Source organism: Pseudomonas sp. MF08831 (genome assembly GCF_059862645.1).
This window is the reverse complement of record NZ_JCBCUX010000002.1, coordinates 171,398-228,859: the sequence shown is the minus strand read 5'-3', so window position 1 is coordinate 228,859 and position 57,462 is coordinate 171,398. Positions and strand designations below refer to the sequence as shown.

The following is a 57,462-nucleotide window of genomic DNA, read 5'->3' as shown; positions in this document are numbered from 1 at the left end:
CTCTCCGTCTCCCGTACCATCTTCTGTCACGCCCTCCACAAGCCTCCTGTAACCCTGTGCTAATATCGCGCCCCTGTTCATTTTGTATGTGGGTTGCTCCATGAAGTTGTCCATGCCGCGATTCGATCAAGCCCCTGTCTTGGTGGTCGGCGATGTCATGCTCGACCGTTACTGGCATGGCGGTACCTCACGGATTTCCCCTGAGGCACCGGTACCGGTAGTCAAGGTCGAGCAAATCGAAGACCGTCCAGGTGGCGCTGCCAACGTTGCCCTCAATATTGCCGCGCTCGGCGCCCCGGCCTCCCTGGTGGGTGTGACCGGCGACGACGAAGCCGCCGACAGCCTGGCCAACAGCCTGCGCGGTGCCGGCGTGCGCGCACTGTTCCAGCGCATCGCCCATCAGCCGACCACCGTCAAGCTGCGGGTCATGAGCCGTCACCAGCAATTGCTGCGTATTGATTTTGAAGAACCCTTCGCCACCGACGCCTTGGCGCTGAGCGAGCAAGTCGACACGTTGCTCGAAGGCATCAAGGTGCTGGTCTTGTCCGACTACGGCAAAGGCGCCCTGAAGAACCACCAGATGCTGATCCAGGCCGCCAAGGCCCGCAACATTCCGGTACTGGCCGACCCCAAGGGCAAGGACTTCTCGATTTATCGGGGCGCCAGCCTGATCACGCCAAACCTCAGCGAGTTCGAAGCCATCGTCGGCGGTTGCGCCGACGAGCACGAGCTGGTGACCAAGGGCGCCACGTTGATGGCCGACCTCGACCTGGGCGCCTTGCTGGTGACCCGTGGCGAGCATGGCATGACGCTGCTGCGTCCGGGCCACCCGGCGATGCACTTGCCGGCGCGTGCACGTGAAGTGTTCGACGTTACCGGCGCTGGCGACACCGTGATCTCCACCCTGGCTGCCTCGATTGCAGCCGGTGAGGAATTGCCCCACGCCGTGGCCCTGGCCAATCTGGCGGCAGGCATTGTGGTCGGCAAGCTGGGCACCGCGGCCATCAGCGCGCCGGAATTGCGCCGGGCTATCCAGCGCTCCGAAGGCTCCGAGCGTGGTGTGCTGACCATTGAGCAATTGCTGCTGGCGATTGACGATGCGCGGGCCCACAACGAAAGCATTGTGTTTACCAACGGCTGTTTCGACATCCTGCACGCCGGTCACGTGACCTATCTTGAGCAGGCGCGAGCCCAAGGCGATCGCCTGATCGTTGCGGTCAACGACGACGCTTCGGTCAGCCGCCTGAAAGGCCCTGGCCGTCCGATCAACAGTGTTGATCGGCGCATGGCGGTATTGGCCGGTCTGGGCGCGGTGGACTGGGTGATCAGCTTCTCTGAAGGGACTCCGGAAAACCTGTTGGCCCAGGTCAAGCCCGATGTATTGGTCAAGGGCGGCGACTACTCCGTCGATCAGGTCGTGGGTGCCGATATCGTCGGCGCTTACGGCGGCACGGTGAAGGTGCTGGGCCTGGTCGAGAACAGCTCGACCACCGCCATTGTCGAGAAGATCCGCAACAATGAGTAACGCTGATAAGTGGGTCCTGATCACCGGCGGTGCCGGTTTTATCGGTTCGCATCTGGTTGATGCGTTGCTTGCCAAAGGCTATGCCGTGCGGGTGCTGGATGACCTGTCCACCGGCAAGCGCAGCAACCTGGCGTTGGGCAACCCGCGTGTGCAACTGATTGAGGGTGATGTGGCCAATGCCGAGCTGGTGGCGCAAGCCGCCGTTGGCGTGAGCGCCGTGGTGCACCTGGCCGCAGTGGCCTCGGTGCAGGCGTCGGTGGATGACCCGGTGAGCACTCACCAGAGCAACTTCGTCGGTACCCTGAATGTCTGCGAAGCGATGCGCAAGGCCGGGGTCAAGCGCGTGGTGTTTGCGTCCAGCGCGGCGGTGTATGGCAACAATGGTGAGGGCGCGTCGATTGACGAAGAGACCACCAAGGCGCCGCTGACACCTTATGCCTCGGACAAATTGGCCGGTGAGCATTACTTCGATTTCTACCGCCGCCAGCATGGCCTTGAGCCGGTGATCTTCCGCTTCTTCAACATCTTCGGGCCACGCCAGGATCCGTCCTCGCCGTATTCCGGGGTGATCAGTATTTTCAGCGAGCGTGTGCAGCAGGGTGTGCCGATCAGCGTGTTTGGTGATGGCGAGCAAACCCGCGATTTCATGTACGTGGAAGATTTGGTCGATGTGCTGGTACAGGCCATCGAAGCGCCTGACGCGCCGCTGGGTGCGATCAACGTAGGCTGGAACCGCACCACCACGCTCAAGCAGGTGTTGCAGGCGCTGGAAGAAGTGGTGGGTCAGTTGCCGACGATCACTTACGGCCCGGCACGCTCGGGGGATATTCGGCATTCGCGGGCCAATAACCAGCGGCTGTTGGCGAGTTTCACGCTGCCTGAGCCCACGCCGTTGAAGGTGGGCCTGGAGCGGTTGCTCACGGGCTGAACACCGTCAACTGTAGGAGCCGCTTTATCTGGGAGCCGGGCAAGCCAGCGCCCAGATCAGAGCGGTTTCACCCCTTGGCTTTTTTCTTCGGCACAATCTTGCGCAGCATCTGCCGCGCCTTGCCGGTCAATCGCTCCAGTTTTGACTCTTTTTCAGGCTGGGCCAGGCCTTGCTGCCTGAGCCAATCCTTCCAGCGAATCCGCTCATCACGTACCAACCAGCCGTCTTGCTGAGCAAAGCTTTCGGCCAGGTATAAACCGCGTGTGCTGGCGGGATACAGCTGGTCTTTCTTGACGGTGTACAGCTCTGCTACAGGCTGGCCATCTTTGAGCGGCATCAGGTACAAGTCCGGGCGCTTGCGGTCCAGCCGGGCTACCAACTGGTCGCCTTCAAGTCGCTCATCCACATGAAACAGGCTGAGGGATTTGGCTTCCTTCGGCACCTCAAGGCGCAAGTCATAAATCAATTGCAGCGACGCCGTCGGCAGGTGCACGTAGGCCCGTGGGCGCTCGATCAATTGCGTGGTCGCGCAGCGAACCGGGCGGGCGGCGCCCGACAAAGGGCTCAACCGAAACGGCAGTGCTTCACGGTAATGCAGGGCGGTGGAGTAGGGCGCCGGCAGCCAGGTGTCGTTGAAGCGTCCGCCGAGCCAGCCTTCAGGCGTCTCCAGCAGGCATTCTTCGGCAATTTCCTGGATGGCGGTGTGCAGCGGCAGGTTCAGTTCGTGGGCCGGCACATAGCCCGAGATCAGCTTGAGCACCACGTCGCCACGGTCCTGGCGGCGTTGGCGGACCAATACCCAGTAATCCTTGTTTTGCCAGTGCAGGGTCAGTCGCACCGACACACCGAGATTCGCCAGTTCCAGGGCGAAACGCTCCGGGTCCGCCACCTCCACCGGCTTGCGCCGTTGCAGGGTCTGGGCGAAGTTGAGCGGCATGCCCACGCTCTGGTAACTCAGGCCTTCGGGGGTGGCTTCGACGTGCAGCGGCAGTGTTTTAAAGTTGCTGGGGTTTTTTCTAATAAGCGTGCGCGGCATGTCGGCTCCTTCTTGCGACGGGGTCGGCCGCGTCGGCGGCATCAGAGTTGACGAATGACCTTGGCAGCGGTCGCCACGTTATGGGCCAGGTGCAGCGGATTAATGGTCCCGACAATAGCACTGGCGACGCCCGTTTGCGCAAACAACAACATGAAACTGGCGTGAATTGGATCCATTCCAGGCTCCAGGCACACGTGGCCGCTGGCCAGGGCTTTTTTCACCAGGATGCCTTTGCCATGGGCAGCGGCGTAATCAATGACGGGTTTCTCGCTCTGTTCGTTCAGATTGTAGGTGACCATTGCGCAATCACCTTGTTCCAGAGCCTTCACGCCGCCTTCGACGGTTTTGCCGGAGAAGCCGAAACCGCGAATCTTGCCCTCTTTTTTCAGCGCTGCCAGGGCCTGGTACACCTCGCAATCATTGAGGATATGCAGGTCATTGCCATCGGAGTGCACCAGCACCAGGTCGATAAAATCCGTTTCAAGTCGTTTCAAGCTGCGCTCGATCGACATCCGCGTATGGGCCGCACTGAAATCATGCTGCGACACGCCATCGGCAAACTCTTCACCCACCTTGCTGACAATCACCCAGTCATTGCGTTGGCCGCGTAACAGCGGCCCCAGGCGTTCTTCGCTGCGGCCGTAAGCCGGCGCGGTGTCGATCAGGTTGATGCCCAGCTGGCGTGCCTGGCGCAGCAGCATGCGCGCCTCGTCATCATCAGGAATCTGGAAGCCGTTGGGGTATTTCACCCCTTGGTCGCGGCCCAGTTTTACTGTGCCCAGGCCCAGTGGCGACACCAGCAGGCCGGTGCTGCCCAAGGGGCGATGCAGATCGTGCAGGGTGGGCAGGCTCATGGCAACAGGTGCTCCCAGGCAGGCTGGCCGAGGGCTGGTTTTGGCAGCTCGGGCAGGGCGTCTTTGTTGGCGCTGGGCTGGATGCCGTCGCGTTGCAGGGCGTTGAGTACGCGGTCAGCGAAGTCTGGCGCCAGCGCCAGTTTGGTCGGCCAACCCACCAGCAGGCGGCCCTCTTCGGCAAGGAACGCATTGTCGGGGCGGGTCAGGCCCGATTGCAGCGGCTCGGCGCGGTCCACGCGCAAGGTCGCCCATTGCGTCTGGCTCATGTCGATCCACGGCAGCAATTGCGCCAGCTCTTTTTGCGCAGTGGCGATCTGTTCTTCAGGTGTGCGCGCCACGCCATCGGCCTCGGCGATATCGCCGCCCATGTACCACACCCAGTTGCCATCGGCGGCCGGGTGGGTGGTGATGGTCAGGCGTGGCTTGGTGCCGCCGCCCAGGCAGTGCGCATACAGCGGCTTCAAGCCCGGGCCCTTGGCGATGATCATATGCAGCGGGCGCTTTTGCATGGCGGGCTGGCTCAGGCCCAGGGCGCTGAGCAAATCAGCCGTGCCGCCACCGGCACTGAGCACGATGCGCTGGGCGCGAATCTCACGGCCGTCAACCTTCAAACCCACCAGGCTATTGCCATCGCGCAGCGGTTCGATGTGCTGGCCGGCGAGCAAACCGTCACCCGCCAGTTGGGCCAGACGCTCGATCAGGCTCGGCACGTCGACCACCAGCTCGGCCAGGCGGTAGACCTTGCCCTTGAAGCGACGGTCCTGCAGGGCCGGCGGCAATTCGTCGCCCTTGACCTGGTCGACACGGCCACGCACGGCCTTGCTGGCGAAGAAGCTGGTGAGGTTGCCGGCGAGTGTGCCGGGCGACCACAGGTAATGGGCTTCGGACAGCAGGCGCACGCCGGACAGGTCGAGTTCGCCATCACCCGCCAACGCCTCGCGCCAGCGGCGCGGCATGTCGGCAATCGCTTCGGACGCGCCGGTGAGCGCGCCGTGCAGGGCGTATTTCGCGCCGCCGTGGATGATCCCCTGGGACTTCACGCTTTGCCCGCCGCCCAGCGTGGCGCTTTCCACCAACACCGTGGAAAACCCCTGGCGGCGCAGGCGCGCGTTAAGCCAGAGGCCAGCAACCCCGGCGCCGACAATCAGAACGTCGGTGGAAATAACGGATGGCATCGGCGACCTCAGTGTTCAAGACAAGAGGCGCAGTATACAGGCTGTTGAGTGGCGGTCAGTGCCCGGCGGTTTTCGAGAACAGCTGAATCACCACCACGCCCAGCACAATCAGGCCCATGCCCAGCATCGCCGGCAGGTCGAGCTTTTGCCCATAGATGAACAGCGCGGCGACACTGACCATCACGATGCCCATGCCGGCCCACACCGCATACGCCACGCCCACCGGCACGGTGCGCACCACCAGGGTCAACATCCAGAACGCAATGCCGTAGCCGACGATGACCAGCGCCAGTGGAAGCGGTGTGCTCCAGCCCTTGACGGCTTTCATGGACACGGTTGCGATCACTTCCGAGCAAATGGCGATGGCCAGGTAGAGGTAGGCGGCATTCATGGGGTAATCCTCGGTGTGTGACGTACTTGAATAAGGTCAGCATTCTAACGCTTCGGCAGATGGGATAAAGTCATTACCTATCCGAATTCAAGATGGGTTAAACCATGAGCGTGCAGTGGAACCTGGACCAGATGCGCCTGTTTGTCAGCGTTGCCGAACAGCGTTCGTTTTCGGCGGTGGCCCGCGACCAGCGCAAGGCGCAATCGGCGGTGAGCAACGGTATCGCCCTGCTGGAAGCGGACCTGGGGCTGAGCCTGTTTGAGCGTAGCAGTGGCCGCCAGCCGCGCCTGACCGAAGCCGGCAGTGTGTTGCTGGAGGAAGCCCGTGAGGTATTGCGCCAGTGTGAACGGCTCAATGGCCGCGCGCTGTCACTGACGCGTGGCGAGGAAGCCTGCCTGCGCCTGGCCCAGGACGAGGCCATGTTGTTTCAGCCGGTACTCGACAGCCTTGAGGCGCTGGCCGGGCAATACCCGCAGCTGGAGGTGCAGCTTTCCAGCGCCGCTCAAGGCGATGTGGCGCGCAAGTTGGTGGAGCGCAAGGCCGACCTGGGCCTGTTGTTTTACCACGACCAAATCCCTGAGGCGCTTGAGCGGCGGGTGGTGGGCAGTGTGGAAATGGTCACCGTGTGCGGTGTGAATCATCCGCTGGCCAAGCAACCGTACGTGACCTGCCAGCATCTGGCGCAGTTTCGCCAACTGTTGATGTCGACCCAGACCAGCGTCTACCCCGGCAGCGAAGCCGCCAGCCCTCTGGTGTGGCGCGCCGACAGTTTCTACGTGTTGGCCGAATGGCTGATGAGTGGCCTGGGCTGGGCCTGGCTGCCGCGGCACATCGTGCAGTACCCGACTTATCAACAACAAATGGTTGAGCTGGACAGCGAATGGACACCGCCCGCGCTGGTGGTGGAACTGGTTTGGCGCCGTGACGAGCACCTCGGTCCCGCAGCGCGCTTCCTGGCCGCACGATTTGCCGAGTGCTTGCAGGCGATCGACTGAAAAAGCCGATAAACTCCGCCGCCATGAATAGAACTCTCTACAGCTGTCTGTTTTACCTGGCGCTGCCGTTGGTGGCTTTACGTCTGTGGCTGCGTGCGCGCAAGGCGCCGGCCTACGCCAAGCGCGTCGGCGAGCGGTTCTCCTATGGCCTGCCGGTGATGCAGCCGGGCGGGATCTGGGTGCATGCGGTATCGGTAGGTGAAAGCATCGCCGCCGCGCCGATGATTCGCGGGTTGATGGCGCGGCATCCGACGCTGCCGATCACCGTCACCTGCATGACGCCCACCGGTTCCGAGCGCATCCAGGCGCTGTTCGCCAATGAACCGCGCGTACAGCATTGCTACTTGCCGTATGACTTGCCGTGCGCGGCCAAGCGTTTTCTAGATCGCGTGCAGCCTAAGCTCGCCGTGATCATGGAAACCGAGTTGTGGCCCAACCATATTCACGCCTGTGCCCAGCGCGGTATTCCGGTGGCGTTGGCCAATGCGCGGTTGTCGGCGCGTTCGGCCAAGGGCTACGCACGATTCGCCAAGCTCACCGCACCGATGCTGGCGCAAATGAGCCTGTTCGCCGTGCAGACACACACCGAAGCCCAGCGCTTCCTGAGCCTGGGCGCGCGCCCGGAAACCGTCGAGGTGACCGGCTCGATCAAGTTCGACCTGACCATCAACCCCGAGCTGCCGGCGCGCGCTGCCGCTTTGCGCGAGCAATGGGGCGCCAGCGAACGCCCGGTGTGGATCGCCGCCAGCACACACGAAGGCGAAGACGACGTGGTCCTGGCTGCGCATCGCCAGCTGCTCGAAAGTTATCCCAATGCATTGTTGATTCTGGTGCCGCGTCATCAGGAGCGCTTCGGCCCGATGTTCGAGCTGTGCGGGCAGCAAGGATTCACCACGGTGCGCCGCTCCAGTGGCGAGCCTGTGACGGCGCAAACGTCGGTACTGCTCGGCGACACCATGGGCGAGTTGCTGTTTCTCTACGCCCTGGCCGACAGCGCGTTTGTCGGCGGCAGCCTGGTGCCGACGGGCGGGCATAACCCGCTGGAGCCGGCAGCGCTGGCCAAGCCTGTGATCATGGGGCCGCACCTGTTCAACTTCCTTGAAATCAGCGCAATGATGCGCGAGGCCGGGGCGTTGCGGGAGGTGGATGACGCCCAGGGCTTGGCCGAGGCGGTACGGCAGCTGTTCGAGCTGCCGCAGGATGCGCGCAAGATGGCGCAGGCGGGGCTGGCAGTGATGCAGGCCAACCAGGGCGCACTGAAGCGCCTGCTGGATGGGTTGGACAGGCTGATTCAACGCTGACCCAAAGGTGGGAGCTGGCTTGCCTGCGATGCAAACGCCTCGGTCCATCAGGTAGACCGAGGTGATGCTATCGCAGGCAAGCCAGCGCCCACATTGGTTTTGTGGTGTGCTCAGTAACCGGGGCGAGCCTTGAGCTGTTCGGCAGCGGCCTTGGCCAGGTCCGGTGGCAGGAAGTCTTTGTCCGGGTTGTAGTCAGCCTTGAGGTAGCGCGTCAGGTCCTGCAAATCGCCGGGGCTCAGCGTGCCCGCCGCCTGCTTCAAGCGCAGGTTGTCGAGGATGTAGTCGTAGCGGCTGTTGTTGTAGTTGCGCACCGACGAGTAGAGCTGGCGCTGTGCATCCAGCACGTCGACGATGTTGCGCGTGCCCACCTGATACCCGATTTCCGTGGCTTCCACCGCGCTCTGGTTGGAGATGATCGACTGGCGGCGTGCCTGCACCTGTTCCACGTCGGTGTTCACCGCGCGGTGCAGGTTGCGGGTGTTTTCCACCACTTGGCGGCGCAGGCCTTCGCGTTGTTGCTCGCTTTGGTCGAGGCGTGAATAGGATTCGCGCACTTGCGAGCTGGTGAGGCCGCCGCTGTAGATCGGGATGTTCAGGCGCAGGCCGATGGTGCGTTGCGACACATCACCGCCGTAAGGGATGGGCAGTTGATTCGGGTTGCTGAAACCCAGCGCGTCGTTGTCACCCTTTTCGTATTGCGCCACGGCGTCGAGGGTCGGCAAGTGGCCGGCCTTGCGCTGGCGCAGGGTTTCTTCGGCGGCGGTGACCGCGTAGTTGCTGGCCAGCAGGTTGAGGTTCTGGCGGCCGGCCGTTTCGACCCAGGCCTTGGCGTCATTCGGCGCCGGTGGCAGCACCGGCAGCGTGTGCACGATGCCCTGGATCGCGTTGTACTCGCGGTTGGTCAGGGTGATCAGCGCTTCGAAGGCGTCATCCACCTGGCGCTGGGCGACGATGCGGTTGGCGCGGGCGGTGTCGTAGCTGGCCTGGGATTGCAGCACGTCGGTCTTGTCCGACAGGCCCACGTCAAAGCGTTCGTTGGACTGATCGAGCTGGCGCTTGAAGGCATTTTCTTCAGCCTTGGTCGACGCCAGGTTGTCCTGGGCGCGCAGCACGGCGAAGTAGTTCTCGGCGCTTTGCAGGATCAGGTTCTGTTCGGTGGCCGAGAGCTGCAGCGAGGCCTGCTCGTTGACGGCTTCGGCGGCTTGCAGCTGGAACCAGCGGTCGGCACGGAACAGCGGCTGACTCAAGGTTGCGCGCCAGGAGTGCGCATCACGGTTGGCGGTGGCCGCCGGCTGGTCGATCTGGGTGCGCACGTTATTGCTGTCGGCACCGGCCGACAGGTTCGGCAGCAAGCCGGCACGGGCCTGGGGCACCACTTCTTTCTGCGCGCCGTATTGGGCGCGGGCGGCGGCCAGGTCGGCGTTGTTGTTCACCGCTTCCTGGTAGACGCTGACCAAATCGGTTTTGGCGGACAAGGGCGCTTCAGCTGCCCAGACCATTCCATTGGTCGCACAAGACACGGCAAGAGCCAGTGAGAGTTTGCGCAGCATGAGGCGATCCCTAGTGTGAATATTACGGCGATAATTTAGCGCCCAAGGCTAAGGCTGGCCATTTCTGGCGTCAAGCCATTGTGGCGGCAACCGAGTGTAGTGTTGCTGACCCGGCGCAACAATCCCGCAATCACGCCATTCATCACGCTGAATGCACCGCCATTGGCAATTTGCCCACGCCATGGTCTAGACTGGCCGCGTTCTTGTCGGGGTGCCTTGTTGGAAGGCTGAGATCGGTAAATACCGGATCCCGTTGAACCTGATCAGGTTAGCGCCTGCGTAGGGAACAAGATTTCTCGTCACCCGGCGAGTCCTCTTGTGCTTCGTCCGGGATGTTGTTCGACAATCGAACAGCCCTCGTGCCTTGCACAGCACTGGTTTCAGTGCGTCCATCCGTCACAGGTTCGCTCCGACAAAAATCCACCGCCTGGATAGTTGGAGAGCCCGTGATGAGCACAGATATAAAAAGTACAAAACTGAAAAACACCGTGCACTTGAGTGAATCGGCCAAGGTCGACTCCGGCTCCGTGCAGCCGTTTACCCGCTCACAAAAAATCTACGTGCAAGGCACTCGTCCGGACATTCGTGTGCCGATGCGCGAGGTCAGCCTGGACGTGACCCCCACCGACTTCGGCGGCGAAATCAACGCGCCCGTGGTGGTCTACGACACCTCCGGCCCGTACACCGACCCGAATGTGATCATCGACGTGCGCAAAGGCCTGGGCGATGTGCGCTCGCCGTGGATCGAGTCGCGTGGCGACACCGAGCGCCTGTCGGGCTTGAGCTCGCACTTCGGCCAACAGCGCCTGAGCGACGCCGAACTCACCGCGTTGCGTTTTGCCCACGTGAAAAACCCGCGCCGCGCCAAGGCCGGCGCCAACGTCACGCAGATGCACTACGCGCGCAAAGGCATCATCACCGCCGAGATGGAATACGTCGCCATCCGCGAAAACATGAAGCTTGAAGAAGCCCGCGCCAGCGGCCTGCTCGATCAGCAACACGCCGGCCACAGCTTCGGCGCCAGCGTGCCGAAAATCATCACCCCCGAATTTGTGCGCGAAGAAATCGCCCGTGGCCGCGCGATCATCCCGGCCAACATCAACCACACCGAACTGGAACCGATGATCATCGGCCGTAACTTCCTGGTGAAGATCAACGGCAATATCGGCAACAGCGCATTGGGTTCGTCCATCGAAGAAGAAGTGGCGAAACTGACCTGGGGCATTCGCTGGGGTTCGGACACCGTCATGGACTTGTCCACCGGCAAACACATTCACGAAACCCGCGAATGGATCATCCGCAACTCGCCGGTGCCGATCGGTACCGTGCCAATCTACCAGGCCCTGGAAAAAGTCGGCGGCGCCGCTGAAGACCTGACCTGGGAGCTGTTCCGCGACACCCTGATCGAACAGGCCGAGCAGGGCGTCGACTACTTCACCATCCACGCCGGCGTGCTGCTGCGCTACGTGCCGCTGACGGCCAAGCGCGTCACCGGCATCGTCTCGCGTGGCGGTTCGATCATGGCCAAGTGGTGCTTGGCGCACCACAAAGAGAACTTCACCTACACGCATTTCGATGAAATTTGCGAAATCATGAAGGCCTATGACGTCAGCTTCTCCCTTGGCGACGGCCTGCGTCCTGGCTCGATTGCCGACGCCAACGACGCCGCGCAATTCGGTGAGCTGGAAACATTGGGCGAACTGACCAAGATCGCCTGGAAGCACGACGTGCAAACCATGATCGAAGGCCCCGGCCACGTGCCGATGCAACTGATCAAAGAGAACATGGACAAGCAGCTCGAGTGCTGCGACGAGGCGCCGTTCTACACCCTCGGCCCGCTGACTACAGACATTGCACCAGGCTACGACCACATCACCTCGGGCATCGGCGCGGCGATGATCGGCTGGTTCGGTTGCGCGATGCTTTGCTATGTCACGCCCAAGGAACACTTGGGGCTGCCGAACAAGGATGACGTGAAGACCGGGATCATCACTTACAAGATCGCGGCGCATGCTGCGGATTTGGCCAAGGGCCATCCGGGGGCGCAGATCCGCGATAACGCCTTGAGCAAGGCGCGGTTCGAGTTCCGCTGGGAAGACCAGTTCAACCTCGGCCTGGACCCGGACACCGCGCGCTCGTATCACGACGAAACCTTGCCGAAAGACTCGGCCAAGGTCGCGCACTTCTGCTCGATGTGCGGGCCGAAATTCTGCTCGATGAAGATCACCCAGGAAGTGCGTGAGTACGCCGCCAACCAGCGCATTGAAGCGGTGGATGTGGACGTGGCCAAGGGCTTGGCCGAGCAGGCAGAGCGGTTCAAGCAGGAAGGCAGTCAGCTGTACAAAAAGGTCTGATCCAGAGACGGTGGTGCCTGCACTGCCGTCATCGCGGGCAAGCCCGGCTCCCACATTTGATCGGGTTCCGCCTTTGGAATGCGGTCGGATGTGGGAGGTAGTCAGCTGTACAAAAAAGGTCTGATCCGGGATTGCGGGCGCCTGTAAGGGCCTCTTCGCGGGCAAGCCCGCTCCCACATTGATCGGGTTTCACCTTTGGAATGCAGTCGAATGTGGGAGGTAGTCAGCTGTACAACAAGGTCTGATCCGGGATTGCGGGCGCCTGTAAGGGCCTCTTCGCGGGCAAGCCCGGCTCCCACATTGATCGGGTTCCACCTTTGGAGTGCGGTCGAATGTGGGAGGGAGTCAGTTGTACAAAAAGGTCTGATCCGGGGTTGCGGGCGCCTGTAAGGGCCTCTTCGCGGGCAAGCCCGCTCCCACATTGATCGGGTTCCACCTTTGGAGTGCGGTCGGATGTGGGAGGCGGTCAGCTGTACAAAAAGGTCTGATCCGGGGTTGCGGGCGCCTGTATGGGCCTCTTCGCGGGCAAGCCCGCTCCCACATTTGACCGGGTTCCACCTTTGGAATGCGGTCGAATGTGGGAGGCAGTCAGCTGTACAAGAAAGGTCTGATCCGGGGTTGCGGGCGCCTGTAAGGGCCTCTTCGCGGGCAAGCCCGCTCCCACATTGATCGGGTTCCACCTTTGGAGTGCGGTCGGATGTGGGAGGTAGTCAGCTGTACAACAAGGTCTGATCCGGGATTGCGGGCGCCTGTAAGGGCCTCTTCGCGGGCAAGCCCGGCTCCCACATTTGACCGGGTTCCACCTTTGGAATGCGGTCGAATGTGGGAGCGGGCTTGCCCGCGAATGCAATCTCTCAAACAACACATGTCCCTCAGAGATAACACCCTTGAGCATTCAACCGAGTACCTACTCCCCTGATATCGCGGTGCCGAGCGACAAACGCGTCTTCGGCGCCCGCGACCTGTTTTCCCTGTGGTTTTCCCTCGGCATCGGCCTGATGGTCCTGCAAACCGGCGCGTTGCTCGCTCCGGGCCTGGGCTTGTCCGGTTCGCTGTTGGCGATTTTTCTCGGCACGCTGGTGGGCGTGCTGTTGCTGGCCGCCGTCGGCGTGATCGGCAGCGACACTGGCCTGTCCGCCATGGCCGCGCTCAAACTCAGTCTCGGCGCCAAGGGCGCCAGCCTGCCGGCATTGCTGAACCTGCTGCAGCTGGTCGGCTGGGGCTCATTCGAAATCATCGTGATGCGCGATGCCGCCAGTTTGCTGGGCACGCGAGCATTCAGCGAGGGTAGCCTGCTGGCGAGTCCTTTGCTGTGGACGCTGTTTTTCGGTGGTTTGGCGACGTTACTGGCCGTCAGTGGCCCGCTGACTTTTGTGCGCCAGATCCTGCGCAAGTGGGGCATCTGGCTGCTGCTGGCCGCCTGCCTGTGGCTGACCTGGAACCTGTTCGCCAAGGCCGACCTCGCCGCGTTGTGGGCAACACCCGGTGACGGCTCGATGCCGTTCGCGGTGGGTTTTGATATCGCCATCGCCATGCCGCTGTCGTGGCTGCCGTTGATTGCCGATTACTCGCGCTTCGGCAAACGCGCAAAAAATGTATTCGGCGGGACGGCGCTGGGCTTTTTTATCGGCAATTTCTGGCTGATGAGTTTGGGGGTGGCCTATACCCTGGCGTTTGCGCCCAGTGGAGAGGTGAATGCGCTGTTGCTGGCGCTGGCCGGTGCGGGTCTGGGCATTCCGCTTTTGCTGATCCTGTTGGACGAGTCGGAAAACGCCTTTGCCGATATTCACTCGGCGGCAGTCTCCAGCGGGATTTTGCTGCGTTGGAAGGTCGAACACCTGGCGTTGGCCATCGGCGTTATCTGCACGCTGATCGCCTGCTTCGCGCCGTTGGCGCAATACCAGAACTTCCTGTTGCTGATCGGCTCGGTGTTCGCGCCGCTGTTCGGCGTGGTGCTGGTGGATCACTTTATCCTGCGCCGCCGTGGCCAGGGTTCAGTTGGCAACCTGCACTGGGCGGCGCTGGTGGCCTGGCTGGGTGGCATTGCCACGTATCACGTGCTGGCCAACCTGTATCCGGATATCGGCGCGACCCTGCCGGCACTGGTGCTGGCAGGGCTGTTGCAGTTGATATTGGGCCGGGTCTTCAGTGGCGCGCGGGCATCAGTTCAGGCTTGAGCACGCCCGTCAGACGCGCATAGGGGATGGTCATTTCGATCAGCCCCAATGCGTAAGGGCCGATGGTGGCCACGTTGTACTTGAGCACCACGCCGTCGCTGGTCAAGGCCACGTTCGGGGTTTTCTGGAACGGCCAGTTCTTGACGAACTCCGGGTCGCGGTCCATCTGCGAATTGATCAGCCAGCTATTGTGGGCGACTTTCGCGGTGTTCCAGAACGCCTGTTCCTGGCCCGGCAGCAGCATGTCGGTCAGGCTCAGCTCTTTGTGCTGCAGGCGTGAATAGTTGATGAAGCCACGGCCGGGCTCACCGTGGGCGGCTCCGGTGTCCAGGTAGCTCGAAACTTCAATGATCACCAGTCCGTCATGCTGGTCACGTACCTTGGCCTGCAAGTACATGCTGTTGCGGTCCGGCGATTCGCGCAGGAACTTGTCCCGGTAGGCATTCAGCGTCGGCGGCACGCTGGCGCCGGGCGTGGTGCGGGTCATTTGCAGCAGGCGTTGCTCCACAATCGTGTCGAGCTGCGGCTCGCTGGGGAAGTGCACGGTATCAATGTTCACCAGCGGGCAGTCAGGGCTGCCGCAGCCGGGTTTGATCTGTTCGGAGGCGTCCGATTTGGTGTCCAGCGGCTTCAGGTAGCTGGGCTGGAACAGGCTCTGGCAGGCACCCAGGGTCAAGGCAATACAAGCCACGGAGGCGATTTTTAAAAGCGACATGTGCGTCCTTCGGAAATCGATGGAAAGCGAAAAAGAGTAGCGCTTCGACTGCGAACAGAGCCGTCAGTTCGCCACTAAGCTGATTAGAGTGAGTTTGACCTCCGCCGTCTATCCCGGCAACTGGAAAGGGGCTGCATCAAGTGGCAAGGGCGCGTTAGGATGGCGCGAATTGCACCCGCGTAAACGAGGAAGAATATGACGGACATTGCCAAATCGACGCCGAACAAAATCGAAATTGTTCAGCGCGACAATGCCTACAAGGGCTTCTACAAGCTTGATCGCGTGCAGCTGCGCCATGAGAAATTCGACGGCGGCATGAGCCGGGTGATCAACCGTGAAGTCTTTGTTCGGCACGACGCGGTGTGCGTGTTGCCATATGACCCGCAGCGCGATGAAGTGGTGCTGATCGAGCAGTTCCGCGTGGGCGCCATGGGCCGTACCGACAACCCGTGGCTGATAGAAATGGTTGCCGGCCTGATCGACAAGGATGAAGCGCCGGAGGAGGTTGCACACCGAGAAGCCGAGGAGGAAGCTGGGCTGACATTCTCTGCGCTGTGGCCAATCACCCAATATTTCCCATCGCCCGGTGGCAGTACCGAATTTGTCCACTTGTACCTGGGCCGTTGCGACAGCACCGGGGCCGGTGGCGTCCATGGACTGGAAGAAGAGGCAGAAGATATCCGCGTCACCACCTGGGCCTTTGAAGATGCCTTGCAAGCGGTGCGTGACGGCAAAATTTCCAACGCAGCCAGCATTATCGCCCTGCAATGGCTTGCGCTTAATCGCGCGGAAGTGAGGGGGTTATGGCAGTAAAGGCACGGGAACGATATCGCGTTGACTTGATCGGGTTGCAAGCCGCCTGTGAGGCCAACTATGCGCGGCTGATGCGCTTGCTGCCCGACATGCGCCACACCCCCGAGGCACGGCGTATTGCCGTGACCCACGGCGACCAGATGCTTGGCGTGCTGACCCTTGAAGTCATCGTCAACTGCCCGTACACCACCACCCTGCGCGTGCGCCAGGAGCACAGCCTGCCGTGGCTGCCGGTGCCGCAGTTGGAGGTGCAGGTCTACCACGATGCGCGCATGGCCGAAGTGATCAGCGCCGAACATGCACGACGCTTTCGCAGCATCTATCCTTACCCGAACGTGTTCATGCACCAACCCGATGAGAAAGCACAGCTCAATGTGTTCCTCGGTGAATGGCTGAGCCACTGCCTGGCCCTGGGCCATGAGTTTGAAGTCGTGCGGTAGATGTGAACTGCGTCTTTCCTCTTTGCGTCCTGCCCTAGCATAATCGCCCACATGTCCTTTTCTGTGATTGCCTTGGGAGAGCGCCTTGCCGAGCGTATCCACCGTGAACCCTGACGCGCCAGCGCTGCTGGTGCAGCTGTCCGACAGCCACCTGTATGCCGAGGCCGACGGGGCGCTGCTGGGCATGAACACCCGCGAAAGCCTGCAGCGAGTGATCGGGTTGGTGCGCTCGCAACAGCCGCAGATCGATTTGCTGCTGGCCACCGGCGACCTGTCCCAGGACGGCACGCTTGAGTCCTATCAACAGTTTCGCGACCTGACCCGACAGATCGACGCTCCGGCGCGCTGGATTCCCGGCAATCACGACGAGCCGCAGATCATGGCCCACGCCGCCGAACACAGTGATTTGCTGGAGCCGGTCGTCGACATTGGCAACTGGCGCGTCACCTTGCTGGATTCGGCTGTTCCAGGCTCGGTGCCCGGTTACTTGCAAGATCAGCAACTGCAATTGCTTGCCCAGGCCTTGAGTGAGGCGCCTTCCCGTCATCATCTGGTGTGTTTTCACCATCATCCGGTGCCCATTGGCTGTGCGTGGATGGAGCCCATCGGCCTGCGCAACCCGGAGGCTTTGTTTGCGGTGCTCGACCGCTTTCCGCAGGTCAAGGCGCTGCTCTGGGGCCATGTGCATCAGGAAATCGACCGCGATCGCAACGGCGTGCGCTTGCTGGCGTCGCCGTCTACCTGCATTCAGTTCGCGCCGGGCAGCGAAGACTTCAAGGTCAGCGAGCAAGCGCCGGGTTACCGCTGGCTGCGCCTGCACGCCGACGGGCGGTTGGAGACCGGCGTAGAGCGGGTCGAAGGTTTCGCGTTTACCATCGATTACGGCAGCAACGGCTACTAAAAGCTGCAAACACTGGTTAAAAGTGTGGGAGCTGGCTTGCCTGCGATAGCGGTATACCGGTTGATAAATGTGTGACTGATACACCGTCATCGCAGGCAAGCCAGCTCCCACAGTGGATCTTCTGTGTCCTTTGGATAGAGGGCCTCACACACCACCCCGATCCCTGTAAACTGCGCCTCTTTGGCTGACGCACGGAGAGCCCGGCATGTCTGCTTCGATCTTGTATATCCACGGTTTCAACAGTGCGCCGGCCTCCAACAAGGCCAGTCAGTTGATGACCGTGATGAACAGCCTCGGCCTGGCTGACCAATTGCGCGTGCCGGCCCTGCATCACCACCCGCGCCAGGCAATTGTTCAATTGGAAGAAGCGATTGCGCAGCTGGGGCGGCCGCTGCTGGTCGGCAGCTCACTCGGCGGCTACTATGCAACCCATCTTGCCGAACGCCATGGCCTCAAGGCGCTGCTGGTCAACCCGGCGGTCAGCCCGCATCGGATGTTTGACGGTTACCTGGGGACCCAGAAGAACCTCTACACCGATGAAACCTGGGAGCTGACCCACGACCACGTCGCGGCCCTGGACGAACTGGAAGTGCCAGCCCCGCAGGACGCCGCGCGTTATCAGGTGTGGTTGCAGACCGGGGATGAAACCCTGGATTATCGCCTCGCCCAACAGTATTACCGGGCCTGTGCCTTGCGCATCCAGGCCGGTGGCGACCATGGCTACCAAGGGTTCGCCCAGCAACTGCCGGCGATGTTGAGCTTTGCCGGCATTGGTGCAGATCAGTATCAATCCTTCGACTTTGCAGCCCTGTAAAGCCGCAGGTTACTTTTTAATCGAACGACTCACGACGAGACCCCATGGCCACTCCCAGCGCTAGCTCTTATAACGCCGACGCCATCGAAGTCCTCTCGGGCCTCGACCCGGTGCGTAAACGCCCAGGCATGTACACCGACACCAGCCGGCCGAACCACCTTGCCCAGGAAGTCATCGACAACAGCGTCGACGAAGCCTTGGCGGGGCATGCCAAGTCGGTACAAGTCATCTTGCACGCCGACCATTCCCTGGAAGTGTCCGACGATGGTCGCGGCATGCCGGTGGACATCCACCCCGAAGAGGGGGTGTCGGGCGTCGAGCTGATCCTCACCAAGCTGCACGCCGGCGGCAAGTTCTCCAACAAGAACTACCAGTTTTCCGGTGGCTTGCACGGTGTGGGTATTTCCGTGGTCAACGCCCTGTCCACGCAGGTCAGGGTCAAGGTCAAGCGCGACGGAAACGAGTACCAGATGACCTTCGCCGATGGCTACAAAGCCACCGACCTGGAAGTGATCGGCAGCGTTGGCAAGCGCAACACCGGCACCAGCGTGTACTTCGCGCCGGACCCGAAATACTTCGATTCACCCAAATTCTCCATCAGCCGCCTCAAGCATGTGCTCAAGGCCAAGGCCGTTCTGTGCCCGGGTTTGCTGGTCAGCTTTGAAGACAAAGGCACCGGCGAGAAGGTCGAGTGGCATTACGAAGACGGCCTGCGTTCCTACCTCGAAGACTCTGTCAGCGACTTCGAACGCCTGCCCAACGAGCCGTTCTGCGGCAGCCTGGCCGGTAATAAAGAAGCCGTTGACTGGGCACTGCTGTGGTTGCCTGAAGGCGGCGACAGCGTGCAGGAAAGCTACGTCAACCTGATCCCCACCGCCCAGGGCGGCACCCACGTCAACGGTTTGCGCCAGGGTTTGCTGGACGCCATGCGCGAATTCTGCGAATACCGCAGCCTGTTGCCACGTGGCGTGAAGCTGGCGCCGGAAGACGTGTGGGAGCGCATCGCGTTCGTGCTGTCGATGAAGATGCAGGAGCCGCAATTCTCCGGTCAGACCAAGGAACGCCTGTCGTCGCGTGAAGCGGCGGCGTTTGTCTCCGGCGTGGTCAAAGATGCGTTCAGCCTGTGGCTCAACGAGCACCCGGAACTGGGCCTGGCCCTGGCGGAGTTGGCGATCAATAACGCCGGCCGCCGTTTGAAGGCCAGCAAAAAGGTCGAGCGCAAGCGCATTACCCAAGGGCCGGCACTGCCGGGCAAGCTGGCCGACTGCGCCGGGCAAGACCCGATGCGTTCCGAGCTGTTTCTGGTCGAAGGTGACTCCGCCGGCGGTTCTGCCAAGCAAGCGCGAGACAAGGAGTTCCAGGCGATCCTGCCGTTGCGCGGCAAGATCCTCAACACCTGGGAGGTCGATGGCAGCGAAGTCCTTGCCAGCCAAGAAGTGCACAACATCGCCGTGGCCATCGGCGTCGACCCGGGCGCGGCAGACATGAGCCAGCTGCGCTACGGCAAGATCTGTATCCTCGCCGACGCCGACTCCGACGGTTTGCACATCGCCACGCTGCTGTGCGCGCTGTTCGTCCAGCACTTCCGCCCATTGGTGGATGCCGGTCACGTCTACGTTGCCATGCCGCCGCTGTACCGTATCGATTTGGGCAAAGAGATTTTCTACGCGCTCGACGAAGCCGAGCGCGATGGCATCCTCGACCGCCTGGTCGCCGAGAAGAAACGCGGCAAGCCACAGGTCACGCGATTCAAAGGCCTGGGTGAGATGAACCCACCGCAGCTGCGCGAAACCACCATGGACCCGAACACGCGGCGCCTGGTGCAGTTGACCCTGGAAGACTTCGCCGGCACCTCGGAAATGATGGACATGTTGCTGGCGAAAAAGCGTGCACCGGATCGCAAGGCCTGGCTGGAGTCCAAAGGCAACCTGGCCGAGGTTCTGGGCTGATGCGCACAGGTTTCGCCCTGGCGATCCTGATGTTGAGCGGGTTGGCGGCGGCCCAAGTGGTCGCCGAGCCCGTGGCTGAGCTAAAGCTGATATCCGAGCATCCGGTGGACGGCATGCGCGGCGGTAACCTCTCGGGCCTGGCGGTATGTGGTCAGGAGCTGTGGACGGTGTCCGATCGCGATGACGACCAGATTTACCGACTCGACATCAGTGCGCCGACCTGGCAGGCCGAAACCGTGAAAATTGACGTGCCGCCGGTGCCCGAGTCCGGGTTGCCCTGGGGGTTGCGCTCGCGCACCAAGGCAGCGTCGTTCATCCGCGGTGGCGACCTGGATTTTGAAGGCATTACCTGCGATGCCGCCGGCAATCGCTACATTGTCAGCGAAGCGCATGCTGCGGTGCTGCAAGTGCCGATGGCGGGCGCCCCAGAATGGTTGAAAATCGCCCCTGGCATGGTGCGTGAAGCCCGCGCCAGTGGCATGTTGCTGCACTTCAACGCTTTGTTCGAAGGCCTGGCGGTGAATCCTGCCGGTAATCAGATTTGGCTGGCGGCCGAGCGTGAGCGGCGTGGCTTAATCTCGATCAAGCGCGGGCAGAGCGTATGGGACTGTGACGGTCCCTGTGTGTTATTGAGCGAGGCTGGCCAGGAAGTGCAACCGGCGCAGTTCACCAACGCCAAGGCTGTGTCCAAGGATTTTGCCGACCTGGCGCTGTTTGACGGCAAGCTGTTTACCCTGGAGCGCAATGCGTTCCAGATTTGCCGGCGCGATGCGGTCACCGCCAAAGTCGAGCTGTGCTGGTCGTTTGCCGACGAAACCCTGATGCCGAAACGGCGCTATGCCCAGCCCTACGGTCTGGCCGAAGCCCTGGTGGTGGATGCAGACGGCGCCTGGCTGGGGATCGACAACAATTTTGGCCCGCGTGCCGATGGTGAAAAACGCCCTGTGGTCTATCGTTTCGCCGCGCCTGCCGGCGGCTGGAGCGCCCAGCCATGAGCGGGCAGCCGCCTGGCAAGCGCGCCGGACGTGTGCTGATGTTTGTGGCATGGGGCGCCGGGCTGTTTTTGGCCACACGGTTTTTTGGGCAGTGGGAAGCACGTCAGGAAAATCCCAATGCGGTGGTGACCTCGCAGCAACACGAGGGGTACATCGAGGTGAAATTGCTGGGCAACGGCCAAGGGCATTTTGTTGCCAGTGGCCAGATCAATGGTCAGCCGGTGGAGTTTATGCTCGATACCGGCGCGACCGATGTGGCGGTGCCGGCCGAATTGGCCGACCGCCTCGGGCTTAAACGTGGCCTGCCGGTGACCTTGAGCACCGCCAACGGCCGTGTTCAGGGCTACCGCACCCACCTTGACCGCCTGAAGCTGGGCGATATCGTCCTGCAGGACGTCCGCGCGATCGTGGCGCCGGGCTTGGACGGGGAACAGGTGCTGCTGGGCATGAGCGCATTGAAACAACTTGAATTTACCCAGCGCAGCGGCACATTGCTGCTGCGCCAGACCAAACAATGATGAGGCCCGCATGAGTGACATCCTCGCAGACAGCTTAGATGGCGTAGAACGCCGGTCGCTGGCTGACTTCACCGAAAATGCCTACCTCAACTACTCCATGTACGTGATCATGGACCGTGCCTTGCCGCATATCGGCGACGGCCTGAAACCGGTACAACGGCGCATCATCTACGCCATGAGTGAGTTGGGGCTGGACGCTGATTCCAAGCACAAGAAGTCGGCGCGTACCGTCGGTGACGTGCTCGGCAAGTTCCACCCGCACGGCGACTCGGCGTGCTACGAAGCCATGGTGCTGATGGCCCAGCCGTTCAGCTACCGCTACACGCTGGTAGACGGCCAGGGTAACTGGGGTGCGCCGGATGATCCCAAGTCCTTCGCCGCCATGCGATACACCGAGGCACGCCTGTCGCGTTACTCCGAAGTGCTGCTCAGCGAGTTGGGCCAGGGTACCGCGAACTGGGGCCCGAACTTCGACGGCACCCTGGACGAACCCTTGGTGTTGCCGGCACGTTTGCCGAATATCCTGCTCAATGGCACCACCGGCATCGCGGTCGGCATGGCCACCGACGTGCCGCCGCATAACCTGCGCGAAGTGGCCACCGCTTGCGTACGCTTGCTGGATGAACCCAAGGCCACGGTCGAGCAGCTCTGCGAACATATCCAGGGCCCGGACTACCCGACCGAAGCGGAAATCATCACGCCGCGCGCCGACCTGCTGAAAATGTACGAAACCGGCAAGGGCTCGGTGCGCATGCGCGCCGTGTACCACATCGAAGACGGCGACATTATTGTCACCGCGCTGCCGCACCAGGTGTCCGGCGCCAAGGTGCTGGAACAGATCGCCGCGCTGATGCAGGCCAAACCGTCGAAACTGCCGCAAGTCGCTGACCTGCGTGACGAGTCCGACCACGAGAACCCATGCCGCATCGTGATCATCCCGACCAACAGCCGGGTCGACCACGAGGTGCTGATGCAGCACCTGTTTGCCAGTACCGACTTGGAGTCGAGCTACCGGGTCAACGTCAACATCATCGGCCTGGACGGCAAGCCGCAGCTGAAAAACCTGCGCAACTTGCTGGTGGAGTGGCTGGAGTTCCGCATACAAACCGTACGCCGCCGCCTGCAATTTCGCCTCGACAAGGTCGAGCGTCGCTTGCACCTGTTGGACGGCTTGCTGATTGCTTATCTCAACCTGGACGAAGTGATCCACATCATTCGTACCGCCGAGCACCCGAAAGCCGAGCTGATCGCGCGTTTCGAGCTGAGCGAGATCCAGGCCGACTACATTCTCGACACCCGCCTGCGTCAGTTGGCGCGCCTGGAAGAGATGAAGTTGCGCGACGAGCAGGATGCATTGCTCAAGGAACAAGCCAAGCTGCAAGCGCTGCTGGGCAGCGAAGCCAAGCTCAAGAAGCTGGTGCGCAGCGAACTGATCAAAGATGCCGAAACCTATGGTGATGACCGTCGCTCGCCAATCGTCGAGCGCGCAGAAGCGAAAGCTCTGACAGAAACCGAGCTGTTGCCTAACGAGAAAATTACCGTCGTTCTGTCGGAAAAGGGTTGGGTTCGCTCCGCCAAAGGGCATGATATTGACGCTACCGGCCTCTCGTACAAGGCCGGTGATGGCTTCAAGACCGCGGCTGCCGGGCGTTCCAACCAATTTGCAGTGTTTATCGATTCCACCGGGCGCAGTTACTCGGTGCCGGCGCACACGTTGCCTTCAGCGCGTGGCCAGGGCGAGCCGCTGACCGGGCGACTCACACCGCCACCGGGGGCGAGTTTCGAATGCGTGCTGCTGCCCGATGATGATTCGCTGTATGTGATCGCGTCCGACGCGGGTTACGGTTTTGTGGTCAAGGGTGAAGACCTGCAGGCCAAGAACAAGGCGGGCAAGGCGTTGCTGAGCTTGCCCAACAACGCCAAGGTGATCCTGCCGCGCACAGTGGAAGACCGCGAGAGCAACTGGCTGGCGTCGGTGACCACCGAAGGGCGTCTGCTGGTGTTCAAGATCAGTGACTTGCCGCAGCTGGGTAAAGGCAAGGGCAACAAGATTATTGGGATTCCCGGGGAGCGGGTGGCCAGTCGCGAAGAGTACGTGACCGACATTGCAGTGATCCCGGAAGGCTCAACCCTGGTACTTCAGGCTGGCAAACGCACGCTGTCGCTGCGCGCTGACGACCTGGAACATTACAAGGGTGAGCGTGGGCGGCGCGGTAACAAACTGCCGCGGGGCTTCCAGCGAGTGGATGCTTTGTTGGTCGAAACGCCGGTTTAAGGCGTATTAGAGCCCTCGATCTACGATTTAACGCGTAGATCGACGCTTTCGCGCTGGAGTCATGGCGCATATTCACGGATGATATGGCCTTTCCAGCGCCGGCGTGGCCGAGCGTGTTTAGGTTATTTTTAGTATTACATTGTGGTTCGCCTTGTGGCAGCCACCTGGATGGGATGATGACTGCTCCACGCCTTCCTTTATTTTTGATGCTCGCTGGCCTTTTGGGGCTGGCGGGTTGCAGCACGCACCAGCCGGTGTCGCTGTACCAGCTGGACAGCGGAAGTCCAGCTCAGCCAGCGCAAACCGCTGGCATGGCCGTATTGCTTGGCCCGGTAGTCGTTGCCGATTACCTGCAACGCGAAACCCTGCTGCAACGTCAGAACGACGGCAGCCTGCAAGGTTCCACTGACGGCCGTTGGGCGGGCAGTTTGTCGTCCGACATCAACCAGTTGATGTTGCGCCAAGTGGCCGGTCATCTGGACAGTCAGCGTGTGGTGCTCGCGCCTGCGCCAACCGGCTTTACTCCGGATGTGCAGGTGTTACTGACCATTACGCGGCTTGACTCGGGCGCCTCGCAGCCGGCCATCCTCGACGCGCAGTGGCGTCTGATCGACCGCCGTGGCCAGGTGCGCGATAACCGCATCGTGCATTTGCAGGAAGAACACAGCGGCACCACCGCGTCCCAGGTCCAGGCCCAGGGCGTGTTGTTGCAGCATCTGGCGCAGCAGTTGTCGGTGGCGCTCAAGCCATTGGCCAACCAGCCGCCGGTTGCCGAGGCACCGCGCAAGCAAGCCCCGGCTCAGGCCAAGCCCGCAGCGCCGGAAAAGCCGAAGATGCCGATGGCTACGCCGATTCGTACGGACATGGAAGTGTTCAGGTTCTGATCTGAATCGCAGACAAACAAAAGGCCCGCTTATTCAGCAGGCCTTTTTTGTTTGTCCGGGATTTGAGTTGCGCTGCAGATTAATGTGGGAGCGGGCTTGCCCGCGAATGCGTTGGATCAGTCGATAAGCCTGGCCACTGACACGCCGCCTTCGCGAGCAAGCCCGCTCCCTCACGAGCCCACTTCTCAGTGGGCTGGGCGGTGTCTTCAGGACTTGGTACGGGTCTCATGCATCCGCGCCAACTGCCGCTCCAGCATCGACGGATACGGCTCCATCAAGCGTTCCACACAGCTGGCGCCTTCAGGGCTGGCAATCGGGCGGATACGCGCGCGTTGGCGAATCAATGCGTCTTCGCTGATCTTGCGCTCCACCAGCAGCAGGTTGCGGCTGTGTTGCGACAAGGCCAGCGCATCCTGGGCGATTTCAGTCAGCAGCAGATCGATCTGGCTCATGCCAAACAGATCATCGCCCACGGTCAAACCAAGCTGCAGTTGCAAGGTGATGCCGCTGTCGGCCACTTCGATCTGCAGGGCATGGCCCAGGGCGCGCAACAACTCGCCGCAGCAAATAGCATTGGTCAGGTAATCTTCGCCGCTGTCTTCGCTGTGGAACAGCATCAGCGTGCTGCCGTCGTTCAGGGTGTGCAGTTCGCTCTGATACAGCGAGGCGGCCTGATCCAGGCAGTCGCGGTAGCGTTCCAGCAATTCCGTCAGGCGGGCGCGGGGCAGGCGGCGCAGTTGGTCCTGGGCGCCCAGTTGCACGGCCAATACGGCGCTGTGCTGGGGCTCGGTGTTCTTCACCGGCGCAGGCTTAGGCGCGACGGCCGCGGTGGCGGCCGAGGTATCGCGCAGGTCGGAGAACGGGTCTTCGTCATCCAGTTCATCTTCCTCAGCCTTGATGACCTGGCGGGGCGCGGGCTTGAGGCCTGCCACCGGCGCACTTTCGTCAAAGCCTGGATCACGCAGGTCGCGCACTTCAAACTCGGGTTCGTCGTCGTAATCGGTGTCGTCGTACTCGGGTTCTGGCTCGACCTCGGGCACTACCGGCTCGGGTGCGAAGCTGGCGTGAAGCTGGCGGGCGAGGTCGCCGATCTCATCCTGGCGATCAGTGGCCGGGGTGTGTTCGTCAATATCGCGCAGCCAGATGCGCAGCTGCATCAGCGGCGTGGAGATATGCCGCCCCAGGCGCAAGCTCAAGGCCAGGGCCAATGCCAACAGGATCGCGCTGAGGATACCCATGCTTTGCAGGCTGATGGTCATCGGCTGCTGGAATTGCTGCATGTCCAGGCTGATGCGCAGTTGGCCGGCCTTCACATCCTGAAACGTGATGTTGCTCGAATACAAACCTTCGGCTTCACCCAGCAGGCCGTTTTTCGGGCGTTGCCCGGCTTCGGCCATGATCCGGTTGTCCACGCTGTAGATCGCGGCGTGGGCCACCAACGGGTTCTTGGTCAGGTTGTTGAGCAGCACGTTGAGGCTGAGAATGTCGTTAGACACCAGCAGCTCAGTCGCCGACGTGGCGGTCTGAGTGGTCAGGCTCTCGCCCAGGGCGTCGGCTTGCTCGTGCATGGCCTGCTTGAACTGCAAGCCCATCACGCAGGCATAGATCACCAGGGCCAGAGCGACCAGGATCACGTTATGGCTGGCGATGCGTAATGCGATCGGTACACGGCGGTGGCGCAGTGCCCGGAAGATCAGCAGGAAGAAGTTATCGGTTTTTACTGGCGTAGGCCGGTTCACTTGAGCTCGGCTCTTTAGTCCGTGAAGTTGACGCGCAGTATAGCGACAGGCCTGGGACCGGCAAAGCGCTGGCTGTGCCCGATGGTCACTGAAAGTGGGTAGAATGCGGTTTTTTTCCAGCCTGGGGGTGCGCTTTGCGCGAAATTGTCCTGATAAACATCACAGGTGTTGACCGACCGGGTCTCACCGCAGCCATTACCGGTGTGCTGGCCCAGGGTGGTGTGAACATTCTCGACATCGGCCAGGCGGTGATCCACGACACCCTCTCGTTCGGCATCCTCGTGGAAATCCCGAGTACCGAACAGGCTTCTTCGGTGCTCAAGGACATCCTGTTTACGGCGTATAAGCTCGATCAGCAGGTGCGTTTCACGCCGGTGTCCGAAGCCGATTACCAGCATTGGGTGGAAGGCCAGGGCAAAAAACGCCACATCGTTACGCTGCTGACCCGCAAGGTCACCGCCGAGCAATTGCAACGTGTCAGCTCGATTACCGCCCAGTACGGTTTGAATATTGATCATATCGACCGTTTGTCGGGTCGCATGCCGCTTGATACGCCAGCCGACAAAGGCAAGGGCTGCATCGAGTTTTCCGTGCGCGGCGAACCGGCGGATCCGCAAGCCCTGCGCGCCGAGTTCTTGAGCGTGGCTCAGGAACTGAATGTCGACATCGCCTTCCAGGAAGACTCGCTGTTCCGCCGCAACCGCCGCCTGGCGGTGTTCGACATGGACTCCACGCTGATTGAAGCCGAAGTCATCGACGAGCTGGCCAAGGCTGCCGGTGTGGGCGAGCAAGTGTCTGAAATTACCGAGCGCGCCATGGCCGGTGAGCTGGATTTCCGTGCCAGCTTCAAGGAGCGCCTGGCGCTGCTCAAAGGCCTGGATGTGAGCGTGCTGGACTCGATCGGCGCCTCGCTGCGCCTGACCGAAGGCGCCGAAACCCTGTTCGCCGAGCTCAAGCGCCTGGGCTACAAGACCGCGATTCTATCGGGCGGCTTTACCTACTTCGCCAAGCAACTGCAGGCCAAGCTGGGCATCGATTATGTGTTCGCCAACGAGCTGGAAGTGGTGGATGGCAAGGTGACGGGCGTGGCGGTGGAGCCGATTGTCGACGCGCAGCGCAAAGCGGATTTGCTGAGGGAATTGGCGCATAAGGAAGGTTTGCGTCTGGAACAGACCATTGCGGTCGGTGACGGCGCCAATGATTTGCCGATGCTGGCAATCGCCGGGTTGGGTGTGGCGTTCCGCGCCAAGCCGCTGGTCAAGCAATCGGCCAAGCAGGCGATCTCGACGTTGGGGCTGGATGGCGTGTTGTACCTGCTGGGCTTGCGCGACCGCGACGGTCAGTTGTAACTGGCAAAACGCAGTTGAAAATGTGGGAGGGGGCTTGCCCCCGATTGCGATGAGTCAGTCACCCGATGAGGTGACTGAAACACAGCTTTCGGGGGGCAAGCCCCCTCCCACATTGGGTTTGGTGTCAGGCTTTAGGAGCGGCGATGCCCTGGCCCATCTGTACCGGCGTGCCTGCCACCAGTTCTTCGGCCCACTTAACCTGGTCCGGCCCGAACAGCACAATTGCAGTCGAACCCAGCTTGAAGCGGCCCAGTTCTGCGCCTTTCTCCAAGTGAATCGGTGCGCGTGCAGCCTCGTCGTAGCGGAAGGTTTTCAGCTCGCGTTTTGGCGGCGTCACCAGCCCGGCCCATACGGTTTCAATCGACGCGACGATCATCGCACCCACCAACACCACCGCCATCGGGCCGCGTTCGGTGTCGAACAGGCAGACAACACGTTCGTTACGGGCAAACAGTTCAGGCACGTTTTCGGCGGTGGTCTGGTTGACCGAGAAAATTCGACCTGGCACGTAGACCATCTCGCGAAGCGTACCGGCCAGCGGCATATGCACGCGGTGGTAGTCCTTGGGCGACAGGTAAATAGTGGCGAAATCACCGCCCATAAACGGTGCAGCCAATGCGGCATCGCCGCCCAGCAATTCCAGCACGCTGAAGCTGTGGCCCTTGGCCTGGAACACGCGGCCGTGTTCGATTGGGCCAAGCTGGCTGACGGCGCCGTCGGCCGGGCTGAGTACCGCGCCTGGGGTTTGATCCAGCGGGCGCGCGCCGTCTTTCAAGGCGCGGGTGAAGAAGGCGTTGAAATGCTCGTAGGCGGTCAAGTCTTCAACCAGGGCTTGGGACATGTCCACCTGATAGCGCTTGGCGAACCAGGCGGTGAAGGCGTTCTTGAACCAGCGCACGCGGCACTCGGCGATGCAGCCGGCCAGTCGCGAGAGCAAGTGGTGCGGCAGCAAGTACTGGCTGAGGATAAACAACTGCTTTTTCATTAACTGTCCTTAAACCTTAAATCTCAACGGGGGTGTCGGGGTGGTTGCCCCATTCGCCCCAGGAACCGGCATAACCTTTGACTCGCGGATAACCGAGCGCCTTGGCCACCAGGTAGGTGAAGCCAGAGCGGTGGTGAGTCTGGCAGTGGGTGATGATTTCTTTGTCTTTGGTCAACCCGAGGTCTTCCAGAATCTGCGGCATGTCGCGGCGGATACGCAGGCTGCGCGCCTTGTCCATGCCGGCGGTCCATTCGAAGTTCACCGCGCCGGGGATGTGTCCGCCCTTGGCTGCGAGCACTTTCTCGCCGGAGTATTCCAGGGGGCCGCGTGCGTCCCAGATACCCAGGTCGGCCGCGCCGAGTCGGCTGTGCAGGTATTCGCGGGTGGCGGTAGGGCCGTCGTGCAAGGTCAGGCTCACCGGCCCGCCGACGGGGGCGGGCACCTCGGTGGATAGCGGGTGCTGACCGTCCAGCCATGCCAGCAGGCCGCCGTCCAGGTAGTGGTATTTCTGGTGGCCGATCACGTCGAGCAACCAGATGAAGCGCCCGGCCCAGCCGCCGCCTTCGTCGTCGTAGACCACGTAGGTGGCATCCGGGGTGTGGCCCAGTTCGCCGAACAATTTTTCGAGGTCGGCCTTGTGCGGCAGCAAACCGGGTGCGGGCGCCTGGCCCAGTTGGGTGCGCTTGGGGTCAACGAAATGCGCGCCGGGGATATGCCCTTCGGCGTAGCGGGCGGCACTGGTGAGGTCCACCAGAATCAGGTGTTCGGCATCCAGTTGACCGAGCAGGTCGCTGGACTCGATCACCAGCGGCAAGCCAGAGAAGTCAGGCATGTGAGGTCTCCTGGGCACAATTGTTGGCGATAAAAGAGGGCGATTGTAGCGCAAGCATCAAGCGCTGCGGTTGGTAAAGCTGTGCAGCGCTTTCTCGATGCATTGAGCGGTTTTGCCGAAGGCCTGCACGGTGGTTTCCGAGAAGGGGCCACCGCCCTGATCGGCGACCATCAGCATCACGACCTTGCCGTTGCAGCTCAACGAACGCAGCAACATGTGTTCGCCATTGAACAGGCGGCGCAGGATCGGCGGCAGCAAGGCCGAGAACTGTGCGTGGTTGTCTGGCGTGAGGCGTACCTGGGCAGATTTTTCCAGCAGGCGCTGCAGCAGCGTGCTGTTGACCACGTCCAGGCTCAGGTTCGCCGCGTCCCTGGGCAAGCCGTCGGCCTGGTGCACGCGCAAGGTGCTCAAGGCGCGGTCCGCCATGAACAGCAAGACGCGCTGCATGCCGCTGGCAACCAGGGCTTCTCGGGCGCAGGTGGTCAGGTGCATGGCATTGGCAAAACGGCTCGGTTCGACCAGCAGCTCGGTGCAACGCTTGCGCCACACGGCGAGTGCCTCGGCAGTGGGCGGCGGCGCCGGCAACAGGCCGCGATGGATTTTCTGCACATGCCACGGCCAGATCAGCGACAACGCCGGGTGCCAGAGGTCAGGCATCAAGGTTGTGCGTGCGCTGGTCACCGCTTGCTGGTGAACCTGTTGCTGCACGTCACTCAGCGGCTCTTGCAGGTACAGCGCGGTGAGGTACTGCCAGCGCTCGGTGTGCGGGCAAGTCCAGGATTCCTGCGCCGACATCGCCAGGCCGTTGGCCAGCAGCACAGTGTTGGCCGGCTGGTTCAGCCAGCGGCGCAGGTTGGGTTCGGCGTCGAGCAATTGCTGTTGGCGCAGCGCGTCGTCTTCACGGGCGATGCGCAGCGCCTTGACCAGCAAGCGCTGTTCAGTCAGCAGCAGGTTGTAGCCTTGGGAGACCCAGATTGGCAGGTGCCAGGCTTCGGTCAAACCGCGGCACAAGTCCAGCAGGCGCACACCGAACAGTGCCTGTTCGACCTTGTGTGCCGACTGGCCTTTGTGGATCACCCGCAGTTCCCATTCTTCCAGAAGCTTGGGGTACGCGACGGCCATCGGCCACAGCGGCGACAGAAACAGCAGGCTGCCCCAATGAATGTCTTGCCACAACCGCGCAAGGCGGCTGGCGAACAAACCGTTGGCTTGCTGGGAGGCGTGCTGGCTCACCAGCAGCAGTTGGCGCAGGGCCACCGGAATGTCTTTTTCCGGCACCGAGGGCAGGCGCGCCAGCAACTCCTCGGCGCGTTTGAGGCCGAGGCGGTTGAGCGCCACTTCGAGGTTTTCCGCCGGCCCCGACAGGCTGCCATGGGCCTGGCCGTTAGCCTCGCGCATCACGCTGAGCACCAGCGCCGGGCTGTGTTGCATCAGCTCGGCAATATCCCGTAAAGAACTACGGCTATCGCGGATGGCCTTGCACACGCGTTCGTGACTAGCCTGAGGAACAGGCAGCAGCACATCGTCCAGGCGCTTTATCCAAGCCGCGAGGGTAGTAGGTTTTGTCGTTGGAGCTGTCGTTTCATTAGCCATGATTGGGGCGCGATCATCACTTGCGTTCTACACGCCCGGAACGGGCCGAATTGGCTTTTCGCCTTAACGGGCTATAGTCTGGCGCAGTTTTGCCGATAAGTAGAACAAGAGTTTTCAGCTTCACCCAATATGTCCATGAACCCGACGGCGCAAGTACCAATCTCCTATGGCTAAAATTATCGGCATCATCGTCGTCATCGCAAGTGTGCTCGGTGGGTACGTCCTGTCCCACGGTAAAATTGCCGCGCTGATCCAGCCCTTCGAAGTGTTGATCATCGGCGGTGCCGCGTTTGGCGCATTCCTGCAGGCCAACCCCGGCTACATGACCATGCACGTGATCAAAAAGTCGCTGGGCATGTTCAGCTCGCGCTTCTCCCACACCTTTTATTTGGAAGTGCTGGGGCTGATCTACGAGATCCTCAACAAGAGTCGCCGCGAAGGCATGATGGCTATCGAAGGCGACATTGAAGACGCCGCCGCCAGCCCGATTTTCGCCAAGTACCCGGCGGTGCTCAAAGACGAGCGCATGACCGCCTACATCTGCGATTACCTGCGCATCATGTCCTCCGGCAACATGGCGCCGCACGAGCTGGAAGGCTTGTTCGACATGGAGTTGTTCAGCCTCAAAGAAGAGCTGGAACACCCATCCCACGCCGTGACCGGCATCGCCGACGGCATGCCCGGTTTCGGTATCGTCGCGGCGGTACTCGGCATCGTGGTGACCATGGCGTCCCTGGGCGAAGGCGACCAGAAGGCCATCGGTATGCACGTGGGCGCGGCCCTGGTGGGTACCTTCTTCGGTATTCTCGCGGCCTATGGTTTCTTCGGCCCTCTGGCGACCTCCCTGGCGCACGATGCCAAGGAAGAAGTGAATTTGTACGAAGCAATCAAGGCCTGTCTGGTGGCTTCGGCGTCCGGCATGCCGCCATCGCTGGCGGTGGAGTTCGGGCGCAAGGTGCTGTACCCGAAACATCGCCCAAGTTTTGCCGAGCTGGAACAAGCGGTTCGCGGTCGCTAAGTCATGGAAAACAACCAGCCGATAATCATCAAGCGCGTCAAGCGCTTCGCTGCGGGGCACCATGGCGGCGCCTGGAAAATCGCCTTCGCCGACTTTGCGACGGCGATGATGGCGTTCTTCCTGGTGCTGTGGCTGATGTCCACCGCCACGCCCGAACAGAAGATCGCCATCGCCGGTTACTTCAAAGACCCGATTGGCTTTTCGGAAAGCGGCACACCGTTTGTCATCGACCTGGGCGGCTCGCCGCAGTTGGCGCCCGAGCGCACCATCAACCCGGAGGTCAAGACCGAATCGCCGCAGGAAAACATTCCAATCGAGCGCGATACCGTCGAGGCCATGGCCGAGCAGGTCGAGCAGGAACGTCTGGAATTGTTGCTGCAGGAACTGCAGACCAAGGTTGAAGAGAATCCGCAGCTGCTCAAATTCAAGGATCAGATTTCTTTCGAGATCACGCCGGAAGGCTTGCGCATCCAGATCACCGACGCCGCCAACCGGCCGATGTTCGACTCTGGCAGCGCGCGTCTGAAACCCTATTTTGAAGACATCCTGCTGGCCATGGCTGACACCATCAAGGCGGTGCCGAACAAGATCAGCATCAGCGGCCACACCGACGCCAAGCCGTATGCGGGCCAGGGTGACTTCGGCAACTGGGAACTCTCGGCCAACCGCGCCAACGCCGCCCGCCGTGCGCTGGTCGCGGGCAGCTACCCGGACCCGCAAGTGGCGCGTGTGGTGGGTTTTGCGTCGTCGCAGCTATTTGATCCTAAAGATCCGTTCAACCCGATCAACCGTCGGATTGATATTGTCGTGCTGACCAAAAAGGCCCAGCGTGCGATCGAAGGCGATCAGGGCGCAGCGCCGGCGGCACCGACCCAAGGCGAGGGCGCACCGGGCGAAGTGCCGGCCGACCCGAACGCGATTCCGCCAGGGCAGGAACCGCTGCCGGCCCACGAGCTGCGGCAGAAGCTGAACCTGTTTGATGATGGTGGGGTGAAAGATCCTACGGCGCCTGGGTCGTAACAGAGCGATTGTGGCGAGCGGGCTCGCCACAACGGTTCAGTAACTGCTCTCGGGCAAGCTCGCAATAATCGACCGGTAGCTGTTCATGCGCTGCTGCTGAACGCGACCGTCTTCCAGCGCCTTGAGCAGTGCACAACCGGGCTCGCGGTCGTGTTTGCAGTCGCGGAAGCGGCAGGTGCCGATCAGGTCGTTGAACTCGATGAAGCCCGCTTCCACATCGCTGCGGCTGACGTGGCCCAAGCCAAATTCACGAATACCCGGGGAGTCGATCAGCTCACCGCCGCCCGGGAAGTGGAACAACCGCGCGGTGGTGGTGGTGTGGGTGCCCTGGCCGGACAGTTCCGACAGCGGGCCGACACGGGTGTCGACTTCCGGCAGCAGGCTGTTGACCAGCGACGACTTGCCCACGCCCGACTGGCCGACGAACACACTGATGCGCCCGTCCAACTGCTGTTGCAGCTGTTCCATGCCATTGCCGTGATGCGCCGAGACTTCCAGCACCGGGTAACCCAGCGTGCGGTAGACCGCCAGTAGCGCGTTGAGCGCCGGGGCGTTCTGCTCGTCGATCAGGTCGAATTTGTTCAGCAGCAACAGCGGGCGAATGCCGGCATGCTCGGCTGCGACCAGGTAGCGGTCGATCAGGTTGGCATGCGGCTCGGGCAGCGGCGCGAACACGATCACGATCATGTCGACGTTGGCGGCCACCGGCTTGAGCTGGCCGCGGCTGTCAGGGCGGCGCAATTCGGTGGTGCGCGGCAACTGGGCGACGATCACGCCGATCCCCTGGTTGCCGGCGCGCCACACGACCTTGTCGCCGGTCACCAGCGCAGGCAGGTTGGCGCGCAAGTGGCAGCGGGAAACAGAGCCTGCGAGTTCGCCTTCCAGCGCCTCGACTTCGACCTGCACACCAAAGTGCGCGATCACCAGACCCGTCTGTTCGGGGCCCAGGTCGCCGCCCTCGAGCGCCTCTACGGCGGAGGATTCACGTTTGGCGGCGCGAGCAGCGCGTTCACCTTGGATCTTTTCGATGCGCCAGTTTTGGCGACGATTGAGCTGGCGTTTGGCCATGGGTGTTCCGTGTCGATAATGCAAAAGTTAGGTAAAACGGTCGCGAGTCTAGCACGCCCCTGCCTGCTAAACTGCGCAGCTACGCCAAGGTGCCAAGAGAATCAAGCCATGCAAAACCCACAGAACCTGATTTGGATCGATCTGGAAATGACCGGTCTGAACCCCGACACCGACGTCATCATCGAGATGGCGACGATTGTCACCGACAGCAACCTCAACACCTTGGCCGAAGGTCCGGTGATCGCCATTCACCACAGCGACGCCGTCCTCGCCACCATGGATGAGTGGAATACGCGCACCCACGGCAACTCCGGCCTGACCCAGCGCGTGCGTGACAGCCGCATCAGCATGCGCGACGCCGAAGCTGAAACCATCGCCTTCCTTGAAAAGTGGGTGCCCAAGGGCAAGTCACCGATCTGCGGCAACAGCATATGCCAGGATCGTCGCTTCCTTTATACGCACATGAAAGCGCTGGAAAGCTACTTCCACTACCGCAACCTGGATGTGTCCACCTTGAAAGAGCTGGCCGCACGCTGGGCGCCGGAAGTAAAAGACAGCTTCCATAAAGGCAGCACGCATTTGGCGTTGGATGATATTCGCGAGTCGATTGCTGAGTTGCAGCATTACCGCAAGCATTTCATCAAGGCTTAAAGATTCGGCGCCTGGCCTGTCGCCTTCGCGAGCAAGCCCGCGCCCACATTTAACCAAGTTCCACCTTTGGAATGCGGTCGAATGTGGGAGCGGGCTTGCTCGCGAAGGGCGCGACGCGGTCTTTCGCCTGGCGCCCCCTTTTGGTGCCATCACCAAATGATTAGACTGCGCGCCTCATTGCAAGGATCGCCATCATGCTGTTGATGCTCTACCTCATCGCCATCACCGCCGAAGCCATGACCGGCGCGCTGTCCGCCGGGCGGCGGGGCATGGACTGGTTTGGGGTGGTGCTGATTGCCTGCGTCACGGCATTGGGCGGTGGTTCGGTACGCGATGTATTGCTTGGGCATTACCCGCTGACCTGGGTCAAACACCCGGAATACCTGGTGTTGACCTCCATCGCTGCGTTGGTGACGATCTTTATCGCACCGTTGATGCGCCATCTGCGGTCACTGTTCCTGGCGCTGGACGCCGTGGGCCTGGTGGCGTTCACTTTGATCGGCTGCATGACCGCCCTGGAAATGGGCCACGGCATGTTGGTGGCGTCAGTCAGCGGGGTGATTACTGGCGTATTCGGCGGCATCCTGCGGGATATTTTCTGCAACGACATCCCGCTGATCTTCCGCCGTGAGCTGTACGCCAGCGTGTCGTTCCTTGCCGCCTGGTTCTACATGCTGTGCCTTTATCTGCAGTTGCCCAGCGAGCAAGCGATCCTGCTGACCTTGTTCAGCGGCTTTCTGTTGCGCCTGCTGGCCATCCGTTTTCACTGGGAAATGCCCAAATTCGTCTACAACGACGACGTGCACTAGCGTGCAGCGTGCTGGTTGAGCGCCCACTCGACGTGTTCGCGCACCAAGTCCGATGGGTAATCCCGACGCGCCTTTAAAGCTTCCAGCACTGGAATGCTCGATGGCGCATTGCCCAGCCCAACGGCCAGGTTGCGCAGCCAGCGTTCATAACCGGCGCGGCGTAGCGGCGAACCTTCGGTGCTGCTGAGGAATTTATCCTCGTCCCACATAAACAGTTCGGCCAGCTCGGCGTTGTCCAGGTTGTGCCGAGGCTTGAAATCGCCTTCGGCGGTAGGTCGGGCGAAACGATTCCACGGGCAAACGATCTGACAGTCATCGCAACCGAACACGCGATTGCCGATCAGCGGGCGCAAGTCTTCAGGAATTGAGCTTTTGAGCTCGATGGTGAGGTAGGAAATGCAGCGTCGCGCGTCCAGTACATAGGGGCCGACAAACGCGTTGGTGGGGCAGATGTCCAGGCAAGCGGTGCAGCGGCCGCAGTGCTCGGTGGCGTGAGGCGGATCTACCGGCAGTGGCAAATCGACAAACAGCTCGCTCAGGAAGAAATAGCTGCCGGCCTTGCGATTGAGCACCAGGGTGTTTTTGCCGATCCAGCCGAGACCGGCCTGCTCGGCGATGGCTTTTTCCAGCACCGGCGCGCTGTCGACAAACGCGCGAAAGCCAAACGGGCCGATCTGGGCCTGAATGCGATCGGCCAGTTGCTGCACGCGCTTGCGGATGAGCTTGTGGTAATCGCGGCCAAGGGCGTAACGGGAGATGTAGGCTTTTTCTGGCTTGGCCAGCAACTGCGCCATTTGGGTGTCGCCTGGCAGATAATCCATGCGCAGCGAGACCACGCGCAGAGTGCCCGGCACCAGTTCATCGGGATGCGAGCGTTTGCTGCCATGGGCGCCCATGTAGTCCATCTCGCCGTGGTAGCCCGCGTCGAGCCAGCGTTGCAGGTGCTGCTCATGTTCGGCCAGGTCCAGGCCGCTGATGCCGACTTGTTGAAAGCCCAGCTCGCGGCCCCAGTCTTTGATCGATTGGGCGAGGGCGGGCAGATCGGTGGTGATGGCAGGCATGAGACAAGGGAAACCGCAGGTTAGATAGGTATAATTCTGCCAGACATCGGAGCTTGAAGACGCATGCCGCAGACAAAACACGCAATAACCGACGTACAGCCTCTATTGCACGGCCATTTGCCGCAACTGGCTGCACGCTCCCCGGACGCCCATAAAGGCCAGTTCGGTCACCTGCTGGTTATCGGCGGCGACCACGGCTTTGGCGGCGCCGCGCTGCTGAGCGCCGAAAGCGCCTTGCGCAGTGGCGCGGGCATGGTCTCGCTGGCCACGCGCCCTGAACACATTCCCGCCGCCCTGGCGCGCCTGCCGGAAGTCATGACCGTTGGCGTGAGTTCGGCCAATCAGTTGATGGGGCTGCTGGAAAAAATCTCGGTGATCGTCATCGGTCCAGGCCTCGGTGAGGCGTCCTGGGGCAAAAGTTTGTTATCCGTCGCCGCCAACGCCAAACAGGCGCAAGTCTGGGATGCGGATGCCTTGAATCAACTGGCTACCGGTAGCGTCAGCCTGCCGGCCAACTCGGTGATCACGCCACATCCTGGCGAAGCAGCGCGCTTGATGGGCATGAAGACAGCCGAGGTTCAGGCCGATCGCCTTAAGGTGGCGCGCGCGTTGAGCCAGAAATTCAATGCAGTGGCTATTCTCAAGGGTGCTGGCAGTTTGATTGCCAGCCCGGACGGGCGTGTTTCGCGCTGTGACCAGGGCCATCCGGCGATGGCCACGGCGGGTCTGGGGGATGTGTTGAGTGGTCTGGTCGGCGCGTTGCTGGCCCAGGGCATGCCGGCTTATGAAGCCAGCTGCCTGGCGGTGTGGTTGCACGCCACGGCGGGGGATCGCCAAGGCACTTTCGGTCGCGGGCTGGCTGCCAGCGACCTGATACCTGCCATTCGTCAATTGCTGGAGGAGCAGTCACCGTGTCTGAAGTAACGCTTTTTCTGGGCGATGAAGACGCCATGGTTGCGTTCGGAAATCGCATCGCCCACGTCACAAACGGCGCGGGGCTGATCTTTCTCGAAGGCGACCTGGGGGCGGGCAAGACTACGCTGTCACGCGGCATTATTCGCGGGTTGGGCCACACGGGCGCGGTAAAAAGCCCGACGTTCACCCTGGTCGAACCCTACGAGATCGGTAAAGTTCGCGCCTTCCATTTTGACCTGTATCGTCTGGTCGACCCGGAAGAACTGGAATACATGGGCATCCGTGATTACTTCGACGAAGACGCGTTGTGCCTGATCGAGTGGCCAGATAAAGGCACAGGCTTTTTGCCAAAGCCGGACCTGACCATTACCATTACGCCGCATGACCACGGACGTCAGCTGAAGTTGTTGCCCCAGAGCGCGCGCGGTGAGTCGTGGTGCGCCGCTCTGGCACTGGAATTCAAATAAAATTGGTGGGGTTAGGTATGCGCTTTCGCGCGATGGTTGCTGTCGTAGGGGTGTTGCTTGCGGCAATGACTTTCAATGCTCTGGCTGCTTCACAGGTGAAAAGTGTTCGCCTGTGGCGAGCGCCGGATAACACGCGACTGGTGTTTGACCTGTCTGGCCCGGTCCAGCACAGCGTCTTTACCCTCACGGCGCCTGATCGCCTGGTGATCGACATCAACGGTGCGACCCTGGCCGCGCCGTTGAAAGTCTCCACCGCCAACACGCCGATTACCTCGATGCGCTCGGCGCAGCGCACGCCGACCGACCTGCGGGTGGTGATCGACCTGAAAAAGGCGGTGACCCCGAAAAGCTTTGTGCTGGCGCCGAACGCCCAATACGGCAACCGCCTGGTGGTCGACCTGTTCGACAATGCCGCCGATGCCGCGCCGCCGCCTGCGCCGACGCCAAGCGTGGCGACTGTGCCGGCCGTGCCGGTCAATCCGTCGCAGCCTCAGGTCAAGCTGCCACCGCCGCCGCCCGCACCTGCGGGCAAGCGCGACATTATTGTGGTGATCGACGCCGGTCACGGCGGTGAAGACCCGGGCGCCTCCGGCTCGCGCGGCCAGCATGAAAAAGACGTGGTGCTGGCCATCGCCCGTGAACTGCAACGTCAGGTCAGTGGCATGAAAGGCTATCGCGCCGAGCTGACCCGTACCGGCGACTACTTCATTCCTTTGCGTGGCCGTACCGAGATCGCTCGCAAGAAGGGCGCCGACCTGTTCGTGTCGATCCACGCCGACGCCGCGCCATCGGCCGCCGCCTTTGGTGCTTCGGTGTTTGCGTTGTCGGATCGCGGCGCCACGTCCGAGACCGCGCGCTGGCTGGCCGACAGCGAAAACCGTTCCGACTTGATCGGCGGGGCTGGCAACGTGTCCCTCGACGACAAAGACAAAATGCTCGCTGGCGTACTGCTCGACCTGTCAATGACCGCCTCGTTGACCTCCAGCTTGAACGTTGGCCAGAAGGTCCTGAGCAACATCGGTCGCGTCACCTCGCTGCACAAACAGCGCGTGGAGCAGGCCGGGTTCATGGTGTTGAAGTCGCCGGATATTCCGTCGATCCTGGTCGAAACCGGGTTTATCTCCAACTCCAACGAGGCCTCGAAGCTGGCCAGTGCGAGCCACCAGCAGGCGTTGGCGCGCTCGATCAGCGCCGGCATTCGCCAGTTCTTCCAACAGAACCCGCCGCCGGGCACCTACATCGCCTGGCTGCGTGACTCCGGGAAAATCGCCCAGGGCCCACGTGATCATCGCGTGCAGCCTGGCGACACCCTGGCGATGCTGGCCGTGCGTTTTCAGGTGTCGGCCGCTACCTTGCGCAGCGCCAACAACCTGAAGACCGATGAGTTGAAAGTCGGCCAGGTGTTGACCATCCCTGGCACCGAATTGGCGGCGCAGTAATGAGCGAATCAGTCTTGAACAGTGGCTCGCGCATCGAGCTGCTCAGCCCACGCCTGGCCAACCAGATTGCCGCGGGCGAGGTGGTTGAGCGCCCGGCGTCGGTGATCAAGGAGCTGCTGGAAAACAGCATCGACTCCGGCGCCAAGCGCATTGATGTGGACGTGGAACAGGGCGGCGTCAAGCTGCTGCGCGTTCGCGACGACGGCAGCGGCATCTCCTCCGATGACCTGCCGCTGGCCCTGGCGCGTCACGCCACCAGCAAGATTCGCGACCTGGAAGACCTTGAGCGGGTCATGAGCCTGGGTTTTCGCGGTGAGGCCCTGGCGTCTATCAGCTCGGTGGCGCGCCTGACCCTGACTTCGCGCACCCGCAGCGCCGAGCAGGCCTGGCAGGTGGAAACCGAAGGCCGCGACATGGCGCCCAGGGTTCAGCCAGCGGCGCACCCGGTGGGCACTTCGGTGGAAGTGCGCGACCTGTTCTTTAATACCCCGGCGCGGCGCAAATTCCTCAAGGCCGAAAAAACCGAATTCGATCATCTGCAAGAAGTCATCAAGCGCCTGGCCTTGGCGCGTTTCGACGTGGCGTTTCACTTGCGCCATAACGGCAAGACCATCCTCAGCCTGCACGAAGCCCATGACGACGCGGCGCGCGCTCGGCGTGTGTCGGCAATCTGCGGCGCGGGTTTCCTGGAGCAGGCGTTGCCGATCGAGATCGAGCGCAATGGCTTGCGGCTGTGGGGCTGGGTGGGTTTGCCAACCTTTTCCCGTAGCCAGGCGGACTTGCAGTATTTCTTTGTGAATGGCCGCGCGGTACGCGACAAATTGGTGGCCCACGCTGTGCGTCAGGCCTACCGCGACGTGCTGTTCAACGGGCGGCATCCTACGTTTGTGCTATTTTTTGAGGTCGATCCTTCGGTGGTCGACGTCAACGTGCACCCGACCAAACACGAAGTGCGCTTCCGTGACGGGCGCATGGTGCATGACTTCCTTTATGGCACTTTGCACCGCGCCCTGGGCGATGTGCGCCCGGATGATCAGCTGTCTGCGCCGATCGTGACGGCGGTGGTGCGGCCGAGCGGCCCGGAAGCCGGTGAGTTTGGCCCTCAAGGCGAAATGAGCCTGGCGGCCAACCTGCTGCAATCGCCGCAGCCGCAGCCGAGCTATACCGCACCGGGTTCCGGCTCCGGTGCGGGCTATCAGTATCAATACACACCGCGTCCGCAGTCGGCAGTGCCGGTGGCAGAGGTCCAGGCGGCCTATCGCGAGTTTTTTGCGCCGCTGCCGGGTGCCGAGCCCAATGCTGTCGCGTTGCCAGAAGGCGGCGGTGATATCCCGCCGCTGGGCTATGCGCTGGCGCAACTCAAAGGCATCTACATCCTCGCGGAAAACGCCCACGGCCTGGTGCTGGTGGACATGCACGCTGCCCACGAGCGGATCATGTACGAGCGCTTGAAGATCGCCATGGCCAGCGAAGGCCTCAGCGGCCAGCCATTGCTGGTGCCGGAGTCCCTGGCCGTCAGCCAGCGTGAAGCCGATTGCGCTGAAGAGCACCACGGCGTGTTCCAGAAACTGGGCTTCGAATTGCAGCGCCTGGGCCCGGAAACCCTGGCGATCCGCCAGATTCCTGCGCTGCTCAAGCAAGCTGAAGCTAACCGTCTGGTCGCCGACGTGCTGGCTGACTTGATGGAGTACGGCACCAGTGACCGCATCCAGGCCCACATCAACGAACTGCTCGGCACCATGGCCTGCCACGGCGCGATCCGCGCCAATCGGCGCCTGGCCTTGCCAGAAATGAACGGCTTGCTGCGCGACATGGAAAACACCGAGCGCAGCGGCCAGTGCAACCACGGCCGACCGACCTGGACCCAAATGGGCCTGGACGATCTGGACAAACTGTTCTTGCGCGGCCGTTGATGAGCGCCTTGCCCCCCGCAATCTTCCTGATGGGCCCCACGGCTGCCGGCAAGACTGACCTGGCCATTGAGCTGACCAAGGTGTTGCCGTGCGAGCTGATCAGTGTCGACTCTGCCCTGGTTTACCGGGACATGGACATCGGTACGGCCAAGCCTTCAAAAGCGCTGCTCGCTGAATATCCGCATAAGCTGATCGACATCATCGACCCGGCCGAGAGCTATTCTGCGGCAGATTTTCGCACCGATGCCTTGGCCGCCATGGCCGAAATCACCGCGCGGGGCAATATTCCGCTGCTGGTGGGCGGCACGATGCTCTACTACAAGGCGTTGCAGGAAGGCCTGGCGGATATGCCGCCGGCTGACGCTCAAGTGCGCGCTGAACTCGAGGAAGAGGCTGTACGCCTTGGCTGGCAAGCCCTGCACGACCAATTGGCGGCGGTTGACCCGGTGTCGGCGGCGCGCATTCATCCCAATGACCCGCAGCGCCTCACTCGCGCCCTGGAAGTCTGGCGCGTCAGCGGCCAGACCATGACTGAACATCGGCTGAAACAAACTGCGCAAAGTGCTGACGCAGGCGCGTCTGGACAGGCAGTATTGCCCTATACTGTGGCGAATCTGGCCATTGCTCCGGCAAATCGTCAGGTGCTGCATGAACGAATTGCACAAAGATTCACAATTATGTTGGAACAGGGGTTTGTGGATGAGGTCGTAGCACTGCGTTCCCGAGGTGACCTGCATGCTGGGTTGCCGTCGATACGTGCTGTTGGCTACCGCCAAGTCTGGGATCATCTGGATGGCAAGCTGACGTCAGCCGAAATGCAGGAACGCGGCATCATTGCCACGCGCCAATTGGCGAAACGCCAGTTCACCTGGTTGCGCAGCTGGAGCGATTTGCACTGGCTGGACAGCCTGGACAGCGACAATCTGTCACGCGCCTTGAAATACTTGGGAACGGTCTCCATATTGAGCTGAGTCCTTGCAATTGCCGTCTATCCTTGGGGGTGTGACGGCCATAAGCTATCTATTTTCCGAATTTTATTATTGATCCTTAAAGGAGTGCGGCACATGTCAAAAGGGCATTCGCTACAAGACCCTTACTTGAATACTTTACGTAAAGAGAAAGTGGGGGTTTCCATCTATCTGGTCAACGGGATCAAGCTGCAAGGCACGATCGAGTCGTTCGACCAATTCGTGATCCTGCTGAAAAACACCGTCAGCCAGATGGTTTACAAGCACGCTATCTCGACAGTCGTTCCCGTTCGTCCTATCCGTCTGCCTAGCGCAACTGATACCGAACAGGGTGACGCTGAGCCAGGTAACGCCTGATAGGAGTCTCCTTTGTTCTTTGAGCGCCACGGTGGTGGTGAGCGAGTAATCCTCGTTCACTTGGATGGACAGGACCCTGAGGCGCGCGAAGATCCGCAGGAGTTTCAGGAGTTGGCAAATTCGGCCGGCGCCGAGACCGTTGCGTTTTTTAACGTACCGCGTCATCGGCCAACCGCCAAATTCCTGATCGGCAGCGGCAAGGTCGAGGAACTGCGCGACCTGGTCCATGCTGAAGAAGCCGATCTGGTGATCTTCAATCACACCCTCACGCCCAGTCAGGAACGCAACCTCGAACGTGTTTTCGAGTGTCGCGTGATCGACCGCACCGGTCTGATTCTCGATATTTTCGCCCAACGCGCCCGTACCCATGAAGGCAAGCTCCAGGTCGAACTGGCCCAGCTTGACCACATGAGCACCCGGCTGGTTCGCGGCTGGACTCACCTTGAGCGTCAGGGTGGCGGTATCGGCATGCGCGGTCCGGGTGAAACCCAGCTGGAAACCGACCGCCGTCTGCTGCGGGTTCGCCTGCGTCAGATCAAGGGCCGTCTGGAAAAAGTGCGCAGCCAGCGTGAGCAATCGCGTCGCGGCCGCATGCGGGCGGACATCCCTACCGTTTCCCTGGTGGGCTACACCAACGCCGGCAAATCCACCCTGTTCAATAACGTGACGAAATCGGACGTGTACGCGGCCGACCAACTGTTCGCCACCCTCGACCCGACCTTGCGCCGTCTGGAACTGGACGACCTGGGGCCGATTGTCCTGGCCGACACCGTGGGGTTCATTCGTCACTTGCCTCACAAGCTGGTCGAGGCGTTTCGGTCTACGCTCGAAGAGTCGAGCAATTCCGACCTGCTGTTGCACGTGATCGATGCGGCCGAACCGGATCGCATGTTGCAAATCGAGCAGGTGATGGTGGTGCTGGGCGAGATTGGTGCACAGGACTTGCCGATCCTCGAGGTCTATAACAAACTCGATTTGCTTGAAGGCGTTGAGCCGCAAATTCAGCGTGATGAAGACGGCAAGCCCCAGCGGGTCTGGCTGTCGGCGCGCGATGGCAGTGGTTTGGAGTTGCTTGAACAAGCCATTGCCGAGTTGCTGGGCAGCGATTTGTTTGTCGGCACCTTGCGCTTGCCTCAGCGTTTTGCTCGACTGCGTGCACAGTTTTTCGAGCTAGGCGCCGTACAGAAAGAAGAATACGACGAAGAAGGTGTCAGCTTGCTGGCCGTTCGATTGCCGCGCTCGGAGCTGAATCGGCTGGTCAGCCGTGAAGGTGTGGTGCCGACGGAGTTCATCGAACAACACACTTTGCAATAAAAGCCTCCGAAAGCGGTTGTGCCGCAGTAGCAGGCATTCTGTAGCATTGGTCGGCGCGCCGTGGGTGCGTCTTTGCTTTATCAGATGGAGAGCGCTATGGCTTGGAATGAGCCGGGTGGCAACTCGAATAATCAGGATCCTTGGGGTGGTAAGCGCCGCAATAATGGCGACCGCAAGGGGCCACCGGATCTCGACGAGGCCTTCCGAAAGCTGCAGGAAAGCCTGAATGGGTTGTTCGGTGGTGGGAAAAAACGTGGTGGTGACGACGGCGGTCGCACAAGCAAGGGCGGTGGCTATGGCCTGCTGGGCCTGGGTCTTGTCGTGCTCGCAGCCGTGTGGCTGTACAGCGCGGTTTACGTCGTGGACGAGCAGGAGCAGGCCGTGGTGCTGCGCTTCGGCAAGTACTACGAGACTGTCGGCCCGGGCCTGAATATCTACTTCCCCCCGATCGACAAGAAGTACATGGAAAACGTCACGCGTGAGCGTGCCTATACCAAGCAGGGCCAGATGCTGACCGAAGACGAGAACATCGTCGAAGTGCCGCTGACCGTGCAGTACAAGATCAGCAACCTGCAGGACTTCGTGCTGAACGTTGATCAGCCGGAAATCAGCCTGCAACACGCAACCGAAAGTGCACTGCGTCACGTGGTCGGTTCTACCGCCATGGACCAGGTGCTGACTGAAGGTCGTGAATTGATGGCCAGCGAGATCAAGGAGCGCCTGCAGCGGTTCCTCGACACTTATCGCACCGGTATCACCGTCACCCAGGTGAACGTACAGAGCGCTGCTGCACCGCGCGAAGTGCAGGAAGCCTTTGACGACGTGATCCGCGCCCGTGAAGACGAGCAGCGTTCGCGCAACCAGGCTGAGACCTATGCCAACGGCGTCGTGCCGGAAGCGCGCGGTCAGGCCCAGCGTATCCTCGAGGATGCCAATGGTTACCGCGACGAAGTGGTTTCCCGCGCCAAGGGTGAGGCGGATCGCTTCACCAAGCTGGTCGCCGAGTACCGCAAGGCTCCGGAAGTCACGCGTGAGCGTCTGTACCTGGACACCATGCAGGAAGTCTTCAGCAACACCAGCAAGGTTCTCGTGACCGGTAGCAAAGGTGGGCAGAACAACCTGCTGTACCTGCCGCTGGACAAGATGATCGAAGGTGGTCGTAGCAGCACCAGCGCACCGGCTACCGGTTCGACCGCTGCTGCCAACGAAGCGAGCGCCCGTGCGGCCGCTGACTTGCTGCAACAGCAAACACGTACCAGGGAGAGTCGTTGATGAGCAATAAATCGCTGACCGCCCTGATTGTGGGCGTCGTCGTGGTCATCGCTGCCTGGAACTGCTTCTACATCGTGTCTCAGACCGAGCGCGCGGTGTTGCTGCAATTCGGTCGTGTGGTCCAGGCGGATGTCCAGCCGGGCCTGCATGTGAAAGTCCCCTACGTGAACCAGGTGCGCAAGTTTGACGGCCGCCTGATGACCCTGGATGCACCGACACAGCGCTTCCTGACCCTGGAAAAGAAAGCCGTGATGGTTGACGCCTACGCCAAGTGGCGCGTCAAGGATGCCGAGCGCTTCTACACCGCGACATCCGGCCTCAAGCAGATTGCCGACGAGCGTTTGTCGCGCCGTCTGGAATCGGGCCTGCGTGACCAGTTCGGTAAACGCACCCTGCACGAGGTGGTATCCGGTGAGCGTGATGCGCTGATGGCTGACATCACGCGTTCGCTGAACACCATGGCTGAGAAAGAACTGGGCATCGAGGTTGTTGATGTCCGGGTCAAGGCGATCGACCTGCCCAAGGAAGTGAACCGCAGCGTGTTCGAGCGTATGAGCACCGAACGTGAGCGTGAAGCCCGTGAGCACCGCGCCAAAGGTAACGAGTTGGCAGAAGGTATCCGTGCGGATGCCGACCGTCAGCGCCGTGTATTGCTGGCAGAAGCCTATCGCGAGTCTGAAGAGGCCCGTGGTGATGGCGATGCTCAAGCTGCGGCGATCTACGCCAAGGCTTACGGTCAGGATCAGGAGTTCTACGCGTTCTACCGTAGCCTGCGCGCCTACCGTGAAAGCTTCGCGAACAAAACCGACGTCATGGTGCTGGACCCAAGCAGCGACTTCTTCCGCTACCTGGAAAAGTCCAAGTAACCAGCCGGTGATTCTGTAGGGCACACTCCGTCGGGCGGCTAAAATGCCTGGCGGGGTGATCCTTTCAGAAAACGGGTGTATGATGCGGCAGCCGGGAAATTCCCGGCTTTTTTGCGTCTGCATGTTTGATTGTTGTGCTGCGTTGCAGGCGCCACAGGTTTTTCGAGGAAAGTGCCCGACGAGGCCGCTAGCAGGCCATTTCGTCACGTCGTTCTTGCGCGTTGTTTATGCAGGGACCGGGCATTTTCTGCTTCACTCAGGGCTCGGCCGAGGGCTGGCCGCCCGGATCATAGGGGAATGGCGTAATGGCAACGGTAGACCGCTGGCTGCTGCCAGATGGCATCGAAGAAGTACTGCCACCAGAAGCTGCGCGCATTGAAGTAGCGCGTCGCCAGGTGTTGGATCTGTTCCAGAGCTGGGGTTACGAGTTTGTCGTGACCCCCCATATCGAGTACCTGGAATCCCTGCTGACCGGCGCGGGCCAGGACCTGGATCTGCGCACCTTCAAGGTCATCGACCCGCAATCGGGTCGGCAAATGGGCTTTCGCGCCGACATCACGCCGCAAGTGGCGCGGATCGATGCGCACACCCTGCGCCGCGAAGGTCCCAGCCGTCTTTGCTATGCCGGCAGCGTGCTGCATGCGCAGCCGCGTGCCTTGTCGTCTTCGCGTAGCCCGATTCAATTGGGCGCCGAGTTGTACGGTGATGCCAGCCCGAGCAGCGACGTTGAAGTGATCAGCTTGATGTTGGCCATGCTGCAACTGGCTGACGTGCCGGATGTGCACATGGACCTGGGCCACGTCGGTATCTACCGTGGCTTGGCCCGCGCGGCCGGCTTGTCTGGTGAAGTTGAGCAGCAGTTGTTCGATGCTCTGCAACGCAAGGCAATCGATGAAGTGATCGCCCTTACCGAGGGTGTACCTGCAGACCTCGCCGGCATGCTGCGCGCGTTGGTTGATCTGTGCGGTGGTCGTGAAGTGCTGGCGGCTGCACGCGAGCGCCTGGCCAATGCGCCGGCGCCCGTGTTGGCGGCGCTCGATGACGTGCTGGCGATTGCCGAGCGTTTGTCGGCGCGCTTCCCGCAACTGCCTCTGTATTTTGACCTGGGCGAATTGCGCGGCTACCACTACCACACCGGTGTGGTGTTTGCCGTGTTTGTACCGGGTGTTGGCCAGGCTATCGCCCAAGGCGGTCGCTATGACGACATCGGCGCCGACTTCGGTCGCGCCCGTCCGGCGACCGGCTTTTCCACTGATTTGAAAACCCTGGTGACCCTGGGGCGTGCTGAGGTCGAGCTGCCGTCTGGTGGCGTCTGGATGCCCGACAGCACGGACGCAGCACTCTGGCAGCAGGTTTGCCAGTTGCGCAGTGAGGGTCAGCGTGTCGTCCAGGCTTTGCCTGGGCAGCCATTGGCCGCCGCCCGTGAAGCGGACTGCGACCGGCAATTGATTCTGCAGAACGGGCTTTGGCAAGTATCGCCACTGGCTTCTTGAGTTTTCCTGCCGGCCATCGCCGGCACCAAGTTTGCGCGAATGAGGACAAGTGTTATGGGTAAGAATGTCGTAGTCCTGGGCACCCAATGGGGTGATGAGGGCAAAGGCAAGATCGTTGATCTGCTGACCGAACATGCTGCCGCCGTAGTGCGCTACCAAGGTGGCCACAACGCTGGCCACACCCTGGTCATCGATGGCGAAAAAACCGTCTTGCACCTGATCCCGTCGGGCGTATTGCGCGAAGGCGTGCAGTGCCTGATCGGCAACGGCGTGGTGGTTGCACCTGACGCCCTGCTGCGCGAGATCACCAAGCTGGAAGAGAAGGGTGTACCGGTGCGCGAGCGCCTGCGTATCAGCCCGTCCTGCCCGCTGATCCTGTCCTTCCACGTTGCGCTGGACCAGGCCCGTGAAAAGGCCCGTGGCGAGCTGAAGATCGGTACTACCGGTCGCGGCATCGGCCCAGCCTACGAAGACAAGGTTGCACGTCGTGGCCTGCGTGTGGGCGACCTGCTCAACATGCCGCGCTTTGAAGACAAGCTGCGTGAACTGGTGGATTACCACAACTTCATGCTCGTTGGTTACTACAAAGAGCCGGCTATTGAATTCGAAAAGACCCTGGCCGAGTGCAAAGAGTACGCCGAGCTGCTGAAGCCGCTGATGCTCGACGTGACGGCTGAGCTGCACGACCTGCGCCGCGCCGGCAAAGACATCATGTTCGAAGGCGCCCAGGGTTCGTTGCTCGACATCGACCACGGCACCTACCCGTACGTGACCAGCTCCAACACCACCGCTGGCGGCGTTGCTACCGGTTCGGGTGTCGGCCCGATGTTCCTGGACTACATCCTGGGTATCACCAAGGCTTACACCACGCGCGTAGGTTCGGGCCCGTTCCCGACTGAGCTGTTCGACGAAGTCGGTGCGCACCTGGCCAAGCAAGGTCATGAGTTTGGCGCCACCACCGGCCGTGCTCGTCGTTGCGGCTGGTTCGACGCGGTTATCCTGCGTCGCGCTATCGATGTGAACAGCATTTCGGGCATCTGCCTGACCAAGCTGGACGTGCTCGACGGTCTGGAAACCATCAACATCTGCATCGGCTACAAAGATGCAGACGGTAAGGACGTTGCGCCGACCGACGCTGACAGCTACGTGGGCCTGCAGCCTGTGTACGAAGAAGTGCCGGGTTGGACCGAGTCCACCGTGGGTGCCAAAACCCTCGAAGAGCTGCCAGCCAACGCTCGTGCTTACATCAAGCGCGTTGAAGAGCTGATCGGCGCGCCAATCGACATTATTTCGACGGGCCCGGACCGCAACGAGACCATCGTTCTGCGTCACCCGTTCGCTTAATAAGCTGTTGATGTAAAAAGCAAAGGGCTCCTTCGGGAGCCCTTTGTCGTATCTGTCTGGTAAACGGCACGACCCTTGCTATGGTTCTTTCTTTCGCGGTGCTATCAAATTAATGGCACCCGTGGTGGAGGGATTCCCAGTGTCTGCCGTTCTCTCATTGTTACAAAGCCGGCTGTTGCGGCCGGTGTTCGTTACCCTTGGTATCGCTCTTTTGGTGCAAGTGCTGGTCGCCGTCGCTCTGACGCGGAGCACGGTCACTGCATTGGAAGCTGATCTGGGCAACCGCCTGGGTATCGACAGCCAGAAACTCTCCGGCGAGCTGGCGCAAGCCGGCAAGGAAGTCACCTCCAGTCTGGACAGTCTGTCTTCGAGCACGCGCCAGCGTCTGACGGCGGGGCTATCCACGCGCTTGCAGGATGAGCAGAAGCAACTGCGTGCGACCCTGGAAAAAGACCTGCAAGACTCTGCCAACGACATGGCGCAACTGCTGGCCTCAGTGGCGCCGCGCGCCATGTGGGACAGCGACGTGCCGACGCTGTCGGAGTTTGCCCGTCGTGCTCAGCGCAATCCCAACGTGCTGTTCGTGGTCTACGACGATGCGGCCGGCGAGCATCTGACCCGTTATCTGAACCGTGACAACCCGATCAACCAGGCGTTACTGGCAAAAGGTCAGGGCGACCGTGCGCTGGATAAGGTCCTGGACGCGGCGAAAAACGACCCTTCCGTGTTCTACGTCGAAGCGTCGATCAGCCCCAATGGCGTAGAGATTGGCAAGGTCCGCATGGGGGTATCGACCGCGGCGGTGGAGACCGACCTGGCAGCGCTGGACAAACGTTTTGCCGCACTGATCGCCAGCAGTGATCAACTGGTGGGCGACAGCCTCAAGGGCGCTGCCGCAGACAGCGCAGCTGCCATGGGCGCGCGCCTGCAATCGGCGCAAGCCACCGCCACGCAAATGACCGCCAACACCACCAGCGCCGTGCAGGAGGCTGCAGGCACCTTGCGTTGGCGCATCGGCATGGGGCTGGCGATTGTGGGGTTTGGCGTGTTGCTGCTGATCGCTGTTGTGCTTGGGCGTCGCGTGGTCAATCGTCTGAAGCTGCTGATTGCGGCCATGGATGACCTGGCGGCGGGCGAGGGCGACCTCACCAAACGCGTGCAAATCAGTAGCAAGGACGAGATCGGCGACATGGCTTCGGCGGTCAATCGCTTTGTGGATAAGTTGCAGCCCATCGTGCGCGAGGCCGGCGATGTGGCCCAGCGCACCGGCGTGGAAATCGGCGCGATGACGTTGCGCAATGCCGGCGCCGATGCGGCGGCCGGTTTGCAGCGCGATGAAGTGGCGGAGAGCTTGCGGGCACTGTCGCAAATGGCCGATGAGGCCCAGGCCGAAAGCCATGCGATGCAGGCGGCGTTGCAGCAGGTGGTGGATATTCGCCAGGCCACGGACGAAAACTCGCGTACTTCGGCGGAAGTCGGCAGTTTGATCGAAGCGTTGGCCGGGCAGGTGCAGGCCGGCTCCCAGGTCATTGAGCGGCTGGCCCAGCAAAGCGAGCAGATTGAAGTGGTGCTCACGGTGATTCACGGCATTGCCGAGCAGACCAACCTATTAGCGCTCAACGCCGCCATCGAAGCTGCGCGTGCCGGTGAGACCGGGCGTGGTTTTGCGGTGGTCGCGGATGAGGTGCGGGCGCTGGCGAGTAAAACCCAAAGCTCAACCGGGGATATCCAGGCGCACATCGTGGCATTGCAGCAAGGCGCGCGCGAGGCGGTAGAAACCATCAGCAAGGCCGGGCGTCAGGCCAATGAAGGTTTGCTGGTGCTACGCGACAGCGTGCGCTTGCAGCAGACGGTGCAGGCTTCGGTGGAGCAGGTGCACGCAGCGATTGGGTTGGCGACGCGCGCGGCTGAGCATCAGGCGCAGGGTGCGCACGCGGTGCGTGGGCGGGTCGAGGTGATTCATGCTCAGGCCGAGCGTGCTGCGCAGGCGGTGGTTGAGACTACCGCCAGTGGCAAGGTGCTGGATGGGTTGGCGGCGCAGTTGAAGGCGAGCCTGGGGCAGTTCAGGGCTTGATGTCGCCTGGGAGGGCCCTTTCGCGAGCAAGCCCACTCCCACATTGGAATGCGTTTCAAGTGGGAGCGGGCTTGCTCGCGAAAGCTATTTCAGCGGCTCAGATACATCCGAGTCGTGAGCAGATACACCGGCAACCCCGACACCAGAATCAGCAACGCCGCATAGGGCGCCGCCGCCGCGAACTCCACATTCGAGGTGTGCGCCCACACGGCCGTCGCCAGGGTGTTCAACCCCGTCGGACTGAGCAGCAGCGTGGCGGTCAATTCCTTCATCGCATCCAGAAACACCAGCGCAAATGCCGCGCCCAATGCCGGGAAAATGATCGGCAAGGTCACCCGGCAAAACGCGCTGAACGACGAGGCGCCCAGCGTGCGCGCTGCCTCTTCCAGTTGCGGCGCCGCCTTGTTCAAAGCCGTGCGGATCGGCGCCTGTGCCAGTGGCAAAAACAGCAATGCATAGGCAATCAAAAGCAGCGCGGAAGTCTGGTACAGCACCGGCACGTAATGCAGTGCGAAATACACCAGCGTCAATGCAATCACCAAGCCGGGCAGGGCATGCAGCAGGTAGGGCAGGCGCTCGGCCCAGATCGCCAATTGGCCTTTGTAGCGCACCACCAGCAGCCCCACTGGCACGGCCAGCACCAGGCAAAGCGCGGCGCCGCCCAGCGACAGCGCAAGGGAGGACAGCAATGCTTCGCCAATCTGGGCCACGGGGAAGGCTGCCGATGAGCCCACCGCCAGCCAGTACCCGAGCATTCCCAGTGGAATGCCGCTGCCAATGATCGCCAGCGCCAGGCAATACACCTGGCCCAAGGCCGCCCACTTCCCCAGCTTGAGCTGTTCCGCATGCCGCGCCGCGCCCTGGCCGATGCGCACGTGCCGGCCCTTGCCGCGCACGCGCAACTCCAGCCACAGCAGCGTCAGGCACATCACCAGCAACACTGCCGAGAGCATCGCGGCATTCGCATTGCTGAACTCCAGCTCGAACTGTTGGTAGATCGCGGTGGTAAACGTCTGCAGGCCGATGATCGAAAGCGCGCCGAATTCCACCAGCATATGCAGCGCAATTAACAGTGCCCCGGCCAATAGCGATGGCCACAGCAAGGGCAGGGTGACACGCAAAAACACGCCCCAGCGATTCAGCCCCAGGGTGCGGGCTGATTCTTCCAGAGAGGGATCAAGATTGCGCAGCGTCGCCGCCACCGGCAGAAACACCAGCGGGTATTTGGACAGGGTCATCACCAGGATCGCCCCGCCCAGCCCTTCGAAGTTGGCGCTCAGTGACACCCAGGTAAAGCTGCTGACAAACGCCGGCACTGCAAACGGCAGGCACAGGATCACGCCCCAGATGCGTCGGCCCGGCAGGTTGCTGCGTTCCAGTAGCCAGGCCAGCGACAGGCCGATCACGCCGCAGGCCACCGTCACGCCAATCATCAGCGCCAGGGTGTTGCGCAGCAGCCCGAACACATAGGGGCGCCATAACAGGTGCATCGCTTGTGCCCAGCCCGCCTGCCAGGCCTTTGTGCCGACATACACCAACGGCAACAGGCTCAGGCCAACCAGGAATAGGACGGGAATCAGCAGCCAGATCGACGGGCGCTTGCGTCGCGGGCTGAAACCCCCGCGCAAGGCGGGGGCGGGTAGCGATGGGTTCATCAGTTCAAGCCAACGTCACGTTCCAGGTCCAGGGCTTCTTCGGCGTTGCCAAGGTCCGCAGGGGTGACTTTCGGCGGCTGCAGCTCGCTGAAAGGCTTAAGGCCACGGTTGGATTCCATGCCCTTGCGCAGCGGGTATTCGGCCGAGGTGTTGGTGATCACGCGCTGGCCTTCTTCGCTGGCCATGAAGGCGAGCAACTGTTGGGCTTCTTTGGGGTGTTTGCTGGATTTCAGCGCGGCGGCGGAAGACACAGTGATCAGGCCGCCGGCGTCGCCATCGGTAAAGTAGTGGAGTTGGGAATCCAGGTTGGTTTTTTCTTTCTTCAGGGCGAACCAGTAGTAGTTATTCACCAGCACGGTGGCGACTTCGCCGTTTTCCACAGCCTTGAGGGCGACCATGTTGTTGCTGTAGACCTTGCCGAAGGCGCGCAAACCGGTCAGCCATTCTTCAGCGGCTTCGCGGCCGTGCAGTTTGATGATTGCCACAGCTTGTTCCTGGAACGCGCCGCTGGTGGGTACGAAACCGACTTTGCCTTGCCACTCGGGGCCGGCGAAATCCAGCACCGACTTGGGCAGGTCTTTTTCGGCGATCAGCTTTGGGTTGAACGCCACGACACGGGTGCGTGCGGTGACGCCCATCCAGTCGCCGTTGCTGCCGACATAATCCTTGGGCAATACGTCGAGCGTACTGGCATCGATCTTGGCCAGCAGGCCCTGTTCGCCAAGCTTGTTCAGTGGCGGCGACTCTTCGGTGTAGATCACGTCGGCAGGGGAGCGGTCGCCTTCTTCGACGACCTGGCTGGCCAGCTGGTTGCTGCTGCCCTTGCGCACATTGACGTGAATGCCGGTCTTGGCTTCGAAGGCTTTGGCGAGTTCATCGCCGACCTCCTTGTGTTGGCCGTTGTACAAGGTCAGTGCAACCTTGTCGGCAGAATAGGCAGCGGGCGAGAGCAGGGTCAGGCCGAGCAGAGTGATGGTCAGGCCACGCAGAAGGGATGTCTTGAGACGGGTATCGCGGATCATCATCCGGGGTTTTCCTCACTTGAGTGCAACAAATCCTTACAAGGATAAACGATAAAACTTCTCAAGTGCGGACAAGCGGGGGAAATCGCCAGGCAGGTTTTCAAACCCCGGAAACGAAAAAACCCGCTTTCGCGGGTTTGATCTGAATTTGGTGCCCAGGAGAAGACTCGAACTTCCACGACCTTGCGATCACCAGCACCTGAAGCTGGCGTGTCTACCAATTTCACCACCTGGGCTTATCAACAACGCTTGCGCCGTTGATGGAGCGAACTATACGGAGGGCTTTTTGATCTGTAAACCCCTGATTCAAAAATATAAATCGAGATTCTCGTTAAAAATCAAAGGCCTGAAACGCAAAAACCCGCTTTCGCGGGTTTTTGGAGACTCGAGGCAGAACCTTGAGTTTGAAATTGGTGCCCAGGAGAAGACTCGAACTTCCACGACCTTGCGATCACCAGCACCTGAAGCTGGCGTGTCTACCAATTTCACCACCTGGGCAGCATCAACAACGTTGCCGTCGTCGATGGCGCGCACTATACGGAGGCGATTTTGAGCTGTAAAGCCCTGCTATGAAAAAATCCTGGAAAATTTCGCCAAAGGTCGTGCAAGGTGCGTTCTGAGGGCGACAAAGGTCTTTAAAACGCTTGTTGATGCCTGAAATTTCCCGTTTCAATACGCGTATGCCAAACTAACCCGCATATAGACAAGGTGAAAACTCTCTAATGGCCGATTGGCAGTCCCTCGATCCCGAGGCCGCTCGTGAAGCGGAAAAATATGAAAACCCTATTCCTAGCCGCGAACTGATCCTGGCGCATCTCGCTGATCGTGGTTCGCCTGCTAGCCGCGAGCAGTTGGTTGAAGAATTCGGTCTGACCACCGAAGACCAGCTCGAAGCCCTGCGCCGCCGTTTGCGTGCCATGGAGCGCGATGCCCAACTGATCTACACCCGCCGAGGCACTTACGCGCCTGTGGACAAGCTCGATCTGATCCTTGGCCGCATCGCCGGCCACCGTGACGGCTTCGGCTTCCTGATCCCGGACGACGGCAGTGACGACCTGTTCATGAGCCCTGCGCAAATGCGTCTGGTGTTCGATGGCGACCGTGCTCTGGCGCGCGTTTCCGGCCTCGACCGTCGCGGTCGCCGTGAAGGCGTGATCGTCGAAGTGGTGTCGCGTGCCCACGAGTCCATCGTCGGCCGTTACTTCGAAGAAGGCGGCATCGGCTTTGTCGTGCCGGATAACCCAAAGGTCCAGCAGGAAGTGCTGATCACCCCGGGCCGCAATGGCGCTGCCAAAGTCGGTCAGTTCGTCGAGGTGAAAATCACTCACTGGCCAACTGCGCGCTTCCAGCCGCAGGGCGACATCGTTGAAGTGGTCGGCAACTACATGGCGCCGGGCATGGAAATCGACGTTGCGTTGCGCACCTACGATATCCCTCACGTCTGGCCAGAGGCTGTGCTCAAAGAAGCCGCCAAGCTCAAGCCGGAAGTCGAAGAAAAAGACAAAGAAAAACGCATCGACCTGCGCCATCTGCCGTTCGTCACCATTGACGGCGAAGATGCCCGCGACTTCGACGATGCGGTTTACTGCGAAGCCAAGCCTGGCAAGCTGCGTCTGTTCTCCGGTGGCTGGAAGCTGTTCGTCGCGATTGCCGACGTGTCCAGCTACGTGAAGATCGGTTCGGCCCTGGATAACGAAGCCCAGGTGCGCGGCAACTCTGTGTACTTCCCGGAGCGCGTGATTCCGATGCTGCCTGAGCAGCTGTCCAACGGCCTGTGCTCGCTGAACCCGAAAGTCGACCGTTTGGCCATGGTGTGCGAGATGACTATCTCGAAAACCGGCGAAATGACTGACTACCAGTTCTACGAGGCGGTGATTCACTCCCAGGCGCGCCTGACCTACAACAAGGTCAGCACCATTCTGGAACAGCCGAAAACCAGCGAAGCCAAAGCCTTGCGCGGTGAGTACGGTCATGTCGTGCCGCACCTCAAGCAGCTGTATTCGCTGTACAAGGTGTTGCTGGGCGCTCGTCATGTGCGTGGCGCGATCGATTTTGAAACCCAGGAAACCCGGATTGTCTTCGGCTCCGAGCGCAAAATCGCGGCGATCACCCCGACCACGCGCAACGATGCTCACAAGCTGATCGAGGAATGCATGCTGGCCGCCAACGTGGCCACTGCCGAATTCCTGAAAAAGCACGAGATTCCTGCACTGTACCGCGTGCACGACGGCCCGCCGCCGGAGCGTCTGGAGAAGCTGCGCGCGTTCCTCGGTGAACTCGGCCTGTCCCTGCACAAAGGCAAGGACGGCCCGACGCCGAAGGACTACCAGGCACTGCTGGCAAGTATCAAGGACCGTCCGGATTACCACGTGATCCAGACCGTCATGCTGCGCTCTCTGAGCCAGGCGGTGTACAGCGCGGATAACCAGGGCCACTTCGGCCTGAATTACGAGGCGTACACTCACTTCACCTCGCCGATTCGTCGTTACCCGGACTTGCTCACGCACCGCGCGATCCGCAGCGTGATCCATTCCAAGCAAAACACCCCGCACGTCAAGCGCGCCGGTGCCATGACCATTCCCAAAGCACGGATTTATCCGTACGACGAAGCGGCCCTGGAACAGTTGGGCGAGCAGTGCTCCATGAGCGAGCGCCGTGCCGACGAAGCCACCCGCGACGTAGTGAACTGGCTCAAGTGCGAGTTCATGAAGGACCGTGTGGGCGAATCGTTCCCGGGTGTGATCACCGCCGTGACCGGCTTTGGCCTGTTCGTCGAGCTGACCGACATCTACGTCGAAGGCTTGGTGCACGTTACCGCGTTGCCGGGCGACTATTACCACTTCGACCCTGTGCATCACCGCCTGGCGGGCGAGCGCACCGGTCGCAGCTTCCGTTTGGGCGACACGGTGGAAGTGCAGGTCATGCGCGTCGACCTCGACGAGCGCAAGATCGACTTCGGCATGCCTGATAAACCAGCCGAGCCGACTGGCCGCAAAAAACGTGGCGCCGAGACGACTGCGCCGGCCAGCAAAGGCAAAGGTGCTCCTGCTAAAGCAGCGGTCGCCGAGCCTGCGTCAGCCAAACCTGCTCGTCGTTCGTCTGCCAAGGACAAGGCCCCCGAAGCCTACCGCCCTAGCGATGCTGCGGCCAAGAATGCCGAGCTGCGCAAGAGCCGCGAGTTGAAGCAGCAGTTGCTCAACGAAGCCAAAAGCGGTGGTAAAGCGGCGTCTGGGGGAAAGTCCCGCGAGGCGGAAAAACCGTCGAGCAAGCCGAGCAAACATCGTAAAGGCCCGCCCAAAGCGGGTTCGGCCCCCGCGAAAAGCGGCGGGTCGCGCAAACCTAAGGCCAAGTCATGAGTCTGGAAAAAATCTACGGCGTGCACGCCGTAGAAGCACTGCTTCGTCATCACCCTAAGCGCGTCAAGCAGGTGTGGTTGGCCGAAGGTCGCAGCGAGCCGCGCGTGCAAGCGCTGGTCGAGCTGGCGACCCAGAATAAAGTTGCCATCGGCCAGGCCGAGCGTCGTGAAATGGACGTGTGGGTAGAAGGCGTTCACCAAGGCGTGGTGGCGGACGTCAGTCCGAGCCAGGTTTGGGGCGAGGCGATGCTCGACGAGCTGCTCGACCGTACCGAAGGTGCACCGCTGCTGCT

General features: G+C 61.4%; 48 protein-coding genes, 2 tRNA genes and 1 riboswitch (1 of these 51 running past the window's edge). Of the genes, 34 read left to right on the top strand and 16 right to left on the bottom strand.

What is annotated here, in order from left to right; translation table 11 throughout:
* Positions 1–100: 100 nt before the first annotated feature.
* Positions 101–1,525 (top strand): bifunctional D-glycero-beta-D-manno-heptose-7-phosphate kinase/D-glycero-beta-D-manno-heptose 1-phosphate adenylyltransferase HldE, encoded by a 1,425-nt coding sequence (gene hldE, locus AC19YS_RS04415; RefSeq protein WP_106577765.1) that lies wholly within the window; start codon positions 101–103, stop codon positions 1,523–1,525.
* Entirely contained in the window at positions 1,518–2,453 is a 936-nt protein-coding gene (gene pgnE / locus AC19YS_RS04410; RefSeq protein ID WP_145160105.1) for a UDP-N-acetylglucosamine epimerase PgnE, read from the top strand. The genes hldE and pgnE overlap by 8 nt, the downstream gene beginning before the upstream one ends.
* A 67-nt stretch (positions 2,454–2,520) precedes the next feature.
* Here pgnE and AC19YS_RS04405 read toward each other — a convergent pair whose 3' ends face one another.
* From AC19YS_RS04405 to AC19YS_RS04390, 4 genes are read right to left on the bottom strand one after another with little or no spacing between them, the layout of a single operon-like run.
* Positions 2,521–3,489 (bottom strand): metal ABC transporter ATPase, encoded by a 969-nt coding sequence (locus AC19YS_RS04405; RefSeq protein ID WP_500601024.1) that lies wholly within the window; start codon positions 3,487–3,489, stop codon positions 2,521–2,523.
* 41 nt (positions 3,490–3,530) lie between these two features.
* Complete coding sequence (locus AC19YS_RS04400; RefSeq protein ID WP_500601022.1) at positions 3,531–4,343, bottom strand: aldo/keto reductase; 813 nt, start codon at positions 4,341–4,343, stop codon at positions 3,531–3,533.
* A complete protein-coding gene (locus AC19YS_RS04395; RefSeq protein WP_500601021.1) occupies positions 4,340–5,518 on the bottom strand; it encodes an NAD(P)/FAD-dependent oxidoreductase in 1,179 nt (392 codons plus the stop codon). The genes AC19YS_RS04400 and AC19YS_RS04395 overlap by 4 nt, the downstream gene beginning before the upstream one ends.
* A gap of 55 nt (positions 5,519–5,573) precedes the next feature.
* On the bottom strand, positions 5,574–5,909 hold the full coding sequence (locus AC19YS_RS04390; protein ID WP_106577597.1) for a DMT family transporter: 336 nt from the start codon (positions 5,907–5,909) through the stop codon (positions 5,574–5,576).
* Positions 5,910–6,013: 104 nt separating this feature from the next.
* On the opposite strand from AC19YS_RS04390, the gene AC19YS_RS04385 reads away from it, so the two are divergent.
* Positions 6,014–6,904 (top strand): LysR family transcriptional regulator, encoded by an 891-nt coding sequence (locus tag AC19YS_RS04385; RefSeq protein WP_106577598.1) that lies wholly within the window; start codon positions 6,014–6,016, stop codon positions 6,902–6,904.
* Between the two features lie 23 nt (positions 6,905–6,927).
* On the top strand, positions 6,928–8,205 hold the full coding sequence (waaA, locus tag AC19YS_RS04380) for a lipid IV(A) 3-deoxy-D-manno-octulosonic acid transferase (protein WP_500601019.1): 1,278 nt from the start codon (positions 6,928–6,930) through the stop codon (positions 8,203–8,205).
* 110 nt (positions 8,206–8,315) lie between these two features.
* Here waaA and AC19YS_RS04375 read toward each other — a convergent pair whose 3' ends face one another.
* Positions 8,316–9,755, bottom strand: coding sequence for a TolC family outer membrane protein (locus AC19YS_RS04375; RefSeq protein WP_106577600.1), 1,440 nt, complete (start codon positions 9,753–9,755; stop codon positions 8,316–8,318).
* Between the two features lie 197 nt (positions 9,756–9,952).
* Positions 9,953–10,058, top strand: a riboswitch (TPP riboswitch).
* A gap of 146 nt (positions 10,059–10,204) precedes the next feature.
* Between AC19YS_RS04375 and thiC the strand changes: the two genes are divergently transcribed.
* Positions 10,205–12,109: a phosphomethylpyrimidine synthase ThiC gene (thiC, locus tag AC19YS_RS04370; RefSeq protein ID WP_106577601.1), complete on the top strand. Its 1,905-nt coding sequence runs from the start codon at positions 10,205–10,207 to the stop codon at positions 12,107–12,109.
* Positions 12,110–12,996: 887 nt separating this feature from the next.
* On the top strand, positions 12,997–14,286 hold the full coding sequence (cytX, locus tag AC19YS_RS04365) for a putative hydroxymethylpyrimidine transporter CytX (RefSeq protein ID WP_169368071.1): 1,290 nt from the start codon (positions 12,997–12,999) through the stop codon (positions 14,284–14,286).
* Here cytX and AC19YS_RS04360 read toward each other — a convergent pair.
* Positions 14,255–15,001: an RsiV family protein gene (locus AC19YS_RS04360; RefSeq protein WP_106577603.1), complete on the bottom strand. Its 747-nt coding sequence runs from the start codon at positions 14,999–15,001 to the stop codon at positions 14,255–14,257. The two genes, cytX and AC19YS_RS04360, sit on opposite strands and share 32 nt — an antisense overlap.
* A gap of 195 nt (positions 15,002–15,196) precedes the next feature.
* Between AC19YS_RS04360 and AC19YS_RS04355 the strand changes: the two genes are divergently transcribed.
* From AC19YS_RS04355 to AC19YS_RS04315, 9 genes are all read left to right on the top strand, one after another.
* The gene (locus tag AC19YS_RS04355) at positions 15,197–15,814 is read left to right on the top strand and encodes an NUDIX domain-containing protein (protein WP_119737947.1); all 618 of its coding nucleotides are present in this window, start codon (positions 15,197–15,199) and stop codon (positions 15,812–15,814) included.
* On the top strand, positions 15,805–16,254 hold the full coding sequence (locus tag AC19YS_RS04350; protein WP_003209507.1) for a DUF1249 domain-containing protein: 450 nt from the start codon (positions 15,805–15,807) through the stop codon (positions 16,252–16,254). Before AC19YS_RS04355 ends, AC19YS_RS04350 begins: the two co-directional genes overlap by 10 nt.
* Positions 16,255–16,339: 85 nt before the next feature.
* Complete coding sequence (gene cpdA / locus AC19YS_RS04345; RefSeq protein WP_106577605.1) at positions 16,340–17,155, top strand: 3',5'-cyclic-AMP phosphodiesterase; 816 nt, start codon at positions 16,340–16,342, stop codon at positions 17,153–17,155.
* Between the two features lie 205 nt (positions 17,156–17,360).
* Positions 17,361–17,969 carry a YqiA/YcfP family alpha/beta fold hydrolase gene (locus AC19YS_RS04340; protein ID WP_500601015.1) on the top strand — a complete coding sequence of 203 codons (609 nt, stop codon included), beginning with the start codon at positions 17,361–17,363 and terminating at the stop codon, positions 17,967–17,969.
* 44 nt (positions 17,970–18,013) lie between these two features.
* Positions 18,014–19,918 (top strand): DNA topoisomerase IV subunit B, encoded by a 1,905-nt coding sequence (gene parE, locus AC19YS_RS04335; protein WP_106577607.1) that lies wholly within the window; start codon positions 18,014–18,016, stop codon positions 19,916–19,918.
* Positions 19,918–20,913 (top strand): esterase-like activity of phytase family protein, encoded by a 996-nt coding sequence (locus tag AC19YS_RS04330; RefSeq protein WP_106577608.1) that lies wholly within the window; start codon positions 19,918–19,920, stop codon positions 20,911–20,913. The genes parE and AC19YS_RS04330 overlap by 1 nt, the downstream gene beginning before the upstream one ends.
* On the top strand, positions 20,910–21,431 hold the full coding sequence (locus tag AC19YS_RS04325) for a retropepsin-like aspartic protease family protein (RefSeq protein ID WP_119737939.1): 522 nt from the start codon (positions 20,910–20,912) through the stop codon (positions 21,429–21,431). The genes AC19YS_RS04330 and AC19YS_RS04325 overlap by 4 nt, the downstream gene beginning before the upstream one ends.
* 10 nt (positions 21,432–21,441) lie before the next feature.
* Positions 21,442–23,706 carry a DNA topoisomerase IV subunit A gene (gene parC / locus AC19YS_RS04320; protein WP_106577610.1) on the top strand — a complete coding sequence of 755 codons (2,265 nt, stop codon included), beginning with the start codon at positions 21,442–21,444 and terminating at the stop codon, positions 23,704–23,706.
* Between the two features lie 176 nt (positions 23,707–23,882).
* Complete coding sequence (locus AC19YS_RS04315; protein WP_164487902.1) at positions 23,883–24,590, top strand: PqiC family protein; 708 nt, start codon at positions 23,883–23,885, stop codon at positions 24,588–24,590.
* Between the two features lie 206 nt (positions 24,591–24,796).
* Here the strand turns inward: AC19YS_RS04315 and AC19YS_RS04310 are convergent, their stop codons facing one another.
* Positions 24,797–26,329, bottom strand: coding sequence for an AhpA/YtjB family protein (locus AC19YS_RS04310; protein WP_119737937.1), 1,533 nt, complete (start codon positions 26,327–26,329; stop codon positions 24,797–24,799).
* 134 nt (positions 26,330–26,463) lie between these two features.
* Between AC19YS_RS04310 and serB the strand changes: the two genes are divergently transcribed.
* Positions 26,464–27,678, top strand: coding sequence for a phosphoserine phosphatase SerB (gene serB / locus AC19YS_RS04305; RefSeq protein ID WP_106577613.1), 1,215 nt, complete (start codon positions 26,464–26,466; stop codon positions 27,676–27,678).
* A gap of 124 nt (positions 27,679–27,802) precedes the next feature.
* Here serB and asd read toward each other — a convergent pair whose 3' ends face one another.
* The 3 genes from asd to AC19YS_RS04290 are packed head-to-tail and all read right to left on the bottom strand — an operon-like array spanning position 27,803 to position 31,088.
* Entirely contained in the window at positions 27,803–28,663 is an 861-nt protein-coding gene (gene asd / locus AC19YS_RS04300) for an archaetidylserine decarboxylase (protein WP_106577614.1), read from the bottom strand.
* 16 nt (positions 28,664–28,679) lie between these two features.
* The gene (locus AC19YS_RS04295) at positions 28,680–29,495 is read right to left on the bottom strand and encodes a rhodanese-like domain-containing protein (protein ID WP_200624028.1); all 816 of its coding nucleotides are present in this window, start codon (positions 29,493–29,495) and stop codon (positions 28,680–28,682) included.
* A gap of 57 nt (positions 29,496–29,552) precedes the next feature.
* The gene (locus AC19YS_RS04290) at positions 29,553–31,088 is read right to left on the bottom strand and encodes an HDOD domain-containing protein (RefSeq protein ID WP_500601012.1); all 1,536 of its coding nucleotides are present in this window, start codon (positions 31,086–31,088) and stop codon (positions 29,553–29,555) included.
* A 166-nt stretch (positions 31,089–31,254) separates the two neighbouring features.
* Here AC19YS_RS04290 and motA point away from each other — a divergent pair, with 166 nt between their 5' ends.
* Positions 31,255–32,106 (top strand): flagellar motor stator protein MotA, encoded by an 852-nt coding sequence (motA, locus tag AC19YS_RS04285; RefSeq protein WP_003217532.1) that lies wholly within the window; start codon positions 31,255–31,257, stop codon positions 32,104–32,106.
* Between the two features lie 3 nt (positions 32,107–32,109).
* Entirely contained in the window at positions 32,110–33,126 is a 1,017-nt protein-coding gene (gene motB, locus AC19YS_RS04280; protein ID WP_106577617.1) for a flagellar motor protein MotB, read from the top strand.
* Positions 33,127–33,162: 36 nt separating this feature from the next.
* Here the strand turns inward: motB and rsgA are convergent, their stop codons facing one another.
* Positions 33,163–34,194, bottom strand: a complete 1,032-nt coding sequence (gene rsgA / locus AC19YS_RS04275; protein ID WP_003171340.1) for a small ribosomal subunit biogenesis GTPase RsgA — start codon at positions 34,192–34,194, stop codon at positions 33,163–33,165.
* A 108-nt stretch (positions 34,195–34,302) separates the two neighbouring features.
* Between rsgA and orn the strand changes: the two genes are divergently transcribed.
* Together orn and AC19YS_RS04265 are read left to right on the top strand one after the other, a co-directional pair.
* Complete coding sequence (orn, locus tag AC19YS_RS04270) at positions 34,303–34,845, top strand: oligoribonuclease (protein WP_124416282.1); 543 nt, start codon at positions 34,303–34,305, stop codon at positions 34,843–34,845.
* Between the two features lie 191 nt (positions 34,846–35,036).
* Complete coding sequence (locus AC19YS_RS04265) at positions 35,037–35,654, top strand: trimeric intracellular cation channel family protein (protein ID WP_177410090.1); 618 nt, start codon at positions 35,037–35,039, stop codon at positions 35,652–35,654.
* On the opposite strand, the gene queG is transcribed toward AC19YS_RS04265, so the two are convergent.
* The gene (queG, locus tag AC19YS_RS04260; protein ID WP_179678320.1) at positions 35,651–36,715 is read right to left on the bottom strand and encodes a tRNA epoxyqueuosine(34) reductase QueG; all 1,065 of its coding nucleotides are present in this window, start codon (positions 36,713–36,715) and stop codon (positions 35,651–35,653) included. The two genes, AC19YS_RS04265 and queG, sit on opposite strands and share 4 nt — an antisense overlap.
* 63 nt (positions 36,716–36,778) lie before the next feature.
* On the opposite strand from queG, the gene AC19YS_RS04255 reads away from it, so the two are divergent.
* The 12 genes from AC19YS_RS04255 to AC19YS_RS04200 all read left to right on the top strand — a co-directional run bounded on the left by AC19YS_RS04255 (position 36,779) and on the right by AC19YS_RS04200 (position 51,137).
* Complete coding sequence (locus AC19YS_RS04255) at positions 36,779–37,639, top strand: NAD(P)H-hydrate dehydratase (protein ID WP_119737928.1); 861 nt, start codon at positions 36,779–36,781, stop codon at positions 37,637–37,639.
* A complete protein-coding gene (tsaE, locus tag AC19YS_RS04250) occupies positions 37,627–38,097 on the top strand; it encodes a tRNA (adenosine(37)-N6)-threonylcarbamoyltransferase complex ATPase subunit type 1 TsaE (RefSeq protein ID WP_106577621.1) in 471 nt (156 codons plus the stop codon). The genes AC19YS_RS04255 and tsaE overlap by 13 nt, the downstream gene beginning before the upstream one ends.
* A gap of 17 nt (positions 38,098–38,114) precedes the next feature.
* Positions 38,115–39,536 carry an N-acetylmuramoyl-L-alanine amidase gene (locus AC19YS_RS04245; protein ID WP_106577622.1) on the top strand — a complete coding sequence of 474 codons (1,422 nt, stop codon included), beginning with the start codon at positions 38,115–38,117 and terminating at the stop codon, positions 39,534–39,536.
* Positions 39,536–41,449 (top strand): DNA mismatch repair endonuclease MutL, encoded by a 1,914-nt coding sequence (mutL, locus tag AC19YS_RS04240; RefSeq protein ID WP_500601010.1) that lies wholly within the window; start codon positions 39,536–39,538, stop codon positions 41,447–41,449. The genes AC19YS_RS04245 and mutL overlap by 1 nt, the downstream gene beginning before the upstream one ends.
* Positions 41,449–42,420, top strand: coding sequence for a tRNA (adenosine(37)-N6)-dimethylallyltransferase MiaA (gene miaA, locus AC19YS_RS04235; RefSeq protein WP_448653209.1), 972 nt, complete (start codon positions 41,449–41,451; stop codon positions 42,418–42,420). The genes mutL and miaA overlap by 1 nt, the downstream gene beginning before the upstream one ends.
* Positions 42,421–42,513: 93 nt before the next feature.
* A complete protein-coding gene (gene hfq, locus AC19YS_RS04230) occupies positions 42,514–42,774 on the top strand; it encodes an RNA chaperone Hfq (protein WP_083355553.1) in 261 nt (86 codons plus the stop codon).
* 12 nt (positions 42,775–42,786) lie between these two features.
* Positions 42,787–44,088 (top strand): ribosome rescue GTPase HflX, encoded by a 1,302-nt coding sequence (gene hflX / locus AC19YS_RS04225; RefSeq protein ID WP_106577625.1) that lies wholly within the window; start codon positions 42,787–42,789, stop codon positions 44,086–44,088.
* Positions 44,089–44,184: 96 nt separating this feature from the next.
* Positions 44,185–45,360, top strand: coding sequence for an FtsH protease activity modulator HflK (hflK, locus tag AC19YS_RS04220; RefSeq protein WP_106577626.1), 1,176 nt, complete (start codon positions 44,185–44,187; stop codon positions 45,358–45,360).
* Complete coding sequence (gene hflC / locus AC19YS_RS04215) at positions 45,360–46,226, top strand: protease modulator HflC (protein ID WP_017138460.1); 867 nt, start codon at positions 45,360–45,362, stop codon at positions 46,224–46,226. Before hflK ends, hflC begins: the two co-directional genes overlap by 1 nt.
* Before the next feature lie 305 nt (positions 46,227–46,531).
* Entirely contained in the window at positions 46,532–47,719 is a 1,188-nt protein-coding gene (locus tag AC19YS_RS04210; RefSeq protein ID WP_106577627.1) for an ATP phosphoribosyltransferase regulatory subunit, read from the top strand.
* A gap of 54 nt (positions 47,720–47,773) precedes the next feature.
* Positions 47,774–49,063, top strand: a complete 1,290-nt coding sequence (locus AC19YS_RS04205) for an adenylosuccinate synthase (RefSeq protein WP_106577628.1) — start codon at positions 47,774–47,776, stop codon at positions 49,061–49,063.
* 139 nt (positions 49,064–49,202) lie between these two features.
* Positions 49,203–51,137, top strand: a complete 1,935-nt coding sequence (locus AC19YS_RS04200) for a methyl-accepting chemotaxis protein (RefSeq protein WP_200624033.1) — start codon at positions 49,203–49,205, stop codon at positions 51,135–51,137.
* A gap of 89 nt (positions 51,138–51,226) precedes the next feature.
* Here AC19YS_RS04200 and AC19YS_RS04195 read toward each other — a convergent pair whose 3' ends face one another.
* The 4 genes from AC19YS_RS04195 to AC19YS_RS04180 form a co-directional block, all read right to left on the bottom strand.
* Complete coding sequence (locus AC19YS_RS04195) at positions 51,227–52,792, bottom strand: ABC transporter permease (RefSeq protein WP_200624034.1); 1,566 nt, start codon at positions 52,790–52,792, stop codon at positions 51,227–51,229.
* Entirely contained in the window at positions 52,792–53,817 is a 1,026-nt protein-coding gene (locus AC19YS_RS04190; RefSeq protein ID WP_119737913.1) for an iron ABC transporter substrate-binding protein, read from the bottom strand. Before AC19YS_RS04190 ends, AC19YS_RS04195 begins: the two co-directional genes overlap by 1 nt.
* 146 nt (positions 53,818–53,963) lie before the next feature.
* Positions 53,964–54,050: transfer RNA gene (locus AC19YS_RS04185), tRNA-Leu, on the bottom strand.
* 175 nt (positions 54,051–54,225) lie between these two features.
* A tRNA-Leu gene (locus tag AC19YS_RS04180) sits at positions 54,226–54,312 on the bottom strand.
* 224 nt (positions 54,313–54,536) lie between these two features.
* Between AC19YS_RS04180 and rnr the strand changes: the two genes are divergently transcribed.
* Positions 54,537–57,170, top strand: a complete 2,634-nt coding sequence (rnr, locus tag AC19YS_RS04175; RefSeq protein ID WP_119737911.1) for a ribonuclease R — start codon at positions 54,537–54,539, stop codon at positions 57,168–57,170.
* Positions 57,167–57,462 carry the 5' portion of a 23S rRNA (guanosine(2251)-2'-O)-methyltransferase RlmB gene (rlmB, locus tag AC19YS_RS04170; RefSeq protein ID WP_010213600.1) on the top strand. The gene runs 460 nt beyond the window's last position, so 296 of the gene's 756 nt are visible here — the first part of the coding sequence; it begins with the start codon at positions 57,167–57,169; the stop codon falls past the right edge of the window. The genes rnr and rlmB overlap by 4 nt, the downstream gene beginning before the upstream one ends.

What these genes read in the sequence shown, in the direction of transcription:
- AC19YS_RS04375 (WP_106577600.1), bottom strand. Translation starts at nt 9,755, where the DNA reads ATGCTGCGCAAACTCTCACTGGCTCTTGCCGTGTCTTGTGCGACCAAT.
- motB (WP_106577617.1), top strand. Translation starts at nt 32,110, where the DNA reads ATGGAAAACAACCAGCCGATAATCATCAAGCGCGTCAAGCGCTTCGCT.
- AC19YS_RS04245 (WP_106577622.1), top strand. Translation starts at nt 38,115, where the DNA reads ATGCGCTTTCGCGCGATGGTTGCTGTCGTAGGGGTGTTGCTTGCGGCA.
- AC19YS_RS04190 (WP_119737913.1), bottom strand. Translation starts at nt 53,817, where the DNA reads ATGATGATCCGCGATACCCGTCTCAAGACATCCCTTCTGCGTGGCCTG.
- AC19YS_RS04255 (WP_119737928.1), top strand. Translation starts at nt 36,779, where the DNA reads ATGCCGCAGACAAAACACGCAATAACCGACGTACAGCCTCTATTGCAC.
- AC19YS_RS04355 (WP_119737947.1), top strand. Translation starts at nt 15,197, where the DNA reads ATGACGGACATTGCCAAATCGACGCCGAACAAAATCGAAATTGTTCAG.
- parE (WP_106577607.1), top strand. Translation starts at nt 18,014, where the DNA reads ATGGCCACTCCCAGCGCTAGCTCTTATAACGCCGACGCCATCGAAGTC.
- mutL (WP_500601010.1), top strand. Translation starts at nt 39,536, where the DNA reads ATGAGCGAATCAGTCTTGAACAGTGGCTCGCGCATCGAGCTGCTCAGC.
- hldE (WP_106577765.1), top strand. Translation starts at nt 101, where the DNA reads ATGAAGTTGTCCATGCCGCGATTCGATCAAGCCCCTGTCTTGGTGGTC.
- hfq (WP_083355553.1), top strand. Translation starts at nt 42,514, where the DNA reads ATGTCAAAAGGGCATTCGCTACAAGACCCTTACTTGAATACTTTACGT.
- AC19YS_RS04360 (WP_106577603.1), bottom strand. Translation starts at nt 15,001, where the DNA reads ATGTCGCTTTTAAAAATCGCCTCCGTGGCTTGTATTGCCTTGACCCTG.
- AC19YS_RS04405 (WP_500601024.1), bottom strand. Translation starts at nt 3,489, where the DNA reads ATGCCGCGCACGCTTATTAGAAAAAACCCCAGCAACTTTAAAACACTG.
- miaA (WP_448653209.1), top strand. Translation starts at nt 41,449, where the DNA reads ATGAGCGCCTTGCCCCCCGCAATCTTCCTGATGGGCCCCACGGCTGCC.
- AC19YS_RS04390 (WP_106577597.1), bottom strand. Translation starts at nt 5,909, where the DNA reads ATGAATGCCGCCTACCTCTACCTGGCCATCGCCATTTGCTCGGAAGTG.
- AC19YS_RS04295 (WP_200624028.1), bottom strand. Translation starts at nt 29,495, where the DNA reads ATGCCTGACTTCTCTGGCTTGCCGCTGGTGATCGAGTCCAGCGACCTG.
- AC19YS_RS04325 (WP_119737939.1), top strand. Translation starts at nt 20,910, where the DNA reads ATGAGCGGGCAGCCGCCTGGCAAGCGCGCCGGACGTGTGCTGATGTTT.
- parC (WP_106577610.1), top strand. Translation starts at nt 21,442, where the DNA reads ATGAGTGACATCCTCGCAGACAGCTTAGATGGCGTAGAACGCCGGTCG.
- AC19YS_RS04385 (WP_106577598.1), top strand. Translation starts at nt 6,014, where the DNA reads ATGAGCGTGCAGTGGAACCTGGACCAGATGCGCCTGTTTGTCAGCGTT.
- motA (WP_003217532.1), top strand. Translation starts at nt 31,255, where the DNA reads ATGGCTAAAATTATCGGCATCATCGTCGTCATCGCAAGTGTGCTCGGT.
- waaA (WP_500601019.1), top strand. Translation starts at nt 6,928, where the DNA reads ATGAATAGAACTCTCTACAGCTGTCTGTTTTACCTGGCGCTGCCGTTG.
- AC19YS_RS04315 (WP_164487902.1), top strand. Translation starts at nt 23,883, where the DNA reads ATGACTGCTCCACGCCTTCCTTTATTTTTGATGCTCGCTGGCCTTTTG.
- AC19YS_RS04395 (WP_500601021.1), bottom strand. Translation starts at nt 5,518, where the DNA reads ATGCCATCCGTTATTTCCACCGACGTTCTGATTGTCGGCGCCGGGGTT.
- pgnE (WP_145160105.1), top strand. Translation starts at nt 1,518, where the DNA reads ATGAGTAACGCTGATAAGTGGGTCCTGATCACCGGCGGTGCCGGTTTT.
- rnr (WP_119737911.1), top strand. Translation starts at nt 54,537, where the DNA reads ATGGCCGATTGGCAGTCCCTCGATCCCGAGGCCGCTCGTGAAGCGGAA.
- asd (WP_106577614.1), bottom strand. Translation starts at nt 28,663, where the DNA reads ATGAAAAAGCAGTTGTTTATCCTCAGCCAGTACTTGCTGCCGCACCAC.
- AC19YS_RS04350 (WP_003209507.1), top strand. Translation starts at nt 15,805, where the DNA reads ATGGCAGTAAAGGCACGGGAACGATATCGCGTTGACTTGATCGGGTTG.
- queG (WP_179678320.1), bottom strand. Translation starts at nt 36,715, where the DNA reads ATGCCTGCCATCACCACCGATCTGCCCGCCCTCGCCCAATCGATCAAA.
- AC19YS_RS04205 (WP_106577628.1), top strand. Translation starts at nt 47,774, where the DNA reads ATGGGTAAGAATGTCGTAGTCCTGGGCACCCAATGGGGTGATGAGGGC.
- AC19YS_RS04195 (WP_200624034.1), bottom strand. Translation starts at nt 52,792, where the DNA reads ATGAACCCATCGCTACCCGCCCCCGCCTTGCGCGGGGGTTTCAGCCCG.
- hflK (WP_106577626.1), top strand. Translation starts at nt 44,185, where the DNA reads ATGGCTTGGAATGAGCCGGGTGGCAACTCGAATAATCAGGATCCTTGG.
- orn (WP_124416282.1), top strand. Translation starts at nt 34,303, where the DNA reads ATGCAAAACCCACAGAACCTGATTTGGATCGATCTGGAAATGACCGGT.
- AC19YS_RS04400 (WP_500601022.1), bottom strand. Translation starts at nt 4,343, where the DNA reads ATGAGCCTGCCCACCCTGCACGATCTGCATCGCCCCTTGGGCAGCACC.
- AC19YS_RS04340 (WP_500601015.1), top strand. Translation starts at nt 17,361, where the DNA reads ATGTCTGCTTCGATCTTGTATATCCACGGTTTCAACAGTGCGCCGGCC.
- rsgA (WP_003171340.1), bottom strand. Translation starts at nt 34,194, where the DNA reads ATGGCCAAACGCCAGCTCAATCGTCGCCAAAACTGGCGCATCGAAAAG.
- hflC (WP_017138460.1), top strand. Translation starts at nt 45,360, where the DNA reads ATGAGCAATAAATCGCTGACCGCCCTGATTGTGGGCGTCGTCGTGGTC.
- thiC (WP_106577601.1), top strand. Translation starts at nt 10,205, where the DNA reads ATGAGCACAGATATAAAAAGTACAAAACTGAAAAACACCGTGCACTTG.
- AC19YS_RS04210 (WP_106577627.1), top strand. Translation starts at nt 46,532, where the DNA reads ATGGCAACGGTAGACCGCTGGCTGCTGCCAGATGGCATCGAAGAAGTA.
- AC19YS_RS04330 (WP_106577608.1), top strand. Translation starts at nt 19,918, where the DNA reads ATGCGCACAGGTTTCGCCCTGGCGATCCTGATGTTGAGCGGGTTGGCG.
- AC19YS_RS04290 (WP_500601012.1), bottom strand. Translation starts at nt 31,088, where the DNA reads ATGGCTAATGAAACGACAGCTCCAACGACAAAACCTACTACCCTCGCG.